Below are 53977 nucleotides of genomic sequence, written 5' to 3' on the forward strand. Positions count from 1 at the left end.
ATTTCCAAGGAGGAAAAGCATGCGCCTGTTCTTCGAGTTCACCCTCTGTGCCGCCCTCGGCCTGCTGGTCAGCGGCGTGATCCTGATCTTTCTGCTGTTCTTCGGCAAGTTCGGCCTGATCGAGTACTGGATCGCCAGCGGCAAGCCCCTGGCCCACGCCATGCTGGTACTGATGCCGGACGGATTCTGGGAAGGCCTCAGCGGCATCGAGGGCGCCGCCGGCAATCCGCACGTGCGCTCCTTCCTGGAGCTTTGCATGGGGCTCGGACAGAGCGCGCTGTTGCTGGGCCTGCTGCTGTTCCGCCTGGTGTGCTGGAAATGAATGGCTATGTCGGCCTGCGCGACGACCGTCGCGACGGCGAGCGCCTGGCGGCGCGGATCGGCCTGCTGTTCCCCGGCCCCTCGGCGGCCTGGCTGCAACGCGCCGAGCGCCTGCGGCGGCAGCAGGCGTCGGCGGGCCTCGGGGTCAGACGCGGGTGGCCTGCATCGACGGGCGCTGGCTGACTTCGGCGAACCAGGCGGCGAGTCGCGGGTAGCGGCCGCGCCAGTCCCACTCCGGCTGGCGCAGGTCGAGATAGCCCAGGGCGCAGGCGACGCCGATGGCGGCGATGTCGAAGCGCGCCTGCAGTTCGGCGATGCAGTCGCCCTCCAGCCACGCCAGGGACCGCCCGATCTTTTCCCGCTGTGCTTCGAGCCAGGTGTCCCAGCGCTTCTCCTCGGGGCGGACGAAGGTTTCGTAGCGGGACAGCACCGCGGCGTCGAGGACGGCGTCCGCCAGCGAGGCGATGGTCAGGCGTCGCCAGCGGGCGCTGCCTTCGCGGGGGATCAGCGGTTCGCCGACGTGCTGCTGGTCGAAGTAGTCGCAGATCACCCGGCTGTCGTGCAGCACCTGGCCGTCCGGCAGGCGCAGGGCGGGAATCTTGCCGGCCGGGTTGCTGGCGTTGAGCTGCCGGATGGGCGCGACCGGCGTCGGCGTGACTTCCTCGAGCGCCACGCGCTCGCGTTGGCCGGTTTCGTGGAGCAGGACCAGGACCTTGCGCACGAAGGGCGAGGCGGCGGCGTAGAACAGCGTATGGGTAGCGCTCATGCGGGCTCCTTGGAAGGATCAGTCGCGGACGACGCGCAGACGATCGGCGGCAGGCTCGGCGCTCCAGGTTTCTCCGGGGCGACCGCCGAGCAGGGCGTTGCCGGGCGCCGGCCGGTCGCTGGGCAGGACGCGGAATGTCGCCTGCTCACTGTCGAAACGCAAGAGCGCCCCGCTGGCGGCGTCGTGCAGCCAGACACGGTCCATGGCGTCGACCCGCAGGCTGTCCGGGCGGGCCTGGCTGTCCGGCAGCGGCCAGCTCTGCCACGAGGCATCGCTGGGATCGTAGCGGTACAGCCGGGCGCCACCGCTGTCGCTGGCCCAGAGCCTGCCGATGGAGTCGGCGCCGATCCCGCGCAAGGCCTTCGTGCCTTCAGGCGCGGGCAACCGCTCGGCGCTGCCGTCGAGCGGATCGACATGCACCAGCGCGTCGTCCTGCGCGTACCAGACCTCGCCGTCCGGGGTGACGCAGATGCCGTTCGCCGCCTTGCCCTGGGGCGAGGGCCAGACCTCCACCAGGCGCCTGGCTGGGTCGAGGCGACCGTGGAAGCCGCGGCTGCCGGTGAACCAGAGGCGCCCGTCGTCGTCGAATACCGCGGACTCGAGCCCGGCCGGCGCGGCCTTGGCCGGTAGCGGGAAACGTTCGCTGCCCAGGCGCTCGCCGCCGATGCGAAGGATGGCGTTGAGGCCGCTGTCGAGCACCCAGGCGTTGCCGCTCTCGTCACTGACGATGGCTCGCGGCCGCGCGCCTTCGCCGAGCGGCACCTGCACGCTCTCGCCACTGGTCGGGTCGAGGCGCCCCAGCGAATGCCCGCCGTCCGCGCCGTACCAGACCGCACCCTGTGCACTGGGCGCGATCGCGTAGGGCGCGGAGCCCTTGTCCAGCGGGTAGTACTGTTCGCCGGCCAGGGCGGCGCCGGTCGACGACAGGGCCAGGAACAGGCCCAGCAGCGGGTAGGGCAGGTGACGCATACGGTTCTCCCGGAACGACGAGCGGAACGTGGAAAGGCTCTGTCTTGCTATTCTGGCAGCGCATTGAGCATAGGAGGAACTGCGAATGGCCACAGTGGAAATACTCGGGGCGGAATGCCGCGCGGGGGGCGCGGTGAACGACGATGCGCTGGGCTGCACGGCGCAGGCCGCCTGGGTGATCGACGGTGCCACCAGCATCGGTCGCAGCGTGCTGGGCGTGGAAAGCGACGCGCGCTGGCTGGCCCAGGCGGTGGACCGGCACCTGCGGTTGCTGCTGGAAGTCGAGCCCGAGCAATCCAGCGAGACCCTGCTGCGGCGCCTGCTCAACGATATCCAGGGCGACTTCCGCGCCCAGAGCGGCCGCGACTGGCACGACCTCGAAGACATGCCGGCGGCCTGCCTGAGCCTGCTGCGGATTCGCGGCGGAGAAATCGAACTGCTCAACATCGGCGACAGCCGGATCCTCGTCGAAGGCGCCGACGGCCAGGTACGCAGCTTCGGCGATTCGGCCCTACACGAACTGGATCGGCAATCCCTGGCGCATTTCTGCCGGATGCGCGAGGAACATCCGCAGTGGGATCACGCCGAACTGTTCAAGGCCAGCCGCCCGCGCGTGCGGCAGAACCGCCTGCTGATGAACAAGCCCGAGGGCTACTGGGCGCTGGACATCAGCGACCGCTGGCTCGGCCAGGTGCAGCGCGAGACCTTGCCGCTCGCCGCGTTGCGTTCCTTCGTGCTGATGACCGACGGCTTCGACCGGCTGGTCGAGCCTTTCCGCCGCTATACCGACGAACAGTTGCTGCGGCGCCTCGAGGACGTCGGAGTGAGCGCCATGCTCGACGAGTTGCGCGAGATCGAACAGGGCGACGACCAGGCCCTGGCTTTCCCGCGTTTCAAGATCCACGACGACGCCAGCGCGCTGTGGGGTCGGATCGCGGGGTGAACGATGATCTCCGGCGCCCGGAATGCAGGTCCTCCCCGATGCGCCGGCTACCGATATCCCGGCCCTCTCCCACAGGCGGGAGGAGGGCATCCGGTGCCCGGAAGGTACGTTCTGCGGTAGGGCGGATAACCGCGAAGCGGTTATCCGCCGTTGCGCACCTGTGACGCGTCGCTCACCACTTGTAGCTGACGCTGCCCACCACGCTGCGCTGGTCGCCGTAGTAGCAGTAGTAGCCGTCGCAGGACGCCAGGTAGTCCTTGTTGAACAGATTGTTGGCATTGACCGCCACGCTGACGCCTTTCAGGCTGCCGTTCAATTGGCCCAGGTCGTAGCGCACGGCGGCGTCGTACAGGGTGTACGAGCCGGCGTAGCCGTCGTAGGTGTTGGCCTGGTCGCCGTAGGTCGAGCCTACGTAGCGGGCGCCGGCACCCACGCTGAAACCGTTCAGCGTACCCTCGTGCCAGGTGTAGTCGGCCCATAGCGAGGCCTGGTTGCGCGGCGCCTGTTGCAGGCGGTTGCCTGCGTACTGGCCTTTTTTCACTTCGGTGTCGGCGTAGCTATAGGCGCCGATCATCTTCAGGTTGTCGGTGACGTTGCTGGTGGCTTCCAGTTCTATCCCGGAGACCTTCACTTCGCCCGTCTGCGAAGTGACCGGCGTGCCGCCTATGTTCTGCGACACGCTGACGTTCTCCTGGCGCAGGTCATAGACCGCGGCGGTGAACAGCGAGTCGGAGCCTACCGGCTGGTACTTCACGCCGATTTCCCATTGCTTGCCTTCGGTCGGCTTCAGCGAACTGGTGCTGTTCATATCGGCGCCAGTGGTGGGCTGGAACGACTCCGCATAGGAGATATAGGGCGCCACGCCATTGTCGAAGATGTAGCTGAGCGCCGCGTTGCCGCTGAACTTCTTGTCGCGGCTGGTATTGGTGGCGTCGCCCTTGTTGTAGAAGGTGGCGCCTGTGTGCACCCAGTCCTCGCGACCGCCGAGGGTCAGGCGCCAGTTGTCGAGGGCGATCTGGTCCTGGACGTAGAGGCCGGTCTGGTAGGTCTTCTGCTTGTAGTCGTAGAAGGCCGTCGAACGATCCGGTTTGACGATCGGCTGGCCGTAGATCGGGTTGATGACGTTGCTCGGCGGCGCGCTGCCAAAGATCGATGTGTATTGGTTGTCGGTGCGGTTGTGATCCAGGCCTAGCAGCAGGGTGTGGCGCAGGGCGCCTGTTTCGAAGTCGGCCTGGAAGTTGTTATCTACTACGAACTGACTGACGTCTTCATCCACCGAGGTGGTGCTGCGTTCCAGTGTGCCGTCGGCATGAGCTGTGCCCGCTGTAATCCCCTGGAACGACAGGTCGTTGCGCAGGTAGCGCAGGTTCTGGCGGAACTGCCAGACATCGTTGATCCGCCGCTCGAAGGCGTAGCCCAGCCAGTAGTAGGTGCGGTCGTAGTATTCCCAGTCCGGATCGCCGAGGTTCTTGTGATGGGAAACCTTGCCGAACGGCGCGTCGTACTTGGTTCCGCGTAGCGGCAGGAACTGGCTGGTGATGCCGGTATCGTCGCGGTTGAACTGGCCGAGGAAGGTCAGCCTGGTGTCGTCGTCGATGTTCCAGGTCAGGCTCGGGGCGATGTTGTAGCGCTTGTCGTCGATATGGTCGACCTGGGTGTTGCTGTCGCGCACCACGCCGGAGACGCGATAGAGAAAGCGTCCCTCGTCGTCGAGCGGGCCGGTGCTGTCGAAGCTGACCTGCTTGTGGTTGTAGTTGCCGACCTCGGCCTTCACCTCGTGACTGGCGACGTTCTGCGGACGCAGGCTGACCATGTCGAGCATGCCGCCCGGCGGGGTCTGGCCGTAGACCGAGGAGGCCGGGCCGCGGAGCAGGGCGACACGCTCCAGGTTCCAGGTTTCCAGTTTCGGGTTGTTGTAGACGCCGACCGCCATCGGCAGGCCGTCGAGGAACTGGGTCGGCTTGAAGCCGCGCACCTTCAACCAGTCGGAACGGGAGTCGCTGCCGAAACTGCTGGCGACGACGCCGGGCATGTAGCGCACCGCGTCGTCGAGGTTGTGCACGGCGCGGTCGGTCATCTGCTGGCGGGTCGCCACCGAGATCGAGCGCGGGGTCTCGAGGATCGGCGTATCGGTCTTGGTGCCGGTCATGCTGCGCTTGGCCACGTAGCCGCTGGTCGGCCCCAGTGGGTCTTCCTCGGCGCCGCTGACCGTCATCGCCTGCAGCGACAGGGTGTCTTCCGGCACCTTGCGCAGGCTGTAGGTGCCGCCGGCATTTTCCACCAGTTCCAGGCCGCTGCCCTTGAGCGCTTCGCGCAATGCGCCGGGCGCGTCGAAGCGACCTTGCACGGCGTGGGCGCTGCGTCCTTCGGCGAGCGCCGGATCCAGGGTGAGGACCAGGCCGGCCTGGGCCGCGATGCGGTTCAGGGTGCCTGCCAGCGGCCCGGCGGCGATGCGGTAGTCGCGCACGCTGGCCTGTTCGGCCGGGGCGGCGTGGAGGAACGGTGCGGGAACGGCGAGGGCGATGGCTAGGGCGAGCAGGCCGGGACGGAACGTCGGGCGGGGCATGTGCGGGGCTCCTGGATGGAAACGAGTCTCAATGCCTCCTTGCCGGACGAGTCGGAAAAAGTGATAGGGCCGGCGGGAAAAATTTTTCGCCGGCCCGTTCGGTTCAGCGTGGCACCACTTCGAACCACCAGGCGTTGTGCCTCACGCTGCGCACCGGCAGGCTCGGCTCCAAAGCCTGAAGGGCGAGGCGGGTGTCCTTCAGCGGGAAACTGCCGGTGACGCGCAGGTCGGCGATGCTCGGGTCGACCCGCAGCAGCGCCGGCGAATAGCGCCCCAGTTCCGCCACCAGGTCGGCCAGCCGGGCGTTCTCTACCACCAGCATGCCTTGTGCCCAGGCGCCGGCCAGGGCCGGGGCCGCTTCGCTGGCCTGCAGGCCTTGCGGCAGGATCAGCACCTGCTGGCCTTCCTTGATCACACGCTCTTCGCTGAGCGTTTCCGCGCGCGCGGCCACCGCCGACTGCAACACGGTGAGGCGCGTGCCGGGTTCCTCGCGGCGCACCAGGAAGCGCGTGCCGAGGGCGCGCATGTCACCATCGGCGCTGCTGACCACGAAGGGGCGCGGGTCGCCATGGGCGGTTTCCACCAGGATCTCGCCGGCCAGTAGTACGACCTGGCGGCGTTCGCCGTCGAAGCGGACGTCGATGGCGCTGCGGCTGTTCAGGCGCACATGAGTGGCATCCGGGAGGGTCAGCTCGCGCTGCTCGCCGGTGGCGCTGTAGGCATCGGCCAGCAGGTAGCGGACCGGGACGTAGCGGTTGGCCACGCCGAGCCCGACGCCTAGCGCCAGCACTAGCCCCAGGGCGCTGCCGCCGAGCCGGCGCAGGCGGCGCTTGAAGCGTGCGTTGCCGGACAGCAGGGCGTTGCGCGCCGGCCCGTTGGCGGCTCTCGCCAGGTGCCGGTCGAGGCCGCCGAGCTGTTCCCAGGCGCGTTCGTGTTCGGGATGCGCCGCGTACCAGCGGTGGAAGGCGCGGTGATCGTCGGGATGGGCTTCGCCGGAGTCGAGCAGCAATTGCCAGGCGATGGCTTCGTCGAGCACCCGCGCGCGTACCGGCGAATGACGATCGTCGGCGCTCACCGGGGCTCTCCGTAGAGGGCGATGTAGCACTGGCGCAGACCCTGGGCCAGGTATTGGCGCACGCGCGGCACCGAGACTCCGAGACGCTCGGCGATCTCCGCGTGGGGCATGCCGTCCAGGCGGCTATAGAGAAACGCGCTACGCGCCTTCAGCGACAGCGTGCCAAGCAGGCGATCGATCTCGCGGAGGTCCTCGAGAATCAGGTACTGCTCTTCGGCCGAAGGCTGCTCCGCTTCCGGAACCAGCGCCAGTTCGGCGAGATAGGCCTGCTCAAGGGCGGCGCGGCGGAAGTGGTCGATCATCAGACCGCGCGCCACCTTCGCCAGGAACGCGCGCGGTTCGCGCAGGCCGGGCAGCTCCGGGCGGCCGAGGAGGCGAACGAAGGTGTCCTGGCTGAGGTCTTCGGCGCGCTGGCGGCAGCCGAGGTTGCGGTTCAGCCAGGCAAGCAGCCAGCCGCGGTGGTCCCGGTACAGGCTACCCACGAATTCGCTGTTGCTGACGTCACCCGCCGACACGACCGCTCCCCATCCCGAAACGGGATTGAATGGAAAAACGAGAATTATTCGCAAATGATCGCAAAGTGCGACTATCCCTGCAATTGGCGTCCGTCGGGAAGCCACTTGAGTCGTCCCGCTGGTTTGCCGGAGGATCGGTGTTCCCATAACAAGAACAGGAGTCTCGCCGTGGCCGAACCTTTGCTGATCATCGGTTCCTATCTGTCCCCCTATGTGCGCAAGGTGCTGGTGCTGCTGGAACTGAAAGGCATCGCCTACCGCATCGACCCCATCGTGCCGTTCTTCGGCGACGAGGCCTTCGAGCGCCTCAGTCCGTTGCGCCAGATTCCGGTGCTGGTGGACGGTGACTTCGTCCTCAACGATTCCAGCGTGATCTGCCAGTACCTGGAGGAGCGCTACCCGCAGCCGAGCCTGTATCCCGTCGACATCGGCCAGCGCGCCCAGGCCCGCTGGCTGGAGGAGTACGCCGATTCGCGGCTGGGCCAGGTGATCATCTGGCAGTTGTTCCACCAGTTGGTGATCAACCGTGGCATCTGGCAGCGCGAACCCGACCAGGCGATCCTGCAACGCACCTACGACGAAGACCTGCCGTCGATCTGCAACTACCTGGAAGGGCGGGTCCCGCCAAGCGGCTGGCTGTGCGGCGAGCTGTCCATCGCCGATGTCGCCGTCGCCTGCCTGTTCCGCAATGCCCAGTTGGCGCGCTACCAGGTCGACGGCGAGCGCTGGCCGCGCCTGGCGCGCCTGTTGGCTGACGCTTTCGCCCTGCCGGCCTTCCAGCATCTGGCGCGTTTCGAGAAGGCCACCGCGCAGACCCCGGTCGCCGAACAGCGCCAGGCGCTGCGCGAGGCCGGCGCGCCGCTCAGCGCGACCAGCCACGCCCGCGAGCGGCCGGTGCGCGGTCCGATGAGCCGCTGAGAGGGAGTGCGGGCGGCGCCCAGGGCGCCGTCCTGATGAAGCGCCATTCAGCGCCTCGATAAGACCTTCGCGGCGCTGGTGGATCCAGCGTCCGGGCATATTTTATATAGACCAGTCTATATAAAGCGGAGGCCGCACCGTGATGAACGTCCCCGAAGGGTTCCAGCCGCTGTTCCGCAGCAGTCCGTTGCTCGACCTGCTCGGTCCTTTCTTCTGCCGGCAGGACGCCCAGCGCCAGTTGGTGGTGGCGCTGCGCATTGACGAAAAGCACTGCAACCACGGTGGCACCGCCCACGGCGGCCTGCTCTCGACCCTGGCCGACGTTGGCCTCGGCTACGCCATGGCGTTCTCCCGCGAACCGCCGCAGCCGATGGTCACCGTCGGCCTGCGCCTGGACTTCTGCGGGGTCGCGCGGGTCGGCGACTGGCTGGAGGTGCATACCCGGGTCGACAAGCTCGGCCAGCGCATGGCCTTCGCCTCGGCCCGGCTGCACAGCGGCGAGCGCCTGGTGGCCAGCGCCAGCGGCGTGTTTCATCTGCCCTGAGGCTCGGGCATGCTTGCCCGGTCGTCTGCCGTGAGTTGGGGAGTCAGGTTTGCCGAAGAAGTCCAATGCCGCCGAACGGATCGTCCATGCCACCGCCTCGCTGCTGGCCAGCCGCGGGTATTTCGGCACCGGGCTGAGCGACATCATCGCTCGCGCCGAGGCGCCGAAAGGCTCGCTCTATCACTATTTCCCCGAGGGCAAGCCGCAGATCGCCAGCGCCGCGATCGGCTTCGTCGCCGACGAGGTGGCGTCCTTCCTCGACCGCGCCGGGACCCAGGCCCCCCATGCGCGCAACGTCCTCCGCCAGTTCACCGCGACCCTGCGTGGCTGGCTGGAGCATTCGCGTTTCGAAGAGGCCTGCCCGGTGCTTTCCACCAGCCTGAGCATCGACGCCGAGCTGGCCCCGGTGCACGCTGAATGCCGCCGGGCGCTCCGCGCCTGGCACGCCAGCATCGAGCGTGCGTTGCGCGCCGACGGACTGGCGGAAAAGCTCGCCGCCTCGCGCGCCTGGCTGATCCTCGCGGCGCTGGAGGGGGCGGTCGCGGTGGCCCGCGTCGAGCGGTCGTTCCAGGCGCTGGATGCGATCGAGGAAGAATTGCAGGCGCTACTGCCGGCCTAGGCGGGTGTCGCGCCCAGGCCGGCCAGGTATCCGTCAGTGCTGCACGCTGTCCACCGCGATCGCTTCGCCGGAAACTTCGCGGTAGGCCGTGCGGCGCTTGGCCAGGGCGTAGTGGATCAGGCCGGCCAGGCCGGCGCCGAAGAACCAGGAGAACGGCGATAGCTCGGCGAATGCCGGCAACAATGCCAGCAGGGTGGAGATGATCGCCGCCGGGACGAACGCGGCGATGGCCCGCGGGTTCACCCCTCGCGCGTAGTGATAGGCGCCGGCGCGGCTTTCGGTGTACAGCTCCGGCAGGTTCACCCGGCCTTTCCGCACCAGGTAGTAGTCGACCATGATGATCCCGTACAGCGGGCCGAGCAGCGCGCCGAGGCCGCCGAGGAAGTAGAGGATCACCCCGGGGCTGTTGTACAGGTGCCAGGGCAGGATCAGCACTGCGATGGTCGCGCTGATCAGCCCGGCGCGGCGGAAGTTCAGCAGGTTCGGCGCCAGGTTGGTGAGTACGTAGGCCGGGGCGACGAAGTTGGCCATGATGTTCACCGCCACGGTGACGATCAGCAGCGCCAGGCTGGCCAGCACCAGGAATAGGGTGTCGGGGATCGCGGCGACGATGTCGGTGGGGCTCTGGATGAGCTGGCCGTCGATCCTGAACTGGGCGCCGGCGAGGACCACCGCGAACAGGCCGAACAGCAGGATGTTCACCGGCAGCCCCCAGAAGTTGCCGACGCTGATGGTGCGGCGGTCCGGGCAGCCGCGGGCGAAGTCGCAGAAGTTCAGGATCATGGTGCCGTACAGGGTCACCCAGAACGCCGCGCCGCCGAAGATCTTCAACCACATCTGCGAACCGCTCATGGGTTCGCCGCTGGACCAGGCGATGGAGGCGCCGGCGCGCAGGTACATCCAGGCGGCGAGGGCGGCGACGGTGAGCAGGATCACCGGTCCGGCGAAGGATTCGTAGCGACGCACCATCTCCATGCCGTAGGCGAAGATCAGCAGTTGCACGCACCAGATGGCGACGAAGGTCGCCCAGCCCAGGCTCGACAGGCCGAGGATGGCGTCCTGGTCGTAGGCTGCGAGCCCCGGCCAGATCGCCGTCAGCAGCACGCGCAGGACGATGGAGGCGAGATAGGTCTGGATGCCGAACCAGGCGATGGCGATCACCGCGCGGATCAGCGCGGGGAGTTGCGCGCCGTGGATGCCGAAGGCGATGCGGCACATCACCGGGTAGGGCAGCCCGGTCTTCTGGCCCATGTAGCCGGACAGGTTCATCAGTCCGTAGACCATTAGCGCGCCCAGGGCCAGCGCGGCGAGGATCTGCGCACCGCTCATGCCGAGGGCGAAGAGGCCGATGGCGAAGGAGTAGTTGGCGATGTTGTGCACGTCGTTGGTCCACAGCGCGAACAGGCTGTAGCGTCCCCAGCGGCGCCCTTCGGCCTTGGTCGGGGCGAGATCGGCGCTGTACAGGCGCGGGCTCAGCGGCGGCAGTTCGGGGCCGGCGTGATGGCTGGCGCGGGGCAGGCAATCGAGACTGGCGGGAGTGCCCAGGTCCAGGCGCGCCGCCGAGAACTCCGCTGCGCGCAGCCCGGCGCGTGGCAGGCAGTCGAGACTGGCCGGAGTGCCCAGGTCGAGCAGTGAGGCGGAGAACTCCGCGCTCCGCTGACCGGCGCGCGGCAGGCTGTCGAGGCTTTCCAGGGTGCCGAGGTCGAGCAGCGAGGGAGAAAACTCGCGGGGCGAGGCGGGCGGCTTCGGGGTGCTGGACATGGCGGTCTCCTCCGGCAGTCGGAAGAACTCGGCGCGAGGTCGGGTTCGTCTGTTGTTTTTGTATACAAGAATTTCGAAGATTTAAGCCAGTTATGTGCCAACCGATCCTCGACCGAATTTTCCGCGCTCTGCGCAAACCGGCCTTTCGGCGGCAAGCCCCTGAAACCGCTTGGGAAAAAGCTGTCGCTTCGATCAGGTAAGAATTTCGAACCGATTCATAGGCTTATGCGGACGGACGAGGGAGAGGGGAAAAAGCGGGACGCCAGGAGGCCGCATTGGGAAAATTGTGCACAATAATTGTGCCCAGTGTTACCGCCGCGCCCGTCGACGGTGCGCGGCGCGAAGCTCAGCCCGTCCGGGAAATATCCAGGCCCTTCAACTGCCCGATCATCCACGCATGGGCGTCACGCCCGACATGCTGGACGTGGCTGTAGAGCCGCAGCACGTAGGGCGGAATGTCGAACGGCGCGGGATACAGGGCGAGGCCGGCGGCTTCCGCCAGGGCCCGTGCGGCATGTCGCGGAGCGGTGAGCAGGAAATCGGTGGAGCCTGCCAGGAACAGCGCCGCCAGCACCGTCGGCAGTTGCACCGCCACTTCGCGACGCAAGCCGGAGCGGGCCAGCAGCCGGTCGATCACCCCGCTGTCCTCGTTCCACGGCGTCACCACCGCATGCCGTTCGGCCAGGTAGCCCTCCAGCGTCGGCGCCCCGGCGAGGCGTGGGTGGTCGCGCCGCGCTACCACCACGTAGCGGTCGGCGAACCAGTCATGGGCCTGGATGCCTTCGGGCAGGCGCTCGTGTTCCTCGTCGTAGCCGAGGGCGAAATCGATCCGCCCGCTGGCCAGGGCCTCCACCGACAGCTTGCGTTCCGCATTGACCAGGCGCAGGCGCACTCCGGGCGCGCTGTGCTGCAGGCGGTTCATCAGCGGCGGAAGCAGGGCGAAGGCGGTGTAGTCGGTGGCGGCGAAGACGAAGGTGCGCTGGCTCTGTCCCGGTACGAACGGCCGCCACTCTTCCAGCCCCTCGCCGAGGGCGCGCAGAGCGGCGGCCACCGCAGCGGCCAGGTGCTCGGCACGCTGGGTCGGCTGCATGCGGTTGCCCTGGCGCAGGAACAGCTCGTCGTCCAGCCCCTGGCGCAGGCGCCCCAGCGCATGGCTGAAGGCCGAGGCGCTGATCGCCAGTTCGCTGGCTGCGGTGCCGACGTTGCGGTGGCGATACAGGGCGTCGAAGACAAGCAGGAGGTTGAGATCGAGGCGGCGCAGCAGGGGATGCATGTTATTCAGTTGCCGATGAGAAGAATGCACTTCATGCATCTTAGCAGTCGCACTAGGATGGCCGGATCCCCCACCGGAAGGTTGCCCATGACTCTCGAAATCCGTCCCGCCGTACCGGCCGACGCCGAACAGATCCTTGCCTTCATCATCGAACTGGCCGACTACGAGCGCGCCCGCCATGAGGTGGTCACCGATGTCGAAGGCATCCGCCGCAGCCTGTTCGCCGAAGGCTCGCCGACCCGCGCGCTGATGTGCCTGAGCGAAGGCCGGCCGATCGGCTATGCGGTGTATTTCTACAGCTACTCGACCTGGCTGGGGCGCAACGGCATCTACCTCGAAGACCTCTACGTCACCCCTGAGTACCGTGGCGTCGGCGCCGGTCGCCGGCTGCTCCGCGAGCTGGCCCGCGAGGCCGTGGCCAACGACTGCGGACGCCTGGAGTGGAGCGTGCTGGACTGGAACCAGCCGGCCATCGACTTCTACCGCTCCATCGGCGCGCTGCCGCAGGACGAGTGGGTGCGCTACCGGCTGGATGGCGAGGCGTTGCGCAAGATGGCGGAGTAGCTGGCGGCAAGCCGGCGTTGATGCCGGGGGAGTGCGTGGGGGTAGGGCGAATAGCGCCTGGCGATATCCGCCAGTTTCTCACCGAGGACGCCTGGCGCCTGCCGAGTCATCGCCACCGGTATCCATGCCGCTCTCCCGTAGCGCTGTAGCGTTGTCCCGCAGGAACGCCCACAGGCGTTCCGCTACCGGGCCCTGCGCGCGATCGCGCCGGCGCGCCGCCACCACCTCTTCGCTGCGTCCTGGCAGATGCGGCCCGGCCAGAGCGAGCAGGCGGCCGTCGGCCAGTTCCTCGTCGACCAGGAAGTCCGGCAGGTGCCCCCAGCCGAGGCCCTGGAGGATCACCTCTTTCTTCGTTCGCTGGTCCGGCACGCTGCACTGTCGCGCGCCGGCGAGCATGAAATAGTCCGTCGGCGGAGAATGGCGGGCGCTGTCGCGCATCACGCACTGGGCGAAGGGGCGCAGTTGTTCCGGGCGCACCGGTCGCGGCGGAGGATCGCCGAGCAGGCCCGGCGCGATGACCGGGACCAGCCCGACCCTGCACAGGTCGAGCCATTCCAGGCGTGGGTCGGACTTGTCCACGCGATGCAGGATCAGGTCGGCCTCGCCGTCCAGCAGGCGCTCCAGCGGGCCGCTGACGGTTTCGAACAGCAATTGCAGGCGGGTCTGCGGCTGGCTGCCGAAGAACCCTGCGAGCAGCGCCAGGGCCGGGCGCGGCGGGCAGAGGTCGCCCAGTACCACGCGCAGCTCGCTTTCCTCGCCCTGGGCCAGGTGCGCGGCGTGGCCACGCAGCCCTTCCAGTTCGTAGAGCAGGGCCTGGGCACGCTGGTGGAAGGAGCGACCGGCGGCGGTCAGGCCGACCCGGTAGCCGCCCCGTTCCAGCAGCACCAGGCCGAGCTGGCGCTCCAGCCGGGCAACGGCGGCGAACACCGCCGGATGGGAGCGGTGCAGGCGCTGTGCGGCGGCCTGGAAGCCGCCGGCGTCGACCACCGCGTCGAAGCATTGGAGGTCGTGGAGGGTGAAGTCGTGCATGTCAGCTTCCCTGACAGAGTCGTTCCATTCTTTGTAGTTTTTCCCAGGGACCGTCGCAACTAGCCTGGCGTGCATGGCAATCACCCTGACCCCGGAGGCTCCCATGGGCAACCTGTCTTTTCTCGCTACCAGCGACGGCGCCAGCCTCGCCTATCGCCTGGATGGTGCGGCAGAGAAACCGCTGCTGGCGCTCTCCAACTCCATCGGCACCACCCTGCACATGTGGGATGCGCAACTCCCGGCACTGACCCGGCACTTCCGCGTCCTGCGCTACGACGCCCGCGGCCATGGCGCCTCCAGCGTGCCGCCGGGGCCCTACACCCTGGCCCGGCTGGGCGAGGACGTACTGGAGCTGCTCGACGCGCTGGAGGTACGGCGCGCGCATTTCCTCGGCCTGTCCCTGGGCGGGATCGTCGGTCAGTGGCTGGCGCTGCATGCGCCGCAGCGGATCGAGCGGCTGGTGCTGGCCAACACCTCGGCCTGGCTCGGCCCGGCGGCGCAGTGGGACGAGCGCATCGCCGCGGTGCTGCAGGCCGAGGACATGAGCGAGACCGCCGCGGGTTTCCTCGGCAACTGGTTTCCGCCGGCGCTGCTGGAGCGCGCCGAGCCCGTCGTCGAGCGCTTCCGGGCGATGCTCATGGCCACCAACCGGCACGGCCTGGCCGGCTCCTTCGCGGCGGTGCGCGATACCGACCTGCGCGCGCAACTGGCGCGGATCGAGCGGCCGACCCTGGTGATCGCAGGGGCGTACGACACGGTCACCGCCGCCAGCCACGGCGAGCTGATCGCCGCGTCGATTGCCGGGGCCAGGCTGGTTACGCTGCCGGCGGTGCACCTGTCGAACGTCGAGTTCCCGCAGGCGTTCGAAGGCGCGGTGCTGAGCTTTCTCGGCGCAGACTGATTACGCTATCGTCGCGCCTTTTCCCTCGGCGCAGGAGCCGACATGAACGAGCCGGGCAGTTTCATCTGGACGTGGTACGGGCAGGATGAGCATCGATGGGTCCTGCTCAGCGCAGAGGCGTTCCTGGCGCTCGATTTCCTGGCCCTTGACGGTGCCATGCAGAGAGAGACCATCGGCAGTTGCCCGGGCTGCTCTACCTGGTCGGAGAAGGTCGTGCCGTTGCACGAGTGGCTCGAAGGCTGTCCGGGTCACCAGGCCGGGAGTTTTCGCGATGCCTTGAGGCGTGTCTGGGCGCTGTGCAACGAGCTGCCCGAGGAAGCGCTGGGCTGCTTCGACTTCGACATCTATGCCCACCCCGGATGGCAGGCGGTACGTCGAGAGGCCCGGGAGGCGCTGCGGCAGAACGGTTGGGACAGCATCCGTAGCCACGCCGAGGAGCTGCGCGACGACTGTTGGGAGCGTGTGCATGGCTACCCGAAGAAATGAAAAAGCCGCCCCTCGGGGCGGCTTTTCGTTGCGCTGCGGCGAACGGCCTACAGCCCGTTCTTCGCCTTGAACTCACGGCGGCGGCGATGCAGGACCGGCTCGGTATAGCCGTTCGGCTGCCGGGTGCCTTCCACCACCAGCTCCAGGGCGGCCTGGAACGCGACGTTGTCGTCGAAGTTCGGCGCCATCGGCCGGTAGGACGGGTCGCTGGCGTTCTGCCGGTCGACCACCACGGCCATGCGCTTGAGGCTCTCGACCACCTGCTCCTGGCTGATCACGCCGTGACGCAGCCAGTTGGCCAGCAGTTGGCTGGAGATGCGCAGGGTGGCGCGGTCTTCCATCAGACCGACGTCGTTGATGTCCGGCACCTTGGAGCAGCCGACGCCCTGGTCGATCCAGCGGACGACATAGCCGAGGATGCCCTGGGCGTTGTTGTCCACCTCGTTCTTGATCTCTTCCGCGGTCCAGTTGGTGTTCGGCGCCAGCGGAATGGTCAGGATGTCGTCCACCGAGGCCGGGGTGCGCTTGGCCAGCTCGGCCTGGCGGGCGAACACGTCGACCTTGTGGTAATGCAGGGCGTGCAGGGTCGCGGCGGTCGGCGACGGGACCCAGGCGGTGTTGGCGCCGGCCAGCGGATGGCCGATCTTCTGCTCGAGCATGGCGGCCATCAGGTCGGGCATGGCCCACATGCCCTTGCCGATCTGCGCCTTGCCTTGCAGGCCGGTGGCCAGGCCGACGTCGACGTTGTTGTTCTCGTAGGCGCCGATCCACTTCTCCGACTTCATGGCGCCCTTGCGCACCACGGCGCCGGCTTCCATGGAGGTGTGGATCTCGTCGCCGGTGCGGTCGAGGAAGCCGGTGTTGATGAACACCACGCGATCCTTGGCCGCCTTGATGCAGGCCTTCAGGTTCACGGTGGTGCGGCGCTCCTCGTCCATGATGCCGACCTTCAGGGTGTTGCGCGGCAGGCCGAGGACGTCCTCGACGCGGCCGAACAGCTCGTTGGTGAAGGCGGCTTCTTCCGGACCGTGCATCTTCGGCTTGACGATATACACGCTGCCGGTGCGGCTGTTCTTGCGGCTGGTGTTGCCGTTCAGGTCATGAATGGCGATCAGGCTGGTGAACAGACCGTCCTGGATGCCTTCCGGCACTTCGTTGCCGTCCTTGTCGAGGATCGCATCGTTGGTCATCAGGTGGCCGACGTTGCGCACGAACAGCAGCGAGCGGCCGTGCAGGGTCAGTTCGGAACCGTCGGCCCTGGTGTAGACGCGGTCCGGGTTCATGGTGCGGGTGAAGGTGCTGCCGCCCTTGCTGACTTCCTCGGCCAGGTCGCCTTTCATCAGGCCCAGCCAGTTGCGGTAGATCACTACCTTGTCGTCGGCGTCGACCGCGGCGACCGAGTCCTCGCAGTCCATGATGGTGGTGAGGGCGGCTTCCATCAGCACGTCCTTCACGCCTGCGGCATCGGTCTGGCCGACCGGGCTGCTCGGGTCGATCTGGATTTCGAAGTGCAGGCCGTTGTGCTTGAGCAGTACCGCTTGCGGCTTGGCGGCGTCGCCCTGGAAGGCGAGGAACTGGCCAGCATTCTTCAGGCCGGTTTCGCTGCCGTTCTTCAGCGCGACGACCAGCGCGCCGTTCTTCACGCTGTAGGAAGTGGCGTCGACATGGGAGCCGGACTCCAGCGGCGCGGCCTCGTCGAGGAAGGCGCGAGCGAAGGCGATGACCTTGTCGCCGCGAACCTTGTTGTAGCCCTTGCCTTTCTCGGCGCCGCCTTCTTCGCTGATCACGTCGGTGCCGTAGAGTGCGTCGTACAGCGAGCCCCAGCGGGCGTTGGAGGCGTTGAGGGCGAAGCGCGCATTCATCACCGGCACCACCAGCTGCGGGCCGGCCATGCGGGCGATCTCGTCGTCGACGTTCTGGGTGCCGGCCTGGAAGTCTTCCGCCTCGGGCAGCAGGTAGCCGATTTCCTCGAGGAAGGCCTTGTAGGCAGCTGCGTCGTGGGCCTGGCCGGCGCGAGCCTGGTGCCAGCCGTCGATCTTGGCCTGGAGTTCGTCGCGCTTGGCGAGCAGGGCTTTATTCTTCGGCGCCAGGTCGTTGATCACGGCCTCCGCACCGGTCCAGAACGTGTCGGCAGAGACGCCGGTTCCGGGGATGGCTTCGTTGTTCACGAAGTCGAACAGGACTTTGGCGACCTGCAGGCCACCGACTTGAACGCGTTCAGTCATTGTTTGCCTCACTCTGCTCTAGACCAGCTCTGGACCCGGGCCGCACGGCCTTGTAGTCCGAGCCGCGGCATACTACATGATGCCGCGGGAAAAATCAGTGGTTACGCGTCGCGTTACGACTGGATGACGCTTCACGGTCACGTTGGCCAGGCTCAATGTTCGCAAAAAAACTGTACTTTGTTCCAGATAAATCTAAAAACAGTACACGATTTATCGCGAGCCCAACTGCGGCGCGGCGTCGCAGGATGTTTCACTGCGCTGCGAGCGCCTTGCCTATACTCCCGGAATCGCCCCAGGAGCCTCGCCATGCCCGTCCATGCCGCATCCCTCGCCGATCTCGCCGACCTGGTTCCGCTGTTTTCCGCCTACCTCGACTTCTACGAAGTGCCGGCGCCGGAAGAGCAGGTTCGCGCATTCCTCGCCGAGCGCCTGCGCCAGGGCGATTCGACCCTGTTCCTGGCCAGGGATGCCGAGGCGCGGGCGCTGGGCTTCGTCCAACTCTATCCGCTGTTCGCCTCCCTGGCGCTACGACCTTCGTGGCTGCTCAGCGATCTCTACGTCCGCCCGGAGGCGCGTCGCCGGGGTGTCGGCGAGGCCCTGATGAACCAGGCCCGGGGTTTCGCCGAAAGCATGGGCGCCTGCGGCCTGCAACTGGAGACGGCGAAGACCAACCACGCCGGGCAGTCGCTCTACGAGCGCCTCGGCTATGTCCGTGACGAACAGTTCTACACTTACTGGCTGCAGCTCTGAACTCCCATTCGTCCCAGCAGGAGGCAAGCTCATGGATCACCTGGTCCTGACCGTGATCGCCACCGACCATCCCGGCCTGGTCGAGCGCATCGCCCAATGCATCGCCTCCCACGGCGGCAACTGGCTGGAAAGCCGCATGTCGCGGATGGCCGGGCAGTTCGCCGGGATACTGCGGGTGGCCGTGCCGGCGGAAGGCTACGACGAACTGGTGGAAGGGCTACAGGGCCTGTCCAGCCACGGTATCCGCGTGCTCCTGGCGGAAAGCGGGATCGAGCCGGTATGCAACTGGAAGCCTATCCACCTCGACCTGGTGGGCAACGACCGCCCCGGTATCGTGCGTGACATCACCCGGCTGCTGGCCGAGCACGGGGTGAACCTGGAGAGCCTGTCCACCGAAGTGCGCCCGGCGCCGATGAGCAGCGAACCGCTGTTCCATGCCGATGCGCTGCTGGCGGTGCCGCTGCCCCTGTCGCTGGACACCCTGCGCGAGCGACTGGAAGACCTGGCCGACGACCTGATGGTGGAGTTGGTGCTGGACGCGTCCTGAAGTTGTTCAGGAAAGCCGGGGACGGGCCTGTGGAAAAGCCTTGGGTGAAACCCTGAAGCCCAGGCGCCGCGAGGCTTGGAGGTCGTAGCGCGTTTTTTGACCAGCTGCGTTGCGGTTATTCCCAAACCAGGTGGACCAGCCTGTGGGTATTCTGTGTGGATAACCTTGCAGGCCTTTATCCATGGGCGATACAAGGGTTTGATCGTTTTCTGAGCAGCCTCTCTTGCGCTTTTGCTTGTGGATTAACCTTCGCCGCTATCGTTGCCCCTGTGCACAAATAACGTGGAGCAGTCTGTGGGTAAGCCGGGGAAAAATCCATGCAGGCCTTTATTCATCGGTATTACAGGTATCCGTACGTTTTTTGATCGATGGCTTTCCGGTTCATCCACAGTTGCTCACAAAAGCCTTGGGCAGATTTGTGGATAAGCCTTGTGTATATCGTTGTAACCCTTGGTAAGCCTTGCATGCAGCGGTATGCTCAAAGACTGATCAGGCGCTTTGCAGGGCCTCTTCCGAAGAGTTATCCACGTGCCTGCGGAGAGGAGAAGGCAGGTATATGCACAAAGTGCGTGCATGATCCTGTGGAAAAGCCTGGGGTGGGTCGCTGAGCGTCAGTATTGGCGGGGGATAGGAAGGAGTGCGTGTTTTTTCGCCAGGCTTGCGGAGTTCCGCAAGCCTGGGGATAACGTCAGCCCGGCTGGGGAAGGCGGCGCAGGCTGCGCCAGGCGTCGAAGCTGTAGACGGCCAGGGCGAGCCAGATGAAAGCGAAGGCGGTCAGGCGGCTGGAGTCCAGATGCTCGCCGAACAGCAGGATCGCCTGTAGCAGGACCAGCGTCGGCGCCAGGTATTGCAGGAAGCCCAGGGTGGCGTAGGGCAGGTGCCTTGCCGCAGCGTTGAAGCAGACCAGCGGAACCAGCGTCACCGGGCCCGCGGCGACCACCCACAGGGCTTCCGGGGTGCTCCAGAAAGCCGTTTCGCTGGTCGGCCCGTCGGCGAAAAACAGCAACCAGACCAGCGCCAGCGGCAGCAGCAGCCAGGTTTCCACCACCAGTCCGGGCAGCGCGGCGACCGGCGCCTTTTTGCGGATCAGGCCGTAGAAGCCGAAGGTCAGGGCCAGCACCAGCGACACCCAGGGCAGGCTGCCGAGTTGCCAGACCTGCTGCGCCACGCCCAGCGAAGCCAGGGCCACCGCCAGCCATTGCAGGGGACGCAGGCGTTCCTTGAGCAGCAACATGCCGAGCATCACGTTGATCAGCGGATTGATGTAGTAGCCCAGGCTGGCTTCCAGCATGTGGCCGTTGTTCACCGCCCAGACATAGGTCATCCAGTTGCTGGCGATCAGCAGTCCGCTGGCGGCCAGCACGACGAAGCGCTGCGGATTCTGGCGCAGCTCGCGCCACCAGCCCGGGTGCTTCCAGAACAGCAGCAGGACGGCGCCGAACAGGGCCGACCAGACCGCGCGCTGGACGATGATTTCCACCGCGGGAATGCGTTCGAGCAGTTTGAAGTAGAGCGGGAACAGTCCCCAGATCACATAAGCCGTCAGGCCGAGGACATAGCCCCGACGGAGGTTGGCGGTCGCCATGGAGAATCCTTGAAACGTCAGGCAGGTAAGAATGGCCGTGCACGGTATGCACGCGCGGATGACCTGTGAATTCTAGTAGGGGGGTGGCGAGCTTGTCTGCGCACAGTTCCCGCGGAAAAGCACCGGCACACTTGCCGTTCCCTCGCCTGCCCCGCGGCGGGACGGATAGCGCCGCGCGCCATTCGCCCCGTCCGCAGGAGGCTCAGAACAGCCGCAGCGGTTCCTCGTCCAGCGCCGCCAGTTGTTCGCGCAGCACCAGCACCTGCTCGCCCCAGTAACGTTCGCTGCCGAACCAGGGGAAGCTCGGCGGGAACGCCGGGTCGTCCCAGCGCCGCGCGAGCCAGGCGCTGTAGTGCATCAGGCGGAGGCTGCGCAGGCCTTCGAGCAGCGGTAGCTGGCGCGGGTCGAAGTCGTGGAACTCGTTGTAGCCGTCGACCAGTTCGGCAATCTGCGCCAGGCGTTCGTGGCGCTCGCCGGCGAGCATCATCCACAGGTCCTGGAGGGCCGGGCCCATGCGGCAGTCGTCGAGATCGACCATGTGGTAGACCTCGTCGCGGCACAGCAGGTTGCCCGGATGGCAGTCGCCGTGCAGGCGGATCGGCTGGTAGGGCACCTCGGCGAACAGGGCGTCGAGGCGTTTCAGCAGGTCGCGGGCGACCGACTCGTAGGCCGGCAGCAGGCTCCTGGGGATGAAATTGCCTTCCAGCAGGGTGGCCAGCGAGGCGTGGCCGAAGTTATCCACAGCGAGCGCCTCGCGGTGCTCGAACGGCCGCGTGGCGCCGACCGCGTGCAGGCGGCCGAGCAACTGGCCGAGGCGGTAGAGCTGGTCGAGATTGCCCGGCTCGGGCGCGCGCCCGCCGCGCCGCGGGAACAGGGCGAAGCGGAAGCCGGAGAATGCGAACAGGCTTTCGCCGTCGCGCGACAGCGGCGCCACCACCGGCACCTCGCATTCCGCCAGTTCGGCGGAGAAGGCGTGCTCCTCGCGGATCGCCGCGTCGCTCCAGCGGTCCGGTCGGTAGAACTTGGCGATCAGCGGCTCGCCGTCCTCGATGCCGACCTGGTACACGCGGTTTTCGTAGCTGTTGAGCGCCAGCACCCGTGCGTCGCTGAGATAGCCGAGGCTTTCCACGGCATCCAGGACGAGGTCGGGGGTCAGTTGGTCGAAGGGATGGGACATGACGGGGCATCCAAGGCTCGAAAGACCCCTAGTGTACGCAAGCCGGCGCGGGCCGGCAGGTTCACAGCGGCGTGCCGAGCAGGACCTGGGCTGGATCGAAGGAGGCGATCACCTTCTGGCCCTTCTTCAGCCCCAGGCTGGCCAGGCGTTCGCCGGACAGCAGCGCGCAGAGGGTAAGACCGCTGCCCAGGGCGATGCGCACCTCGCTGGGACCGGCCTTGGCCGCGAGGATTTCCTCCAGGGTGCCGTGCAACTGGTTCGGCTGGTCCTCGCGCGGTTCCAGCCCGACGTCCAGCCAGCCGGCCTTGATCAGTGCCAGTACCGGGCGGCCGCGACCGAGTTCGAGTTGCTCGGTGCTGGCGCGGGTGATCAGCGCCTCGATGCGTTGCTGGCCTGGCAGCTCGATGGCGATGCGGTCGTGGAAGCCTTCGCCATGGATCGACAGGACCCGCCCGTGCAATTGGTTGCGTGCGCTGGTGCGGAGCATCAGGCGGCCGATCAGGTTGAGGTCCTCGGCGTCTTCCGCGGCCTGCAACACCTGCGCTTGCAAGGCTTCCAGGCGCCGGTAGAGAGCCAGCAGGCGTTCGCCCTCGGCGGTCAGCCGGGCGCCGCCGCCGCCCTTGCCGCCGACGCTACGCTCGACCAGCGGACGCTCGGCCAGGTTGTTCAGTTCGTCGATAGCGTCCCAGGCGCCCTTGTAGCTGATGCCCACGGCCTTCGCCGCACGGGTGATGGAGCCCAGTTCGGCGATCTGCGCGAGCAGGGCGATGCGTTGCGGGCGACGGGTGACGTGCTGGGCGAGAGTGGAGAGTGCGGACATGGAGGCTTCGCTATGAGCGGACGTATACGGCGAAGGCTCCAACAGCCATGGGCAAAACGCAAGGGCGTCACTCGGCGGCCTGGTAGAGACCGTAGCCGGCGGCGGCGCCGGCCAGGTCCCAGGCGAGGTCCTTCCAGCTCCAGCCGCTGCCGGCGGAACGGCTGTCGTAGAACTCCTTGCCGACGCCGAAGGCGAGCGAGACGCTCAGGCCGAAGCGTGCCTGGCGAGCGCCGCGCAGGCCGCGGTCGTGGGCCATCTGCATGCCCGCCGCGGCAAGGGCCGCGGAACTGGCGAAATGCAGGGCCTTGTCTTCGCCCAGCCAGTCGTCTTCGGCGAAATGGCTGCAACCGCCGAGCAACAGGCAGGCCGCGACCAGCAGTGCGCGCATGGATCCTCTCCCGTATCGGTTGCGCGGCAGTTTAGCCCAGCTCAGCCGGGCTTCGGCGTGCGCGCCAGGCAGTAGACGTCGACCCGCGCGGCGCCCGCCCGGCGCAACAGGCGGGAAAGGCGCTCGGCGGTGGCCCCGGTGGTGAGCACGTCGTCCACCAGTGCCAGGTGCAGCCCGCGAACATCGCTGGCGGGCGCCAGGGCGAAGGCGTGGCGCAGGTTGCGCCGCCGCACCGTCGCGTCCAGCCCCTGCTGGGCCGGAGTATCCAGCACTCGCCGCAGGCTGTGCGGATCGCAGCGCAGGTCCAGCTCGCCAGCCAGTTGCTCGGCGAGCTGTTGCGCCTGGTTGAAGCCGCGACGACGTTCGCGCCGAGGCGCCAGCGGGACCGGCAGCAGGCGTGCCGGGCGCGGCAGGCCTTCGGCGTAGCGTTGCCGCAGGTGTTCCGCCAGCAACTCGCCGAGCAGCCGCCCCAGCGGCCAGGCCGCCTGGTGCTTGAAGCGGTTGATCAGGCTGTCGAGCGGAAAGGCGTAGCGCCAGGGCGCGATCGCCTGTTCATAGGCCGGCGGGCGGCGCAGGCACTCGCCGCACACCTGGCCGTCCAGCGGCAGGGGCAGGGCGCAGCGCCGGCACTGCTGGCGCGACCAGGGCAGGTCGGCGGCACAGGCGCGGCACAGTGGGCGGGGCGGCTGGTCGCTGCGGGCGGCGCAGAGCAGGCAGGCCGGCGGCGGCAAAAGCCAGCGAGTGAGAGGACGAAGCGGGAACGACATGGCGGGACTTCCTGGCGGATGTCGCACCATGCAACCGCAGGCGCGCGCCGCCGACCAGCCGTTGCCAGCGGGTTCGGAACTCGCCTGTGGATAACCGAAACCTTCCTTCGCTCCTTGCGGAAACGGCCGACGCGTGGATCAGTGGATGAGCCAGCTCATGACGATCAGGCCGAGCACCGTCCAGATCACCCCGCCGACTATCGAGCGGCGCATGAAGGCGCGTATACCGCTGTAGAGCAGCAACAGGCCGAGCACCAGGAAGACGAAGCTGAACAGCGATGCGTCCATGCCGATGGCCCTGGCCAGGCCGTGGAGGAAGTCGTCCATGGCGTCCCAGATGCCGCCCAGCAGGCCGGAGAGCAGGTCCACCACGAAGCGGATCGCCCTGCCCAGCATCTCGCCCAGTCCGTCGAAAAAGCCTTCTGTACCCATGAGTGTCCTGTCCTGAGTGTTCCCAGCGTTGGATCAGAGATTAGCCGCCGGGTTCAGCGCCGGCTGCTGCTTTGCTGCGGAGCGAGGAACGACTGGCGGAAGTATTCGCGGAACGCGCGCATCCCGGCGCTCGCTTCGGTGTCGCGGCGCCAGGCCAGGCCGACGCTCATCGACGGCACCGGGTCGACCAGCGATAGCGTCTCGATGCGTTTGCCTTCCAGCGACCAGGGCCGGTACACCAGGTCGGAGAGGATGGCCACGCCGGAGCCGTTGGCGACCATGCTGCGCACCGCTTCCACCGAACTGGTATGGAGGATCACCTGTGGCCGGTGTCCGCTCTGTTGCCAGTAGCGCAGCGCGCTCTGCCCGGCCTCGTCGACGGTGAGCATGATGTAGGGCTCGCCGGCCACGTCGGCAAGGCCCAGGTCGGCCTTCTCGCCCAGCGGATGGCGGCTGGGCAGCCACAACCGGCGCTCGGAGTTGAACAGGGTTTCGGCGGCGATCCCGGGCTCGGTGAGATTGCCGGTGAGCAGCACGGCGATGTCGTAGCGACCGTCGAGGAGGCCGCGCTCGATGCTGGCGCGCTCGTCCTCGAACAGTTGCAGCTCCAGTTCCGGGTACCACTGCGCCAGGCGTTGCAGGTGGTGGGGGAGGAAATAGCCCATCACGGTATAGCTGGCGGCGACCTTCAGGGTGCCTTCGACCCGGGTGTCCGGTTGCGGGCTGTTGAGCGCGTCGTCGACGCTGCGCTGGATCGAATAGGCGTGGTTGAGGAAGTGCCGGCCGCTGTCGGTCAGGTTCATGCCCTGGGCCGTGCGGGTGAACAGGGCGACGCCGAGCATGCTTTCCAGTTCCTGGATCGCGCTGGTCACCGCCGACTGCGAGATGTTCAGGTGGATGGCGGCCTGGGATATCTGGCCGAACTCGGCGGTGGCGATGAAGTAGCGAACCTGGCGGAGGGTCAGGGCCATGGGGAGCATCCGGAGGAGGTATCTGTTTTTCAGAAACCAGTCTATCGAATAATAAATCTACCCAATACCTTTCCCGGCTTTTACCGTGGCTCCATCCAACAACAAGACAGATGAGGCCTGCGGGCAATGACTGAAGTCGACCTCAATTCCGACATGGGCGAAGGCTTCGGCCCATGGACCATCGGCGATGGCGTGGACGCGGCGATCATGCCGCTGATCAGCAGCGCCAACATCGCCACCGGTTTCCATGCCGGCGACCCGAGCAGCATGCGCCGCACCGTGGAGATGGCCGCCGAGCATGGCGTGGCCATCGGCGCCCATCCGGGCTTCCGCGACCTGGTCGGCTTCGGGCGTCGGCACATCGCCGCGCCGGCCATCGAGCTGGTCAACGACATGCTCTACCAGCTTGGCGCACTGCGCGAATTCGCCCGGCTGCAGGGCCTGTCGCTGCAACACGTCAAGCCCCACGGCGCGCTCTACATGCACCTGGCGCGGGACGAGGTCGCCGCGCGCCTGTTCGTCGAGACCCTGCAACGCCTGGAACCGGAACTGCTGCTCTATTGCATGCCCGGTTCGGCCACCTGGCGCATCGGCCGGGAACTGGGCCAGCCGCTGGTGCGCGAGTTCTACGCCGACCGCGACTACGACCGCAGCGGCTCCATCGTCTTCACCCGGCGGGTCGCTGCCCTCGATCCGCAGCAGGTCGCCGACAAGGTCCTGCGCGCCTGCCGCGAGGGCAAGGTGCGCACCGTCGAGGGCGAGGACCTCGACATCGCCTTCGACTCGGTGTGCATCCACAGCGATACCCCCGGTGCCCTGGAGCTGGTCGCCAGCACCCGTGCGCGCCTGGAGGGCGCCGGCATCCGCATCAAGGCGCCGCGTTGAGCGCCGCTCGCCTCGGCGAGCCTCGCGACAAGCTTTTCTGCCATTTCCTACAACGTTCGAATAATGAGGATTCGTCATGGCCGAACATAACGTGCAGTCCCCCTTGCCCGGCACCTTCTATCGCAAGGCCAGCCCCGACGCGCCGCCCTACGCGGAGGTCGGGCAGGCGGTCGAGGCCGGCAGCGTGATCGGGCTGATCGAGGTGATGAAGCAGTTTTCCGAAGTGCAGGCCGGGCAGGCCGGCATACTCCAGGCGTTCCACGTGGAAGATGGCGAGGCCATCGAGCCGGGCCAGGTGCTGGCGGTGATCGCCAGCGCTACCTGAGGAAGATGCCATGCACAAGCGACTGAACAAGCTGCTGGTGGCCAATCGCGGCGAGATCGCCGTGCGCATCATCCGCGCCGCGCAGGCACTGGGCATTCCCACGGTAGCGGTGTGCAGCGAGGCGGATCGCGATTCGCTGGCCGCGCGGCTGGCCGATGAGGTACGCCTGATCGGCCCTGCGCGGGCCGACCGGAGCTACCTGGATATCGAGGCGATTCTCATGGCGGCGCGGGAAACCGGTGCCGACTCGATCCATCCCGGCTACGGTTTCCTCTCCGAGAACCCCGCCTTCGCCGAAGCGGTGCAGGCGGCCGGCCTGGTCTTCGTCGGTCCGGAGGCGCAGACCATCCGCCGCATGGGCGACAAGGCCGAGGCGCGGCGTACCGCGATGGCCGCCGGGGTGCCGGTGGTGCCGGGCTCGCCCGGCGAACTGGGCGACCTCGACGCGGCGCTGGCTTGCGCCGAAGAGGTCGGCTATCCGCTGCTGGTCAAGGCCTCCGCCGGCGGCGGCGGGCGTGGCATCCGTATCGCCCACGACGCCGACGAGCTGCGTCGGGAATTCCCCATCGCCCAGCGCGAGGCGCAGGCCGCCTTCGGTTCGCCGGCGGTGTACCTGGAGCGCTTCATCCGCCAGGCGCGGCACATCGAAGTGCAGATCCTCGGCGATGGCGAGCGCGCGGTGCATCTGTTCGAACGCGAATGCTCGCTGCAGCGGCGGCGCCAGAAGGTCTTCGAGGAGGCACCTTCGGCGGCGCTGGACGGCGCGCAGCGCCAGGCCCTCTGCGAGAGCGCGGTGCGCCTGGCGCAGAGTCTCGGCTATCGTGGCGCGGGCACCCTGGAATACCTGTTCGACGCGCACAGCGGCGAGTTCTTCTTCATCGAGATGAACACCCGTATCCAGGTCGAGCATCCGGTCAGCGAGATGGTCACCGGCATCGACCTGGTCCAGGCCATGCTGCGCATCGCCGCCGGCGAGGCGCTGCCCTGGCGCCAGGAGGACATTCGCCTGAACGGCGCGGCGCTGGAGATGCGGATCAACGCCGAAGACCCGGCGCGCAATTTCTTCCCCAGCCCCGGCACCGTGGAGCGCCTGGAATGGCCGCAGGGCGAGGGCGTGCGAGTGGACAGCCACCTGTATCCCGGCTACCGGGTGCCGCCGTATTACGATTCGTTGCTGGCCAAGCTGATCGTCCATGGTCGCGACCGCGACGAAGCGTTCGCCCGCGCGCGCCAGGCGCTGGAGCGCACCGTGCTGGCCGGCATGGCCACTACCCTGCCGCTACATCGCTGGCTGCTCGCCGATGCGCGGGTACAGGCCGCGCAGTTCGATACCGCTACCCTGGAAACCTGGCTCGCCGAGCGGACCGCCGCCGCGCAGGAGGTTTGAGATGCATGCCAACATCCGCTACAGCTTCGGCGGCGACGAGCACCTGTTCGCCGAGGTCGCCGAGTCCATGTCGCTGGAAGCCTTCTTCCGCGGCATGGCGATTACCCGCGCCATCGAGACCCTGCAATTGCCCGGGGTGCTCGACGTGTGCCTGGCCAACGCCTCGTTCCAGGTTCGCTTCGACCCCGACCGGCTGGCCCCGCAGGCGCTGCTGGAGACCGTGCGCGGCCTGGAAGCCGAGGCGGTCGCCGCGCGCAGCATCGAGACGCGTATCGTCGAAGTGCCGGTGTTGTACAACGATCCCTGGACCCACGAGACCCTGATGCGCTTCCGCGACCGTCACCAGGACCCGGACTCCACCGACCTCGAGTACGCCGCGCGGATCAACGGCTACGCCGACGTGCAGGCGTTCATCCAGGCGCACAGCGGCACGCCGTGGTTCGTCTCGATGGTCGGTTTCGTCGCCGGCCTGCCGTTCATGTACCAGATGGTCGAGCGCGAACGGCAGTTGCAGGTGCCCAAGTACCTGCGTCCGCGCATCGACACGCCGAAGCTGACCCTCGGCCACGGCGGTTGCTTCGGCTGCATCTATTCGGTGCGCGGTGCCGGCGGCTACCAGATGTTCGGCGTGACTCCGGCGCCGATCTTCGATCCCCGCCAGGGCTTGCCCTATCTCGAGGAATCGATGGTGTTCTTCCGCGCTGGCGACATCGTCCAGTTCCGCCCCATCGAGCGGACCGAGTACGAGCGCATGGCGGCCGAAGTCGAAGCGGGCACATTCGACCTGCGCATCCGTCCGGTGAGTTTCGATCTCGACGCGTTCCTTGCCGATCCGCGAGGCTGCACGCAACATCTGCAGGAGGTGCTGTATGTCGATTAAGGTGCTCAAGCCCGGCCTCGCCACCTCGGTGCAGGACGCCGGCCGCGAAGGCCACTATCACCTGGGCATCCCGCCGTCCGGCGCGCTCGACCAGTATGCCCTGCGCGCTGCCAACTTGCTGGTGGGCAACGCACCGACCGCCGCCGTGTTGGAGTGCGCGCTGCTGGGGCCGCAGCTGGAGTTCCAGCGCGACGCCTTGGTGGCCGTGTGCGGGGCGCGCATGACGCCTCGCCTGGAGGGCGCGGAGATGCCGCTGGATACTTCCTTCCGGGTTCGCGCCGGCCAGGTCCTGGGGTTCGATTTCATCCGTGCCGGCGCCCGTGGCTATCTCGCCATCGACGGCGGCATCGCGGTACCCGAGGTGCTGGGCAGTCGTTCGACCTACGGTCTGGGGGCGATCGGTGGCTTGCAGGGACGACGGCTGGCGGAGGGCGACCTGCTGCCTCTGGGGCCTGCCTCGCCCTCTGCCGTGGAGGGCTTGGCGCTGCCGCGTTCGCTGCAGGTGGAGGTCGGCGGCGAGGTGAGCTTGCGGGTGGTTCCCGGACTCTACGTCCATCGCCTGACCCCCGACGCGGTCGAGCGTTTCTTCGCCGAGACCTGGACCGTCGGTTCGGAGGCGGACCGCACCGGCTACCGCTTCAAGGGCGGCACGGCGCTCCGGTTCGAGCCGCGCGAACAGCCATTCGGCGCAGGCTCGGACCCGTCCAACATCGTCGACGCCTGCTATCCCATCGGCTCGATCCAGGTACCGGGCGGGCTCGAACCCATCGTCCTGCATCGTGATGCGGTGTCCGGTGGGGGATATGCCACGCTGGGCACGGTGATCAGCCCCGACCTGAACCGGCTGGCGCAGATGCAACCGAACCAGAAGGCGCGTTTCGTCGCCGTCAGCCTGGAGGAAGGTCTCGAGGCGCGTCGCCGTTACAACTGGCAAGTGCAACGACTCCAGCACTTCTTCCTGCGCTGAGTCGTCGATACCGGGCCGCTTCGGTCTGCGAAGCGGCCCCGGGCGGTCACTTGTAGTAGACCTCTATCGCGGCGGTGGCGTTGAAGGGGCCTGGCGTTGGAGTGCCCGTCATCCACCTCACCTGGGCGAGGAAGTTTCTTATGACCACCAATTGGTTCTGGCTATTGGGCACCAGTACGAACTCCTTGCCGATATCGATGATGCTGCGGTCTTCCTGCTTGAGAAGTCGGATTCCCACGGACTTGTTGTTGTTATCCAAAAGAGTGTCCGAACCCCACAGGGAGGTGTTGCCGGAGGGGAGGAACATCGCGTTCAGGCCATAGGCGCTGCTGCAGTTCTTATTGGCGGTGACGCTGAACGGAAGTTCCTTGAGTATCTGGTCCCGGCTGGCGAAATAGGCCTGCAGGCTTTGGAAGTCGACGGTTTTCGGAGAAAGGCTGATTGTGGACGCGCAGGCGACGTAGCGAAGGTTATTCAAGCCGTGGAGGGTCATGCGGAAGTTGTACCCCCCTATGTTATTGATAGCGCTCTCGCCATCGAACTGGAAAATCGGGTAGGCGTTTACCCCTGTGATAGGACCTTCCTTACCGGTACTGGGACCTGCCCGCTTGGAGAGAAAGAAGTTGAAGTTGACGGTCATCTTCTTCGACCTGCCTTCGCAACCTCGTCCCGTCCAGCAACCATCGAAGTGCATGCCGATCTCCTTTCGGCACTTGTCGAGTGTCGAGCAGCGCAGGTCTTCGCCGTTCAGGTTGATGCCCACCTCCAGGTCCGAACCCAGCGCGCCCTGACCGGTTGGACTCAGGTAGAAATAGACCTGCTCTGGCCCCCAGTCGCGATCCTGGAAGCAAGTGATCGATATGGAGTAGTTCGGAGACCGCCAGAGTACGGTGTCCTTGGGGAGGACCGATGGAACAGCGATGCTCGTATCGATGTAGACATAATCTTCGGTTTGCTTGTTGTCCGATTTCCAGCACATCAAGGCGAAGCTTTTCTGCGACAGGACGAGCAGCATTGCGACAAGCATGTAACGGATGAAGGCATTCATGGGGTTCTTCTGCAGGTTGTTAATCGATTCTTGTTTTTGCAGAGCATGCCGCGCCTGTTGCAGGTGCGGCCTAGCGGTCACTTGTAATAGACCTCTATCGCGGCGGTGGCGTTGAACGGGCCTAGAATGGGTCTGCTCGTCATCCACCTCAGTTGGGCGAGAAAGTTCTTCGTCACCGTCGTCTGGGTTGGGGCGTAGGGAATGAACTCGAACTCCTTACCGATACTGATGACGCTGCGATCCTCATTGAGGAGCCTGATGCCCACTGTTGGATTGTCCTTGGCCAGCAACGTATCCGTGCTCGACAGGGTGGTATTGCTGGCGGGAATGAACATAGCGTTCAGGCCATAGGCGCTGTTGCAGCTCTTATTGGCGGTGATGCTGAAGGGAAGTTCTTTGATGACCAGATTCTGTGCGGCAAATTGCGATTGCAGTATCTGGAAGTTGAGGGTCTTTGGAGAAATGCTTAGCGTGGAGGTGCAGGCGACGTAGCGGAGGTTGTTCATGCCAAGGGCATACATACGTAGGTTCCGGCCCCCCAGGTTGTTGATGCCTCCCACTCCATCGAACTGGAACAGTGCGTAGGAGTTTACGCCCGTGATGGGACCTTCCTTGCCGGGAGTGGGGGCGGCGAGTTTGGAGAGGAAGATCTGGAAACGGACCTGCTTGGTCTGAGCCATGCCTTCGCATCCCCCCCGTCCTCCTGTCCAGCAACCATCGAAATGCATGCCTATCTTCTGCCGGCAGCCGGGGAGCGAGGAACAACGGAGGTCCTCGCCGTTCAGGTTGATGCCCACCTCCAAGTCCGAGCCCAATGCGCCCTGGCCGTCCGGACTGAGATAGAAATAGACGTCCTCAGGTCCGGTGTTTTCGCGCTCCTGGTAACACCTGACGGAGAAATCGTAGGTTGGAGAGCGCCAGAGCACGGTGTCCTTGGGCAGAGCCGAAGGCACGGCGATGCTCGTGTCGATGTTGACATAGTCGATCGTTGCCTTGTTGTCCGCTCTTTCGCAGGTCAGCGCATAACCTTTCTGCGCCAACGCAACCAGCATTCCCACAAGTAGTGTTCGGGTAATTGCATTCATGGTGTATTCCGGGCCTCATGGGTGTTTGGCGTTGGTCTCTACGCCTGATTTCAATGCGCCGTGATAAGGGTGGAGGTTCCCTCCGTCGCTGACGATCGCGTAACGCACTTTGTCGGGATGGCAGGCGGCGATGTCGAACTGGTGATTGGAGAAGGGCGCCAGCATCAGGTGTTCGATGGCTTCGCCGCAGCTCCGCTCCGATGCGTCGAGGAACTCCAACTGGCTGAAGGTGATGTGGTAGGGCGAAGGATTGTGTGCCTTCGGATTGCCGCTGGTGCCGAGCGTCCACGTCACGCCCTCGTTCGCCTGCTCGATGGTGGCTTCCAGGGGCGGCCGATAGAACAGCTTGAAGCGATGGCGTAGGGCGATCTGCAGGGTCTCGGGAGTACTGGGCGCGTGCGGCACGTCCAGCACGCTCAACAGCAGGTAGGTCTCGCGGTCGGTGGGCAGGCCCTGGCCCTGGTAGAGCACCTCCACCTTGGCCCGCTGGCCGGCGCCCAGGCGGAGCAGCGGCCTGGACACGGCGAAGGGCAGCGCCTGCCCCTTGCCGTCGGTACCCCAATCCAGGGAGATTTCCGCCAGGGCCGGCTCCTTGCCCTCGTTGACCAGCGTGATCGGCAGGCGCTTGCCTTTCATCACGAAACGGTTCTGGCCGTCGAACGAGAGATCGGCATGGGCGGACATGCACAGCCAGGCGAATATCGATGCAAGAACCATCCGAAGCCAACTTCGGACCTGGAAGAGGCGCTTTCCATTCATATTCCTGAATGTGCCCGAATGAAACCCGTATCGTGTTTTGGAAAGTGGTTGGTCGGAAGGGTCGAATATATTTTTCGTTATACTTCCGCTGCGCTTTGAATGGCTATATTTAGGGTGGTTGGTTGCGTTCATGGTTCAAGTCTGGATAACTTGTTTTCGTTGCGCACCGCTAGGGTGGCAAGAGATTCAATGTTTCTCCATGTTAGAAACCTGCCAGGGAATATATAAATAAGATATTTCCTATTTCTTGTAGGGAATATCCTAAGCATTACTTGTAGTTTTCCGAGGTAGTTGCGCCGTTTCTTCTAGGGAGCCGAGTGCCACATAGAGGACGAGGCCGATTGGAGCAGTCGATGACTGCTGGCTTCTATATGGGTGATCAAATATTGATCAGATGTAGCCCTGTGTCCTGGGTTGGGTTGACAGCGTCATACAGCCACTTATGATGCCCTTGAGCCTGACCCCCGGCGTGCCGGGGCTCCCCGACAAAAGGCGCCATACAAGCGTCGAAGGAATCTTCCCCATGAGTGCAACCGCTTCCGTCGCCACCCGTCACGACTGGTCCCTCGCCGAAGTCCGTGCCCTGTTCGAGCAACCGTTCAACGACCTGCTGTTCCAGGCGCAGACGGTGCATCGCGCGCACTTCGACCCGAACCGCGTGCAGGTCTCGACGCTGCTGTCGATCAAGACCGGCGCCTGTCCCGAGGACTGCAAGTACTGCCCGCAGTCCGGCCACTACAACACCGGCCTGGACAAGGAGAAGCTGATGGAGGTGCAGAAGGTCCTCGAGGCGGCGGCCGAGGCCAAGGCCATCGGTTCGACCCGCTTCTGCATGGGCGCTGCCTGGAAGCACCCGTCGGCCAAGGACATGCCCTACGTCCTGGAGATGGTCAAGGGCGTGAAGAAGCTCGGCCTGGAGACCTGCATGACCCTCGGTCGCCTGACCCAGGAACAGACCCAGGCGCTGGCGGACGCCGGCCTCGACTACTACAACCACAACCTGGATACCTCGCCGGAGTTCTACGGCAACATCATCACCACCCGCACCTACAGCGAGCGCCTGCAGACCCTGGCCTACGTGCGCGAGGCGGGGATGAAGATCTGCTCCGGCGGCATCCTCGGCATGGGCGAGTCGGTGGACGACCGCGCCGGCCTGCTGATCCAACTGGCGAACCTGCCGGAGCACCCGGAGTCGGTGCCGATCAACATGCTGGTGAAGGTCAAGGGCACGCCCCTGGCGGAAGAGAAGGACGTCGATCCCTTCGACTTCATCCGCACCCTGGCGGTGGCCCGGATCATGATGCCGAAGTCCCACGTGCGCCTGTCCGCCGGCCGCGAGCAGATGAACGAGCAGATGCAGGCGCTGGCCTTCATGGCCGGGGCCAACTCGATCTTCTACGGCGAAAAGCTGCTGACCACGAAGAACCCGCAGGCCGAAAAGGACATGCAGTTGTTCGCCCGTCTCGGCATCAAGCCGGAAGAGCGCGAAGAGCACGCCGACGAAGTGCACCAGGCCGCCATCGAGCAGGCGTTGGTGGAACAACGCGAATCGAAGCTGTTCTATAACGCCGCTTCCGCCTGACCATACTGGAAGGGAGGGTGCCGCCGTCCCTTCGTTGCAGCCGCTGATGTCGGCCCTGCGTGGACGGGTGCGCCTGCGTCCGTCCAGCAACACGAGCGACCTGCCATGTCCTTCGATCTCGCTTCCCGCCTCGCCAGCCGGCGCGCGGAAGACCTCTACCGCCAGCGGCCGCTGCTGGAGTCGGCCCAGGGCCCGGACGTCGTGGTCGACGGCCAGCCGCTTCTGGCCTTCTGTTCCAACGACTACCTCGGCCTGGCCAACCATCCCGAGGTGATCGCCGCGCTGCGCGCCGGCGCCGAGCGCTGGGGCGTGGGCGGTGGCGCCTCGCACCTGGTGGTCGGCCACAGCGGCCCGCACCACGAACTGGAGCTGGCCCTCGCCGAATTCACCGGGCGGCCCCGTGCGCTGCTGTTCTCCACCGGCTACATGGCCAATCTCGGCGCGGTGACCGCGCTGGTCGGCAAGGGCGACACGGTGCTGGAGGACCGCCTCAACCACGCTTCGCTGCTGGATGCCGGATTGCTCTCCGGCGCGCGTTTCTCGCGCTACCTGCACAACGACCCGGCAAGCCTCGCCGCGCGCCTGGACAAGGCCGAGGGCAATACCCTGGTGGTCACCGACGGGGTCTTCAGCATGGACGGCAATCTCGCCGACCTGCCGGCCCTGGCCGCCGTCGCGCAGGCCCGCGGCGCCTGGCTGATGGTCGACGACGCGCATGGCTTCGGCCCGCTGGGCGCCAGCGGCGGCGGGATCGTCGAACATTTCGGCCTCGGCCAGGAGCAGGTGCCGCTGCTGATCGGCACCCTCGGCAAGGGTTTCGGTACCGCCGGCGCCTTCGTAGCGGGCAGCGAGGAACTGATCGAGACCCTGATTCAGTACGCCCGGCCCTACATCTACACCACCAGCCAGCCGCCAGCGGTGGCCTGCGCCACCCTGAAGAGCCTGGAGCTGCTGCGCCGCGAAAGCTGGCGGCGGCAACACCTGGCGGCGCTGATCGCCCGTTTCCGCCATGGCGCCGAGGCGCTTGGCCTGACCCTGATGGACAGCTTCACGCCGATCCAGCCGATCCTGGTCGGCGGCAGCCGCCAGGCCGTGGCCCTGGCCGGCATGCTTCGAGCCCGTGGCATCATGGTCGGCGCGATCCGCCCGCCAACCGTGCCGGCCAACAGCGCGCGGCTGCGCGTCACGCTGTCCGCCGCGCACAGCGAAGCGCAGGTCGACCGCTTGCTCGAAGCCCTCGGCGAAAGCTGGCGACAGCTGTCGTCTAGCCTTCTGGCAGAGATCGAAGCCGAGGAGGGAGACGATGCGTGACCACCTGATCCTGTTGCCGGGCTGGGGCCTGGGCAGCGCACCGCTGGAACCGCTGCGCGACGCGCTGCACGAGCGCGAGCCGCACCTGAACGTGTTGATCGAGCCGCTGCCGTCGCTGGACGACGCCGCCGACTGGCTCGACGAACTCGACGATAACCTGCCGCGCGATAGCTGGCTGGCCGGCTGGTCGCTGGGAGGCATGCTCGCCGGCGAACTGGCGGCGCGCCGCGGCGACGATTGCCGGGGACTGCTGACCCTGGCCAGCAATCCGTGCTTCCGCGTGCGCGAGGACTGGCCGAACGCGATGCCGGCGGAAACCTTCGAGGACTTCTTCGAGGCTTTCCTGCTCGAACCGCACCTGACCCGCAAGCGTTTCACCCTGCTGGTCAGCCAGGGTGCGCGCGACCCTCGGACCCTGGCGCGGCAACTGCAGGTGGCGCTGCCGCAACTGGAGCGCGAGGCGCTGGTCGCCGGCCTGCAGTTGCTCGGCCAACTGGATACCCGGGCCGCCCTGGAAAACTTCCGCGGGCCGCAATTGCACCTGTTCGCCGAAGCCGATGCGCTGGTGCCGCTGGCCGCCGCCGAGGCCCTGCTCGAGTGGCTGCCGGACGTCGAGGTCTCGACCCTGGCGGCCAGTCACGGCCTGCCGCTGGAATGCCCGGACGAGGTGGCCGGCGCAATCCTGAGATTCCTTCGCGAGGGTGACGATGCCTGACGATTCCTCGCCGCTGCTGGCGCCCCATGGCGTTGCCGCGCTGCCCGACAAGCGCCAGGTCGCCGCGTCGTTTTCCCGCGCGGCGGCCAGCTACGACGCGGTGGCCGAACTCCAGCGCGGCGTCGGTGAGAGCCTGCTGTCGGCATTGCCGGAAGGCTTCTCGCCGCGCCGCTGGGTCGATCTCGGCTGCGGCACCGGTTATTTCAGCCGGGCCCTGGAACGACGCTTCGGTGCGGCCGAGGGCCTGGCCGTGGATATCGCCGAAGGCATGCTGCGGCATGCCCGCGCGCGCGGCGGCGCCAGCCATTTCATCGGCGGCGACGCCGAGAGGCTGCCGTTGCGCGACGGCAGTTGCGACCTGCTGTTCTCCAGCCTGGCCATCCAGTGGTGCGCCGACCTCCCGGCGGTCCTGGCCGAGGCGCGGCGGGTCCTGCGGCCGGGCGGCGTGCTGGCGTTCAGCAGCCTGTGCGTCGGTACCCTGGGCGAGTTGCGCGACAGTTGGCGGGTGGTGGACGGCTTCGTCCACGTCAATCGCTTCCGCGCCTTCGCCGACTACCTGCAACACGCGGCCGGCAGCGACCTGCTGCCGCTGACCCTGCGCCACGAGGACCGGCTCCTGCATTTCCCCGATCTGCGCAGCCTGACCCACGAACTCAAGGCGCTGGGCGCGCACAACCTCAACCCCGGGCGGCCCGACGGCCTGACCGGGCGCCAGCGCATCCGCGCGCTGGTCGCCGCCTACGAGCGTTTCCGCCAGCCCGAGGGGCTGCCCGCTACCTACCGCGTCGTCTTCGGCGTGCTGCGCAAGGATTCCTGAACCATGCCGGCGTTCTTCGTCACCGGTACCGACACCGAGATCGGCAAGACCACCATCGCCGCCGGCCTGCTCCACGCGGCCCGGAGTGCCGGCCTGAGCACCGCCGCGGCGAAGCCGGTGGCCTCCGGCTGCGAGCCCACGGCGCAAGGCCTGCGCAATAGCGACGCGTTGGTGTTGCTCGGCCAGTGCTCGCTGGCGCTGGCCTACGAGCAGGTCAACCCGCTGGCCTTCGCACCGGCCATCGCCCCGCACCTGGCGGCGCGCGAGGCTGGCGTCGAACTGAGCGCCGCACGCTTGCACGAGGCGGTGCGCGAGGTGCTGGCGCTACAGGCCGACTTCACCCTGGTGGAGGGCGCCGGCGGATGGCGCGTGCCGTTGCTGGGCCGCGAGAACCTGTCCGACCTGGCGCGCCTGCTGGCGCTGCCGGTGGTGCTGGTGGTCGGCGTGCGCCTGGGCTGTATCAACCATGCGCTGCTCAGCGCCGAGGCGATCCTGGGCGACGGCCTGGCGCTGGCCGGCTGGGTGGCCAACGTCGTCGACCCGGCTACCTCGCGCCTGGAAGAGAACCTGGCGACCCTCGCCGAACGCCTGCCGGCGCCCTGTCTGGGTCGGGTACCGCGCCTGGAGGAAGCCACTCCCGCGGCCGTGGCCGCACACCTCGACCTGCGGCCCCTGGGTATCGGGCTATAAACAGCGGGCCGTCCATAACCAACGGGCGGTACCCAGCGCCGGCCAAGTCTGCTTGAATAGAAGCCACTTGCTATCGCAGTGGCGCATGCGCGTCCCCAGGAGTAGAGGGTGGAAATTTCCGGCAACGCTTTCGTCAGTGGCCTCAACGCGGTGCAGTCGGGCAGCGCCCGCGTCGCCCAGGCCGGCAGCGAGATCGCCCGCAATACCGTGGAGGCCCGTTCGGCCCAGGCCGAGCAGATGGTCGAACTGACCCGCGGCAAGCTCGAGGCGCAGAGCGGCGCCCGGGTCATCGAGGTAGCCGACGAGACCCTCGGTACCCTGATCGATACCCACGCCTGACTTCCTGGCGGCCGGCAGCGGCCGCCCCGACCCTTCCTTTTCCGACTGTCACCCGGCGGCCCCTGAAGCCTGCCGGGCGCTTCGCCATGGGCTTTACTGAGAGAGACGAAAGTGCTTTGGAAGGACGTGGCTGCCAGTGATTTCGGGCATGACCGAGCGGTCGGTTCGGATGCTTGACAAGGGATTGGCGTAAACGTATGTTTCAAACGCCTGTTTGAGAGTCGGGACGCATGAGTGCGTCCGGCAAGGCGACCGGGAGCGATCCCGCACTGCGACCGCAGACTCTGGACATCCGTCCGGTCGCCGATTAACCAGAACCCTTCGTAGAGGTTGACTGCTATGCCTGATTACAAGGCCCCCTTGCGTGATATCCGTTTCGTTCGCGACGAGCTGCTGGGCTACGAAGCGCACTACCAGAGCCTGCCGGGCGCCGAAGACGCGACTCCCGACATGGTCAACGCCATCCTCGAGGAAGGTGCGAAGTTCTGCGAACAGGTGATCGCTCCGCTGAACCGTGTCGGCGACCTGGAAGGCTGCACCTGGAGCGCCGACGGCGTGAAGACCCCGACCGGCTTCAAGGAGGCCTACCAGCAGTTCGTCGAAGGCGGTTGGCCGAGCCTGGCCCATGACGTCGAGCACGGCGGCCAGGGTCTGCCGGAATCCCTCGGCCTGGCCATCAGCGAGATGGTCGGCCAGGCCAACTGGTCCTGGGGCATGTACCCGGGCCTGTCCCACGGCGCCATGAACACCCTGCATGCCCACGGCACCGCCGAGCAGCAGGCAACCTACCTGACCAAGCTGGTCTCCGGCGAGTGGACCGGCACCATGTGCCTGACCGAGCCGCACTGCGGCACCGACCTGGGCATGCTGCGCACCAAGGCCGAGCCGCAGGCCGACGGTAGCTACAAGGTCACCGGCACCAAGATCTTCATCTCCGCCGGCGAGCACGACATGGCCGACAACATCGTCCATATCGTCCTGGCCCGCCTGCCCGACGCCCCGCAGGGCACCAAGGGCATCTCGCTGTTCATCGTGCCGAAGTTCCTGCCCAACGCCGAAGGCAACGCCGGCGAGCGCAACGCGGTTTCCTGCGGTTCCATCGAGCACAAGATGGGCATCCACGGCAACGCCACCTGCGTGATGAACTTCGACGCCGCCACCGGCTTCCTGATCGGCCCGCCGAACAAGGGCCTGAACTGCATGTTCACCTTCATGAACACCGCTCGCCTGGGTACCGCGCTGCAAGGCCTGGCCCATGCCGAAGTCGGTTTCCAGGGCGGCATCGCCTATGCTCGCGAGCGTCTGCAGATGCGCTCGCTGACCGGTCCGAAGGCGCCCGAGAAGCCCGCCGACCCGATCATCGTGCATCCTGACGTGCGCCGCATGCTGCTGACCATGAAGGCCTTCGCCGAAGGCAACCGCGCGATGCTGTACTTCGCCGCCAAGCAGGTCGACATCGTCCAGCGCAGCCAGGACGAAGAGCAGAAGAAAGCCGCCGACTCGATGCTGGCCTTCCTCACGCCGATCGCCAAGGCGTTCATGACCGAAGTCGGCTTCGAGTCCGCCAACCACGGCGTGCAGATCTTCGGCGGCCACGGTTTCATCGCCGAGCACGGCATGGAGCAGAACGTCCGCGACAGCCGCATCTCGATGCTGTACGAAGGCACTACCGGCGTTCAGGCCCTCGACCTGCTGGGTCGCAAGGTGCTGATGACCCAGGGCGAGGCGCTGAAGGGCTTCACCAAGATCGTGCACAAGTTCTGCCAGGCCAACGAAGCCAACGAAGCCGTCAAGGAATTCGTCGCTCCGCTGGCACAGCTGAACAAGGAGTGGGGCGACCTGACCATGAAGGTCGGCATGGCCGCCATGAAGGATCGCGAGGAAGTCGGCGCCGCTTCGGTGGACTACCTGATGTACTCCGGCTACGCCTGCCTGGCCTACTTCTGGGCCGACATGGCGCGCCTGGCCGCCGAGAAGCTGGCCGCCGGCACCGGCGAGGAAGCCTTCTACAAGGCCAAGCTGCAGACCGCGCGCTTCTACTTCCAGCGCATCCTGCCGCGTACCCGCGCCCACGTCGCCGCCATGCTGTCCGGCGCCAACAACCTGATGGAGATGGCCGAGGAAGATTTCGCCCTCGGTTACTGATGGCACGGGCCGCTGGCGGCCCGTTCCCCAGGTGAGAAAGAGCCCGCCCTTCGGCGGGCTTTTTCATGCCTGCGATCCGCTGCATCCTGGCCTTCCGACCTCGGGGTTATGGCGTTGCATTCAGCGTCCGCAGCGTGATTGTAGGCGCCCGCCCGGCGCAGTAGCTTCGAGGGATTCGCGCCTGTGGGGCGCCCCTGCCGAGGAGAACAGAGATGCCGGAATACAAGGCTCCGCTGCGCGACATGCGCTTCCTGATCGATGAGGTATTCGACTTCCATGGGCGCTACCAGGCGCTCGGCGCCAGCGACGCGACCCCGGACATGGTGGCGGCGATCCTCGATGAAGGGTCGAAATTCTGCGAACAGGTTCTGGCGCCGCTGAACCGCTCCGGCGACGAAGAGGGCTGCCACTTCGACAACGGCGTGGTGACCACGCCCAAGGGTTTCAAGGAAGCCTATGCACAGTACGTCGAGGGTGGCTGGAACGGTGTCGCCAGCGATCCCGCGTACGGCGGCCAGGGCCTGCCGCACTCGCTGGGTCTGCTGCTCAGCGAGATGATCGGCGCCAGCAATGTCTCCTGGGGCATGTACCCGGGCCTGACCCGCGGCGCCATGTCGGCGATCCACGCTCACGGCAGCCAGGCGCAGAAGGACCTCTACCTGGCGCGGATGACCGCCGGCACCTGGACCGGCACCATGTGCCTGACCGAGCCGCACTGCGGCACCGACCTGGGCATCATCAAGACCCGCGCGGTGCCGAACGCCGACGGCAGCCATGCGATCAGCGGGACGAAGATCTTCATCTCCGCCGGCGAGCACGACCTGAGCGAGAACATCGTCCACCTGGTGCTGGCCAAGCTTCCCGATGCGCCGGCCGGGACCAAGGGTATCTCGCTGTTCATCGTGCCGAAGTTCCTACCCGACGCCGAAGGTAACGTGGGCGCGCGCAATGCGGTCTCCTGTGGCTCCATCGAGCACAAGATGGGGATCAAGGCCTCGGCCACCTGTGTGATGAACTTCGACGGCGCCACCGGCTACCTGATCGGCGAGCCGAACAAGGGCCTGCACTGCATGTTCACCATGATGAACCACGCCCGCCTGGGCACCGGCATGCAGGGCCTGTGCCTTGGCGAGACCAGTTACCAGGGCGCCGTGCGCTACGCCCGGGAGCGCTTGCAGATGCGCTCGCTGACCGGGCCGAAGGCGCCGGACAAGCCGGCCGACCCGATCATCGTGCACCCCGACGTGCGGCGCATGCTGCTGACCATGAAGGCGTTCAACGAAGGCAACCGCGCGCTGGCCTACTTCACCGCCCAGTTGCTCGACACCGAGCACCTGTCGCAGGACGCCGCCGAGCGCGAGCGGGCCGCCGACCTGCTGGCCTTCCTGACACCGATCTGCAAGGCCTTCATGACCGAGACCGGGCAGGAGGTGACCAACCTCGGCATGCAGGTCTACGGCGGCCACGGCTACATCCGCGAGTGGGGCATGGAGCAGTTGGTCCGCGATTGCCGCATCGCACAGATCTACGAAGGCACCAACGGCATCCAGGCCCTCGACCTGCTCGGCCGCAAGGTACTGGGCAGCCAGGGCAAGCTGTTGCGCGGTTTCACCAAACTGGTCCACCAGTTGTGCCAGGCCCAGGCCGAGCATCCGCAACTGAAGGGACAGGTCGCGCAACTGGCGGCGCTGAACGCGCAGTGGGGCGAACTGACCCAGCAGGTGGGCCTGGCGGCGATGAAGAATGCCGACGAAGTGGGCGCCGCCTCGGTGGACTACCTGATGTTCTCCGGCTACGTGACCCTGGCCTATTTCTGGTTGCGCATCGCCCTGGTGGCGCGCGAGAAGCTGGATGCCGGCAGCGGCGAGGCCGCGTTCTATGAAGCCAAGCTGGCCACCGCCGACTTCTACTTCAGTCGCCTGCTGCCGCGCACCGCGGCGCACGCCGCGGCGATCCAGGCCGGCGCGGCGGGCCTGATGAGCCTGTCGGCGGAGCAGTTTTCGCTCTAGCGGCTGCCGGGGCAGGGGCGCGGCGCTTCTTCCCCCGGTTTCTCCCGCACCCGCCGGGCCCGTCGGACTCCCGCGAACTCGCTCGAGCCCGCGAAAAGCGGGCTTTCTCATGCCTGTCGCATAGAAGACCGATATAGACTTTCCGGTCACGACGTGACGCTACAAGTCCGAAATGTTGGTGGTGTAGACTCGGCCGCGGCACGCCTTTCGTGCCTCCATTTTGTTGCCGCTGGCCCCCGGCCGGCGATCGGTACGATCGAGGATTCCCCACATGGCTGATTACAAAGCTCCGCTGCGCGACATGCGCTTCGTCCTCAATGAGGTGTTCGAGGTCTCCCGGCTCTGGGCGCAACTGCCGGCGCTGGCCGAAGTGGTCGACGCCGAGACCGCCGCGGCGATCCTCGAAGAGGCCGGCAAGGTCACCGCCGGTACCATCGCCCCGCTGAACCGTCCGGGCGACGAGGAAGGCTGCCAGTGGAACGCTGGCGCGGTGAGCACCCCGGCCGGCTTCCCCGAGGCCTACCGGACCTACGCCGAAGGCGGCTGGGTCGGCGTCGGCGGTGATCCGACCTACGGCGGCATGGGTATGCCCAAGGTGATCTCGGCGCAGGTCGAGGAACTGGTCAACTCGGCCAACCTGTCGTTCGGCCTGTATCCGATGCTGACCGCCGGCGCCTGCCTGGCGCTCAATGCCCATGCCAGCGACGAACTGAAGGACAAGTACCTGCCGAACATGTACGCCGGTATCTGGGCCGGTTCCATGTGCCTGACCGAGCCGCATGCCGGCACCGACCTGGGCATCATCCGCACCAGGGCCGAGCCGCAGGCCGACGGCTCCTACAAGATCAGCGGGACCAAGATCTTCATCACCGGCGGCGAGCATGACCTGACCGAGAACATCATCCACCTGGTGCTGGCCAAGCTGCCCGACGCCCCGGCCGGGCCGAAGGGCATCTCGCTGTTCCTGGTACCGAAGGTGCTGGTCAACGCCGATGGCTCGCTGGGCGAGAAGAACAGCCTGGGTTGCGGCTCCATCGAGCACAAGATGGGGATCAAGGCCTCGGCCACCTGCGTGATGAACTTCGACGGCGCTACCGGTTGGCTGGTGGGCGAGGTCAACAAGGGCCTGGCGGCGATGTTCACCATGATGAACTACGAGCGCCTTGGCGTCGGCATCCAGGGCCTGGCCACTGGCGAGCGCTCCTACCAGAGCGCCATCGAATATGCCCGCGAGCGTATCCAGAGCCGCGCGCCGACCGGCCCGGTGGCCAAGGACAAGGCCGCCGACCCGATCATCGTGCACCCCGACGTGCGTCGCATGCTGCTCACCATGAAGGCGCTGAACGAAGGCGGCCGCGCCTTCTCCAGCTACGTCGCGATGCAGCTGGACACCGCCAAGTACAGCGAAGACGCGGTCACCCGCAAGCGCGCGGAAGAGCTGGTGGCGCTGCTGACCCCGGTGGCCAAGGCATTCCTCACCGACATGGGGCTGGAAACCACCATCCATGGCCAGCAGATCTTCGGCGGCCACGGCTTCATCCGCGAATGGGGCCAGGAGCAACTGGTGCGCGACTGTCGCATCACGCAGATCTACGAAGGCACCAATGGCATCCAGGCGCTCGACCTGGTGGGGCGCAAGGTGATCGGCAGCGGCGGCGCCTTCTCCCGTCACTTCACCGACGAGATCAAGGCCTTCGTCGCTTCCGCCGACGAGGCCCTGGGCGAGTTCAGCAAGCCGCTGGCGGCCGCCGTGGAGAGCCTGGAAGAGCTGACCGCCTGGCTGCTCGACCGCGCCAAGGGCAATCCCAACGAGATCGGCGCGGCGTCGGTCGAATACCTGCATGTGTTCGGCTACACCGCCTATGCCTACATGTGGGCATTGATGGCGCGCACCGCGCTGGCCAAGCAGGGCGAGGACGACTTCTACGCCAGCAAGCTGGGTACCGCGCGCTTCTACTTCGCCCGCCTGCTGCCGCGCATCCATTCCCTGAGCGCCTCCGTGCGCGCCGGCAGCGAGTCGCTGTACCTGCTGGACGCCGAGCAGTTCTGAGGCCTGGCGCCTGAGACGGAAAGCCCCGCGATGCGGGGCTTTTTTCTGGGCGCCGGGGGCTCGGCGCGCGGGACGGGTGGGGGGGATATCCGCTTGCGGCTATCCGCCATTCCCAGGGTTTTCTCGGGGCCGTGATGGGACAGGGTGATCGACGGATAACGCCGTTGGCGTTATGCGCCCTACGGCTCCTCGCGCAGGGTGGGCGGTAGGGCGAATAACCGCTTGCGGTTATCCGCCATTCCCGTGATTTTTCTCGTGCCGTGAGGGGACAGGGTTGTCGCGGTCCGTCGCGGAGGATACGGGGATATCCGTTGATGGCGTCTCGCCCGAGCCTCAGTGCGAGGTTCCCTCCGCATAGCCGATCTTGTTGCCGACGTTGTACTTGCCCGACGGCTTGTTCATCGGCAGTCGCTTCACTTCCTCCAGGCTGTGCGCGTCGTAGACCACCAGCGCGCCGTCGCGGTCCCAGACGCTGAGCAGGGCGTAGCGGCCGTCGCGGGTGAACTCGACGTGGCCGGCCACCTTGCCCGGGCTGGGGCGCAGGCGATGGGCGATTTCCAGGGTCTGCTTGTCGATCAGCAGGATCTCGTCGTGTTTCTTGCCAAGGAAGGTATCGGTCCAGGCGTAGGGCGAGTCGGCATGGCTACGCATGAAGAAGCCGGGGCCGTCGGTGGCGATTTCCTTCAACGGCTTCCAGTTTTGCAGGTCGATCACCGAGATCACCCCGCGGCTGATGTTCGGCGTGGCGAACACCCAGCGCCCGTCGCGCTTCCAGTAGATGCCCGAGCCGAGGTGCGGCATGCCCGACAGCGGGATCGAGGCGACCCGCGCGCCGCTGTCCAGCTCGATCACCTCGCCGCCCCTGGCCTGCCGCGAGCTGCCCAGCAGGTAGCGGTAGTCGGGGCTGAAGGAGAAGTCGTCGAGGTAGTCGGCCACCGCTAACCGTTTCGGCGCGACCGGCTTGCCGTTGGCATAGGGCAGCTCCCACAGCTCGTGGACGTCCTTCAGGGCGACCACGAAGCTGTGTCGCGGCGGTGCCGTGTATACCGCGCTGACCCGCGAGGCCTGGCCCTGGGCGTCGGCCGCCGGGATGACCTGCACCAGGGACAGGTCGCGGGCGTCCAGCAGCACCAGGTTGCCGGGCAGGTAGTTGCCCACCAGGACCCAGCGCCCGTCGTCGCTGACCGCCAGGTTGCGCGTGTTGAGGCCGGCGCGGACCTCGGCGACCACCTTCAGGTTGTACAGGTCGTAGAGGGTTACCCAGCCGTCGCGCGAGGCGAAGTACACCAGGCGCCCGTCCGGGGAGAACTTCGGACCTCCGTGCAGGGCGTAGCGCGAGGGGAAGCGGGCGATGGGCTCGAAGCGATCGCCGTCGAGGATGGTCACGTGGTGGTCGCCGGACTCCACCACCACGAACAGGTTCAGCGGGTCGGCCTCGAAGCGGGGCCTGGACGGCAGGGTGGCGAGGGGATGCGGCTGAACCTGGCTGGCCCGGATGTCCTCGGCGCTCCACTGCGGTTCGCGCGGCGGCGCCTGGTAGAGATAGGCGACCAGGGCGTCCGCCGCGGCGTCGTCCAATTGACCGGCAAAGCCGGCCATCTGGGTTGCCGGGCGACCGTGCAGGATCACCTCGCGGGCCTGCGCCGGCTTCAGCCGCGAAAGGCTTTCCGGGAGCAGGGTCGGGCCGCTGCCGCCGAGCCGCCCGGCGCCGTGGCAGGCCTGGCAGTGCTGGCGGTAGAGCGCTTCCCCCGGCGCTTCGCCGGCCTGTGCGAGGGCGCCGAGGAGCAGGCCGAGGGCGAGGCCGATCAGGCGCATGCGACGGCCTCGCGGCTGACCGGCGAGCCGGCGCCCAGGTATGACGGATGCGCCATCGCGCGCTCGGCGAAGAGCGCGACCACCTGGCCGACGACGATCAGCGTCGGCGGCTTCAACTGGTAGCGTCGCGCCAGCGCCGGCAGCTCGGCAAGGGCGCCGCGGGTCACCTGCTGGCCCGCCTGGGTGCCCTGGCTGACCAGCGCCGCCGGGGTGTCGCTGGCGAGGCCGTGCTCGACCAGGCGCGCGGCGATCTCGGCGAGGTTGCCCAGGCCCATGTAGAACACCAGGGTCTGCTTGCCACGCGCCAGGCCGGCCCAGTCGAGGTCGAGGCGGCCGTCGTTCTGCAGGTGGCCGGTGACGAAGGTGCAGGACTGGGCGAGGTCGCGGTGGGTCAGCGGGATGCCGGCGTAGGTACTGCAACCGGAGGCGGCGGTGACGCCGGGGACCACCTGGCAGTCGACGCCGGCTTCGAGCAGGCGCTCCAGCTCCTCGGCGCCGCGACCGAAGATGAACGGGTCGCCGCCTTTCAGGCGGACCACCCGGCGTTGCTGCCGGGCCAGGCGCACCAGCAGCTCGTTGATTTCTTCCTGCGGCAGGCTGTGGTGGCCGCAGCGCTTGCCGACGTAGATGCGCTGGCAGCTTTCCGGCAGAAGGGCGATCAGCTCGCGGGCGACCAGGCGGTCGTAGACCACCACCTCGGCCTGTTGCAGCAGGGCCCAGGCGCGCAGGGTGAGCAGGCCCGGATCGCCGGGGCCGGCGCCGACCAGGGCGACGCTGCCGGCAGGGAAATCGACATCGAGGAGGGACGGCGGAATCACGGTAGTGTTCATGAGGCTTTCCTTAGACGGCGTGCAGCGCGATGCGCTCGAGGCCGATTTCCTGATCGCTGAGGTAGCAGCCGGGGTCTTCGCCCCAGAGTTCTCCGCCGGCCCAGGCGCGGGTGCGGGTGTTGCCGTTGCAGATGTCCAGCCAGCGGCATTGGCTGCAGCGCCCGACCACCGGTCGCGGGCGCTGGCGCAGTTGCAGGAGCAGCGGGTCGGGGCGCTCGAACCAGAAGTCGGCGAAGCGCTGATGGCGGATGTTGCCGACGCTGTGGTGCCACCAGTAGCTGTCCGGATGCACCTCGCCGGTGTTGTCGATGTTGGCGATGCCCTCGCCCGAGGCGTTGCCGCCCCAGTCCAGCAGCAGCTCGCAGAGACGCGCCAGTTGCTGCGGGCGGCGGCGCTTGAGCCAGTCGAGGAGAAGGATCGCGTCGGCGTCGTTGTTGCCGGTGACGAAGTCGCTGTCGCGCCCCTGCCGGATGTCCTCGTCGGCCCGTTCGAAGAGCAGCGCGAGGGCCTCGCGGGTGCGCCGGTGGTGGGCGTCGAGGGCGCGGCTGCGGCGGCCGCGGCCACTGTAGTTGAGGTGCGAGAGGTAGAACTTCTGCACGTCGAGTTCGCGCATCAGGTCGAGCAGTGCCGGTAGTTGCGCGGCGTTCTCCTCGGTCAGGGTGGTGCGCATGCCGACGCGGATATCCGCCTCGCGGCACAGGCGCATGGCCGCCAGCGCGGCGTCGAAGCTGCCCTGCTTCTGGCGGAAGCGGTCGTGGGTCTCGCGCAGGCCGTCGAGGCTGATGCCGACGTAGTCGAAGCGGGCCTCGGCGACGCGCTGGATGTTGCCTTCGTCGATCAGCGTACCGTTGCTCGACAGCGCCACGAACATCCCGGCCTGGCGCGCATGGGCGGCGATCTCGAAGAGGTCCGGGTGCATCAGCGGCTCGCCGCCGGAGAGGATCAGCACGCGCACTCCGGCGGCGCGCAGGTCGTCGATGCCGCGAAGGATTTCCGCGGTCTCCAGCTCGCCACGGAAGTCGCTGTCGGCGGAGGTGGAGTAACAGTGCTTGCAGGTCAGGTTGCAGCGCCGCAGCAGGTTCCAGATCACCACCGGGGCGCGCCTGCCGCCGGCGCGGCGCGGCGTCGGCGCGTCCTCGGCGAGGCTGCGCAGGTAATGGCTGATCCTCAGCATGGACGTTCCTCCTTCTGCGCCAGGCGCAGGCCGGTCTTCTTCAGGATGCGGCTGCTCACCAGCATCTCGTCGGCGCGACAGTCCTCGCCGAGCAGCAGGCGGATCTGCTGGCGATAGCCTTCGATCTCCGCTTCGCTGCGGCCGTGAACCATGGCGAACAGGTTGTAGCGCCACTGCGGCAGATGGCGCGGGCGCCGGTAGCAATGGCTGACGAAGGACAGCCCGCCGACCAGCCGGCCGAGGCGTTCGATGCGTTCGTCGGCGACGTCCCAGACGGTCATGCCGTTGTGCCGGTAGCCAAGGCGATAGTGGTTGGGCACCGCGGCGATGCGCCGGATCACCCCGGCGTCGCGCAGGCGCTTCAGCAGCGCCAGGGTCTCCGCCTCGCTCAGCCGCAGTTGCGCGGCGATCCACGCCCAAGGGTCGGCGACCAGCGGCAGGCCGGCCTGGGTCAGTTCGATCAGGCGGCGGGCGAGCAGGGCGTCAGAGGGGGAAATGCAGGCCGACATGGTAGGTCGCCTCCTTGGGCAGGTCGAGTACCGCCAGCCCGCTCTCGCGCTCCAGCCGTGCGAGGGTCTCGGCGACCTCCGCCGGGCTGTCGCAGGCGACCACCAGCCACATGTTCAGGGCGTGCTCGCGACGGTAGTTGTGGGCGACCTGCGGCCAGCCGGCGAGCAGCGCGGCGATCTCTTCGAAACGCGCCTCCGGCACGCTCATGGTGGCCAGGGTGAAGGCACCGCCGAGGGGCTCGATATTGAACAGCGGACCGAAGCGGGTCAGGGTGCCGTCGTCGAGCAGGTCGTCCAGGCGGCGCAGGATGTCTTCCTCGCGGCAATCCAGCTCGGCGGCGAGCAGCGCGTAGGGATGCGGCTCCAGCGGCAGGCCGTGTTGCAGGCGGTTCAGCAGGCGCCGGTCGAACTCATCCATGGCGGCGCTCCAGGTCGGCCGGCGGCGCGGTGTAGCGGCCGCCGCACTGCTTGTAGGCGCGCAGGCTGAACAGCCAGCGGTGCGGTGTCTGGCGCAGGGCGTGGCGCTCCAGCAGCGCCTCGATCTGGCGTTCCACTTCGCCGCGCTCGCGGCCGTGGATCATGCAAAACAGGTTGTATGGCCACATCGGCAGGCGACGCGGGCGGCGGTAACAGAGCGAGACGATCGTTTCGTGGGCGAGGGCGCGGCCGACGGCGTCGACCTCCGCGTCGGCGACGTCCAGCACCAGCATGGCGTTGGCGGTATAGCCCAGGGCGCGGTGGTGGAGGATCACTCCGAAGCGGCGGAACAGGCCGTCTTCGTCCCAGCGGCGGACCTGTTCCAGCACTTCGTCTTCGCCGGCGCCGATGCGTTCGGCGAGCACCCGGTAGGGCCGGCTGGCCAGCGGCAGGCCCTGTTCCAGCAGGTAGCGCAGGTGTTGCCGCTGCGGCGCGGCGAGGGGTTCGACGGGGTTCATCGGCTGGCCTCCAGGGGAAACGCGAGGTCGATGCAGTAGGCTTCCTGCATCGGCAGGTCGAGGGGTTGCAGGCCGGTGTCGGCGGCGATCTCCGCCAGTACCCGGTCGAGTTGCGCGCGGTCGCCGGCGGTGAGCACGAACCACAGGTTGTAGCGGTGTTCGCGCTGGTAGTTGTGGTTGACCTCGGCGTACTGGCTGATGCGCTCGGCGACCCGTTGCAGACGCTCCTCGGGCACCGCCAGGGCAGCCAGGGTGCTGGCCCCGGCGCGTTGGTGGCGGAGCACCGGGCCGACCCGCGACAACGCGCCGTCGGCTTCCAGGCGACGCAGCCGTTCGAGCACCTCGGCTTCGCTGCAACCCAGGGTCTCGGCCATCCGCCGATAGGGTTCCGCGCAGATCGGCAGGCCTTTCTGGTAGCGGGCGAGGAGGCGGCGGGAGAGGTCGTCCATGGTGCCTCCTAGAGTCCGATGTGCTGGGCGCGGTGGCTGAAGAAGATGCCGCTCGGGCTGCGGGCCGGAAGGCTGCCGATGCGCTTCAGGCGGTACGGGTCCCAGACCTGCAACTGGTCGGCGTCGCGCACCGAGATCCAGACCTGGTCGCCGCGCCCGCTGAATTCCATGTGCAGTACGCCGGGGCCAGGGCGTAGGGTTTCGATCACTTCGTGGGTCTCGCTGTCGATGACCTGCACCTTGTCGTTGTCCGGGTAGGCGAAGTTGACCCAGATCTGCCGGTCGTCCGGTCGAGTCATGACGAACACCGGCTGGCCGGCGACGTCGATGGCGTCGGTCTGCTTCCAGTCGCGCGCGTCGAGCACCAGCACCTGGTGATGGCCGACCGCCGGGACGAAGGCCTGGTCGCTGGCGATGGTCCAGCCCTCCAGGTGCGGCATCTTGTACACCGGCAGCTTGCGTTGGCCGCGGCCGTAGTCGCCGAGTACGCGCCTGACGCCGCGCTCCGGGTGCCAGAGGTCGAGCTGGGCCATGCCGTCCTCGCCGAACAGCCCGGCCATGTAGTAGCGCCCGTCGGGGCTGATGAGGGCGTCGTAGGGTTGCTTGCCGATATCGCGGAAGCGGGTCAGGTGCGGCGTGTCGCCCTGGCTGAAGTCGGCGATCCAGATCTCGCCGCTGTCGAACAGGCTGAACACGAAGCGCTGCCCGGGCGCGTCGACCAGGCCGACCACCCGGGAGTTCCTGTCCTGGCCGGGGAGGCGGGTGGCGGGAATCTCGGCGACCAGCTCCAGGGTGCGACTGTCGAACACCTTGACCCCGCCCGGCTCGTAGTTGGATACCGCGACCAGCCGACCGTCCTGGCTGATCGCTCCGCCGATGCTGTTGCCGCCCTGGATCAGGCGCTTGTCGATGCGCTGGGCCAGCAGGTCGAGCTTGGTCAGGCCGCCGTCGCGACCGAATACGTAGGCGTAGCGCTGGTCGCGGGAGAACACCAGGGAGGCGTGGGACAGGTCGCCGAGGCCTTCGACCCGCGCCAGCGAGGTCTTCGCCGTGCCGTCGAGGATCTGCACGCTGCCGTCGGCGCGTTCGATCAGCACGCCGAGGTCGCCGCTGCCGCGCAAGGGCGGCTGCTGGCTACAGCCGGCGAGCAGGGCGAGGAAAAGCGGCGCGAGGGGACGCAGGTTCATGGGGCGATCTCTCCTTCGATCAGGCGGTCCACCAGCCAGCCGGCGTCGTCTTCGCTGAGCAGGCCGGCCCAGGGGGGCATCGGGGTTTGCGGACGGCCCATGAGCACGGTGGCGACCAGCGATTCGCGCGGCTTGCCGCGCAGGGCCTCGGGGGTCAGCGCCGGGCCGAGGCCGCCGGTCAGGCGCAGGCCGTGGCAGGAGCCGCAGTCCTGCAACAGCAGGTGACGCAACTGGGCCTGGCGACGGGCATCGGGATGCTCGTCGGCCAGGCCCGGAAGAGGACAGGCGAACGTCAGCGCGAGGGCCAGCCACAAGGCGTGGCTGGCGGCGCGCCGGAAGTCCGGAGGGGCGTTCATTTCTGCGACAGGACCCACTTCGCCAGGGTCTGCGCCTCGTCGTCGCTGACCGCGTTCGGCGGCATCGGGATCGGGCCCCAGACGCCCTGGCTGCCGTTCTTGATCCGCTGCGCGAGTTCCGCTTCGGCGCCGGCCTGGCCGGCGAACTTGGCGGCGACGTCCTTGTAGGCCGGGCCGACCATCTTGGTGTCGATGGCATGGCAGGCCACGCAGCCCTTGTTCTTGAACAGCACTTCGGGGTCTTCGGCCCAGGCGCCCTGGGCGAGCAGGGTGCCGGTGGCGAGCAGCGAAAGCAGTGCGTACGGTTTCATCACGGTTCCTCGTAGGGGGGAGCGTGCGGGGCGTGCCCCGCACGCGGGTCTCAGTACACGTCGTGCTGGGTGTTGTAGACGTTGAACTTTCCGGTCGGGGTGATCAGCCGCGGGTCCTTGACCACGGCCTTGAGCTTCAGGGTCTTGTCGTCCACCACCACCAGCGCGGAGCTGTCGTTCTTGCCGTTCCACACCGAGAACCAGACTTCATCGCCGCGCTTGTTGTACTCGGGCTGCACCACCCGCTTGGCGCCTTCGCCGAGATCGGCCCATTCGGCGATCGGCAGCACCTGGTACTTGGCGTCGAGGTTCTTCAGGTCGAACACCGCGACGCTCTGGCTGATCCTGGCGTCGGGGTTGAAGGTGGTGTCGACGTAGAGGTGCGAGGACTTCGGATGGGTCTTGATGAACAGCGAGCCGCCGCCCTGGCCCTGTAGTTCGGCGACTTTCTTCCAGGCGTACTGCGGATGGTTCTTCGGATCGGTGCCGATCAGCGAGATGCTGCCGTCGCCCAGGTGGCTGGTGCTCCACACCGGGCCGTACTTGGGATGCACGAAGTTGGCGCCACGCCCCGGGTGCGGGGTCTTGCCGACGTCGACCAGGGCCGACAGGCGACGGTCCTTGGAGTCGATCACGGCAACCTTGTTGGAGTTGTTGGCGGCGGTCATGAAGTAGCGGTGGCTGCTGTCCCAGCCGCCGTCGTGGAGGAACGGCGCCGCACCGATGCTGGTGACGGTGAGGTTGTCGATATCCTTGTAGTTGACCAGCAGGACCTTGCCGGTCTCCTTCACGTTGACGATGAACTCGGGGTGCTCGTGGGAGGCGATGATCGCCGCCACGCGCGGTTCCGGGTGGTAGGTCTGGGTGTCTACGGTCATGCCGCGGGTGGAGACGATCTGCTTCGGTTCCAGGGTCTCGCCGTCCATGATCGCGAACTGCGGCGGCCAGTAGGCGCCGGCGATGGTGTAGCGGTCCTCGTAGCCCTTGAACTTGGAGCTTTCCACCGAGCGCGCCTCGATGCCGATCTTGATCTCGGCGACCTTGGTCGGCTCCTTGGCCCACAGGTCGATCATGTCGATCCGCGCGTCGCGGCCGATCACCAGCAGGTAGCGGCCGGAAGCGGACATCCGCGAGATATGCACGGCATAGCCGGTATCGATGACCTTGACGATCTTCTTGCTGTCGCCGTCGACCAGGGCGATCTGCCCGGCGTCGCGCAGGGTCACCGAGAACAGGTTGGGCAGGTCGAGGTCGTTGAGCTGTTTCTTCGGCCGGTCCTCCGGCTTCACCAGCACCTTCCACGATTCGCGCATCTCCGGCATGCCCCACTCCGGCGGTTGCGGCGGGGTGTGCTGGATGTACTTGGCCATCAGGGTGATCTGTTCCTTGCTCAGCTCGCCGGAGCTGCCCCAGTTCGGCATGCCCAGCGGGGTGCCGTAGGTGATCAGCGCTTCCAGGTATTGCTGGCCGCGTTGCTGGGTGATGTCCGGGGTCAGCGGCTTGCCGGTGGCGCCCTTGCGCAGGACGCCGTGGCAACCGGCGCAGCGTTGGAAGTAGATCTGCTTGGCCTCGTTGAACTCGCTTTCACTCATGTCGGGGGCACCGTTGGTGCGCACCACGTGAGCGGGATCGACGGCGGAAGCGGCACCCTGGTATTGCTCGGCGGCTTTCATGTCGTCCTTGGCGTGAGCGGTGGCCAGGCCCAGCAGCGTCAGCGAGGCGAGCAAGGTGCCCGCCAGTGGCTTGCCAAATGGCATGGTCTATCTCCTCAGGAGCCCTGCGAGGCGCTCCCTTAGCAGTGTTTTGGGGGTGGCTGCGTCGGGAACTCCCGGGAATTCATGGCGCGAAAGGATCATAGAAAGCAGGGTCTTTACCCTTGCTTGACCGGAATCAAGATTGCGTTGCTTTGCGCTTGTGGCACCTTCCAACTGTGAATAGCGTGCGGTCCTAATCCCTAGCGCAGGAGTAGGACATGCGGGACGCGACACCCTTCTACGAGGCCACCGGCCATGAGATCGAAGTCTTCGAGCGCGCCTGGCGGCACGGCCTGCCGGTATTGCTCAAGGGCCCCACCGGTTGCGGCAAGACCCGCTTCGTCCAGTACATGGCGCGGCGCCTGGAACTGCCGCTGTACAGCGTCGCCTGCCATGACGACCTGGGCGCCGCCGACCTGCTCGGCCGCCATCTGATCGGCGCCGACGGCACCTGGTGGCAGGACGGCCCGCTGACCCGCGCGGTGCGCGAAGGCGGTATCTGCTACCTGGACGAAGTGGTGGAGGCGCGCCAGGACACCACGGTCGCCATCCACCCGCTGGCCGACGACCGCCGCGAGCTGTACCTGGAGCGCACCGGCGAGACGTTGCAGGCGCCGCCTTCGTTCATGCTGGTGGTGTCCTACAACCCCGGCTACCAGAACCTGCTCAAGGGCCTGAAGCCCAGCACCCGGCAGCGTTTCGTCGCGTTGCGCTTCGACTACCCGGCGGCGCAGCAGGAGGCACGCATCCT

General features: G+C 67.0%; 56 protein-coding genes (1 of these 56 cut by a window edge). 26 read left to right on the forward strand and 30 right to left on the reverse strand.

Translation table 11 applies throughout. The annotated features are described in order from the left end of the window. Positions 1-19: 19 nt before the first annotated feature. Together ACM0M4_RS02550 and ACM0M4_RS02555 are read left to right on the forward strand one after the other, a co-directional pair. A complete protein-coding gene (locus ACM0M4_RS02550) occupies positions 20-322 on the forward strand; it encodes a hypothetical protein (RefSeq protein ID WP_003084737.1) in 303 nt (100 codons plus the stop codon). Beyond that, the gene (locus ACM0M4_RS02555) at positions 319-504 is read left to right on the forward strand and encodes a hypothetical protein (protein ID WP_003084739.1); all 186 of its coding nucleotides are present in this window, start codon (positions 319-321) and stop codon (positions 502-504) included. Before ACM0M4_RS02550 ends, ACM0M4_RS02555 begins: the two co-directional genes overlap by 4 nt. Here the strand turns inward: ACM0M4_RS02555 and ACM0M4_RS02560 are convergent. Then, a complete protein-coding gene (locus ACM0M4_RS02560; protein ID WP_003099945.1) occupies positions 467-1087 on the reverse strand; it encodes a glutathione S-transferase in 621 nt (206 codons plus the stop codon). The genes ACM0M4_RS02555 and ACM0M4_RS02560 overlap by 38 nt on opposite strands. Before the next feature lie 18 nt (positions 1088-1105). Next, positions 1106-2056, reverse strand: a complete 951-nt coding sequence (locus ACM0M4_RS02565) for a Vgb family protein (protein ID WP_221345479.1) — start codon at positions 2054-2056, stop codon at positions 1106-1108. A gap of 85 nt (positions 2057-2141) precedes the next feature. On the opposite strand from ACM0M4_RS02565, the gene ACM0M4_RS02570 reads away from it, so the two are divergent. Next, positions 2142-2999, forward strand: coding sequence for a PP2C family serine/threonine-protein phosphatase (locus tag ACM0M4_RS02570; RefSeq protein WP_003099950.1), 858 nt, complete (start codon positions 2142-2144; stop codon positions 2997-2999). A gap of 172 nt (positions 3000-3171) precedes the next feature. Here the strand turns inward: ACM0M4_RS02570 and fiuA are convergent, their stop codons facing one another. The 3 genes from fiuA to ACM0M4_RS02585 all read right to left on the reverse strand — a co-directional run bounded on the left by fiuA (position 3172) and on the right by ACM0M4_RS02585 (position 7155). After that, positions 3172-5565, reverse strand: coding sequence for a TonB-dependent ferrichrome receptor FiuA (gene fiuA, locus ACM0M4_RS02575; protein WP_003105239.1), 2394 nt, complete (start codon positions 5563-5565; stop codon positions 3172-3174). A gap of 103 nt (positions 5566-5668) precedes the next feature. Then, positions 5669-6640 (reverse strand): FecR domain-containing protein, encoded by a 972-nt coding sequence (locus ACM0M4_RS02580; protein ID WP_003105235.1) that lies wholly within the window; start codon positions 6638-6640, stop codon positions 5669-5671. Then, positions 6637-7155 carry an RNA polymerase sigma factor gene (locus tag ACM0M4_RS02585; protein ID WP_003084762.1) on the reverse strand — a complete coding sequence of 173 codons (519 nt, stop codon included), beginning with the start codon at positions 7153-7155 and terminating at the stop codon, positions 6637-6639. Before ACM0M4_RS02585 ends, ACM0M4_RS02580 begins: the two co-directional genes overlap by 4 nt. 168 nt (positions 7156-7323) lie before the next feature. On the opposite strand from ACM0M4_RS02585, the gene ACM0M4_RS02590 reads away from it, so the two are divergent. The 3 genes from ACM0M4_RS02590 to ACM0M4_RS02600 all read left to right on the forward strand — a co-directional run bounded on the left by ACM0M4_RS02590 (position 7324) and on the right by ACM0M4_RS02600 (position 9236). Then, positions 7324-8073, forward strand: coding sequence for a glutathione S-transferase family protein (locus tag ACM0M4_RS02590; protein ID WP_003105233.1), 750 nt, complete (start codon positions 7324-7326; stop codon positions 8071-8073). Between the two features lie 139 nt (positions 8074-8212). Then, positions 8213-8617 carry a PaaI family thioesterase gene (locus ACM0M4_RS02595; RefSeq protein ID WP_003118845.1) on the forward strand — a complete coding sequence of 135 codons (405 nt, stop codon included), beginning with the start codon at positions 8213-8215 and terminating at the stop codon, positions 8615-8617. 49 nt (positions 8618-8666) lie between these two features. Beyond that, the gene (locus tag ACM0M4_RS02600) at positions 8667-9236 is read left to right on the forward strand and encodes a TetR/AcrR family transcriptional regulator (protein ID WP_003084771.1); all 570 of its coding nucleotides are present in this window, start codon (positions 8667-8669) and stop codon (positions 9234-9236) included. A gap of 33 nt (positions 9237-9269) precedes the next feature. Here ACM0M4_RS02600 and ACM0M4_RS02605 read toward each other — a convergent pair whose 3' ends face one another. Further along, positions 9270-10997, reverse strand: coding sequence for an NCS1 family nucleobase:cation symporter-1 (locus tag ACM0M4_RS02605; protein ID WP_003084774.1), 1728 nt, complete (start codon positions 10995-10997; stop codon positions 9270-9272). Between the two features lie 346 nt (positions 10998-11343). Continuing rightward, positions 11344-12270 (reverse strand): LysR substrate-binding domain-containing protein, encoded by a 927-nt coding sequence (locus ACM0M4_RS02610; protein ID WP_003105226.1) that lies wholly within the window; start codon positions 12268-12270, stop codon positions 11344-11346. Between the two features lie 87 nt (positions 12271-12357). On the opposite strand from ACM0M4_RS02610, the gene ACM0M4_RS02615 reads away from it, so the two are divergent. Next, the gene (locus ACM0M4_RS02615; RefSeq protein ID WP_003084777.1) at positions 12358-12834 is read left to right on the forward strand and encodes a GNAT family N-acetyltransferase; all 477 of its coding nucleotides are present in this window, start codon (positions 12358-12360) and stop codon (positions 12832-12834) included. A gap of 78 nt (positions 12835-12912) precedes the next feature. On the opposite strand, the gene ACM0M4_RS02620 is transcribed toward ACM0M4_RS02615, so the two are convergent. Beyond that, complete coding sequence (locus ACM0M4_RS02620; RefSeq protein ID WP_003160882.1) at positions 12913-13863, reverse strand: LysR family transcriptional regulator; 951 nt, start codon at positions 13861-13863, stop codon at positions 12913-12915. Between the two features lie 103 nt (positions 13864-13966). Here ACM0M4_RS02620 and pcaD point away from each other — a divergent pair, with 103 nt between their 5' ends. Then, positions 13967-14764 carry a 3-oxoadipate enol-lactonase gene (pcaD, locus tag ACM0M4_RS02625; RefSeq protein ID WP_003105224.1) on the forward strand — a complete coding sequence of 266 codons (798 nt, stop codon included), beginning with the start codon at positions 13967-13969 and terminating at the stop codon, positions 14762-14764. Positions 14765-14806: 42 nt separating this feature from the next. Then, positions 14807-15250, forward strand: coding sequence for a hypothetical protein (locus ACM0M4_RS02630; protein WP_003105223.1), 444 nt, complete (start codon positions 14807-14809; stop codon positions 15248-15250). Between the two features lie 47 nt (positions 15251-15297). Here ACM0M4_RS02630 and ACM0M4_RS02635 read toward each other — a convergent pair whose 3' ends face one another. Next, positions 15298-17475: a malate synthase G gene (locus ACM0M4_RS02635; RefSeq protein WP_003105217.1), complete on the reverse strand. Its 2178-nt coding sequence runs from the start codon at positions 17473-17475 to the stop codon at positions 15298-15300. Positions 17476-17781: 306 nt separating this feature from the next. Here ACM0M4_RS02635 and ACM0M4_RS02640 point away from each other — a divergent pair, with 306 nt between their 5' ends. Next, on the forward strand, positions 17782-18225 hold the full coding sequence (locus ACM0M4_RS02640) for a GNAT family N-acetyltransferase (RefSeq protein WP_003105215.1): 444 nt from the start codon (positions 17782-17784) through the stop codon (positions 18223-18225). 31 nt (positions 18226-18256) lie between these two features. Beyond that, positions 18257-18772: a glycine cleavage system protein R gene (locus ACM0M4_RS02645; RefSeq protein WP_115288947.1), complete on the forward strand. Its 516-nt coding sequence runs from the start codon at positions 18257-18259 to the stop codon at positions 18770-18772. A gap of 688 nt (positions 18773-19460) precedes the next feature. Here the strand turns inward: ACM0M4_RS02645 and rarD are convergent. The 7 genes from rarD to ACM0M4_RS02680 form a co-directional block, all read right to left on the reverse strand. After that, positions 19461-20357, reverse strand: coding sequence for an EamA family transporter RarD (rarD, locus tag ACM0M4_RS02650; RefSeq protein WP_003103301.1), 897 nt, complete (start codon positions 20355-20357; stop codon positions 19461-19463). Positions 20358-20559: 202 nt separating this feature from the next. Next, positions 20560-21534, reverse strand: coding sequence for a serine/threonine protein kinase (locus ACM0M4_RS02655; RefSeq protein WP_003084794.1), 975 nt, complete (start codon positions 21532-21534; stop codon positions 20560-20562). Between the two features lie 61 nt (positions 21535-21595). Further along, positions 21596-22354, reverse strand: coding sequence for a TOBE domain-containing protein (locus ACM0M4_RS02660; protein WP_003084796.1), 759 nt, complete (start codon positions 22352-22354; stop codon positions 21596-21598). 67 nt (positions 22355-22421) lie between these two features. Then, a complete protein-coding gene (locus ACM0M4_RS02665; RefSeq protein WP_003117926.1) occupies positions 22422-22742 on the reverse strand; it encodes a YfiM family lipoprotein in 321 nt (106 codons plus the stop codon). Positions 22743-22783: 41 nt separating this feature from the next. After that, on the reverse strand, positions 22784-23509 hold the full coding sequence (locus ACM0M4_RS02670) for a ComF family protein (RefSeq protein ID WP_031629267.1): 726 nt from the start codon (positions 23507-23509) through the stop codon (positions 22784-22786). Positions 23510-23647: 138 nt separating this feature from the next. Further along, complete coding sequence (locus tag ACM0M4_RS02675; protein ID WP_003113255.1) at positions 23648-23941, reverse strand: hypothetical protein; 294 nt, start codon at positions 23939-23941, stop codon at positions 23648-23650. Between the two features lie 53 nt (positions 23942-23994). After that, positions 23995-24921 (reverse strand): LysR family transcriptional regulator, encoded by a 927-nt coding sequence (locus ACM0M4_RS02680; RefSeq protein WP_003121790.1) that lies wholly within the window; start codon positions 24919-24921, stop codon positions 23995-23997. 117 nt (positions 24922-25038) lie between these two features. Here ACM0M4_RS02680 and ACM0M4_RS02685 point away from each other — a divergent pair, with 117 nt between their 5' ends. From ACM0M4_RS02685 to ACM0M4_RS02705, 5 genes are all read left to right on the forward strand, one after another. After that, a complete protein-coding gene (locus tag ACM0M4_RS02685) occupies positions 25039-25797 on the forward strand; it encodes a 5-oxoprolinase subunit PxpA (protein WP_003103315.1) in 759 nt (252 codons plus the stop codon). 76 nt (positions 25798-25873) lie between these two features. Further along, positions 25874-26122, forward strand: a complete 249-nt coding sequence (locus ACM0M4_RS02690; protein ID WP_003084813.1) for an acetyl-CoA carboxylase — start codon at positions 25874-25876, stop codon at positions 26120-26122. Between the two features lie 10 nt (positions 26123-26132). After that, a complete protein-coding gene (locus ACM0M4_RS02695) occupies positions 26133-27509 on the forward strand; it encodes an acetyl-CoA carboxylase biotin carboxylase subunit (protein WP_003113254.1) in 1377 nt (458 codons plus the stop codon). Between the two features lies 1 nt (position 27510). Beyond that, entirely contained in the window at positions 27511-28389 is an 879-nt protein-coding gene (locus tag ACM0M4_RS02700) for a 5-oxoprolinase subunit B family protein (RefSeq protein ID WP_023081616.1), read from the forward strand. Continuing rightward, complete coding sequence (locus ACM0M4_RS02705) at positions 28379-29356, forward strand: biotin-dependent carboxyltransferase family protein (RefSeq protein WP_003084819.1); 978 nt, start codon at positions 28379-28381, stop codon at positions 29354-29356. The genes ACM0M4_RS02700 and ACM0M4_RS02705 overlap by 11 nt, the downstream gene beginning before the upstream one ends. A 46-nt stretch (positions 29357-29402) precedes the next feature. On the opposite strand, the gene ACM0M4_RS02710 is transcribed toward ACM0M4_RS02705, so the two are convergent. From ACM0M4_RS02710 to ACM0M4_RS02720, 3 genes are all read right to left on the reverse strand, one after another. Next, positions 29403-30404 carry a fimbrial protein gene (locus ACM0M4_RS02710; RefSeq protein WP_115288948.1) on the reverse strand — a complete coding sequence of 334 codons (1002 nt, stop codon included), beginning with the start codon at positions 30402-30404 and terminating at the stop codon, positions 29403-29405. Between the two features lie 77 nt (positions 30405-30481). Then, positions 30482-31489 (reverse strand): fimbrial protein, encoded by a 1008-nt coding sequence (locus ACM0M4_RS02715; RefSeq protein WP_003118851.1) that lies wholly within the window; start codon positions 31487-31489, stop codon positions 30482-30484. 15 nt (positions 31490-31504) lie between these two features. After that, positions 31505-32206 carry a fimbrial biogenesis chaperone gene (locus tag ACM0M4_RS02720; RefSeq protein WP_031653096.1) on the reverse strand — a complete coding sequence of 234 codons (702 nt, stop codon included), beginning with the start codon at positions 32204-32206 and terminating at the stop codon, positions 31505-31507. Between the two features lie 565 nt (positions 32207-32771). On the opposite strand from ACM0M4_RS02720, the gene bioB reads away from it, so the two are divergent. The 9 genes from bioB to ACM0M4_RS02765 all read left to right on the forward strand — a co-directional run bounded on the left by bioB (position 32772) and on the right by ACM0M4_RS02765 (position 43906). Continuing rightward, positions 32772-33830, forward strand: coding sequence for a biotin synthase BioB (bioB, locus tag ACM0M4_RS02725; protein WP_003103330.1), 1059 nt, complete (start codon positions 32772-32774; stop codon positions 33828-33830). A gap of 105 nt (positions 33831-33935) precedes the next feature. Next, positions 33936-35141 (forward strand): 8-amino-7-oxononanoate synthase, encoded by a 1206-nt coding sequence (bioF, locus tag ACM0M4_RS02730; protein ID WP_054375858.1) that lies wholly within the window; start codon positions 33936-33938, stop codon positions 35139-35141. Further along, positions 35134-35856 carry an alpha/beta fold hydrolase gene (locus ACM0M4_RS02735; RefSeq protein ID WP_003103332.1) on the forward strand — a complete coding sequence of 241 codons (723 nt, stop codon included), beginning with the start codon at positions 35134-35136 and terminating at the stop codon, positions 35854-35856. The genes bioF and ACM0M4_RS02735 overlap by 8 nt, the downstream gene beginning before the upstream one ends. After that, a complete protein-coding gene (bioC, locus tag ACM0M4_RS02740) occupies positions 35849-36673 on the forward strand; it encodes a malonyl-ACP O-methyltransferase BioC (protein WP_014602415.1) in 825 nt (274 codons plus the stop codon). The genes ACM0M4_RS02735 and bioC overlap by 8 nt, the downstream gene beginning before the upstream one ends. Before the next feature lie 3 nt (positions 36674-36676). After that, positions 36677-37363, forward strand: a complete 687-nt coding sequence (gene bioD / locus ACM0M4_RS02745) for a dethiobiotin synthase (RefSeq protein WP_054375857.1) — start codon at positions 36677-36679, stop codon at positions 37361-37363. Positions 37364-37471: 108 nt separating this feature from the next. Next, entirely contained in the window at positions 37472-37702 is a 231-nt protein-coding gene (locus ACM0M4_RS02750; RefSeq protein ID WP_003113246.1) for a hypothetical protein, read from the forward strand. 339 nt (positions 37703-38041) lie between these two features. Beyond that, positions 38042-39847: a phenylacyl-CoA dehydrogenase gene (locus ACM0M4_RS02755; RefSeq protein ID WP_003084842.1), complete on the forward strand. Its 1806-nt coding sequence runs from the start codon at positions 38042-38044 to the stop codon at positions 39845-39847. Between the two features lie 212 nt (positions 39848-40059). After that, entirely contained in the window at positions 40060-41856 is a 1797-nt protein-coding gene (locus ACM0M4_RS02760; protein WP_003103343.1) for an acyl-CoA dehydrogenase C-terminal domain-containing protein, read from the forward strand. 271 nt (positions 41857-42127) lie between these two features. Continuing rightward, the gene (locus tag ACM0M4_RS02765) at positions 42128-43906 is read left to right on the forward strand and encodes an acyl-CoA dehydrogenase C-terminal domain-containing protein (RefSeq protein ID WP_057386521.1); all 1779 of its coding nucleotides are present in this window, start codon (positions 42128-42130) and stop codon (positions 43904-43906) included. Positions 43907-44239: 333 nt separating this feature from the next. Here ACM0M4_RS02765 and nirN read toward each other — a convergent pair whose 3' ends face one another. From nirN to nirS, 11 genes are read right to left on the reverse strand one after another with little or no spacing between them, the layout of a single operon-like run. Continuing rightward, positions 44240-45721, reverse strand: a complete 1482-nt coding sequence (gene nirN / locus ACM0M4_RS02770; protein WP_023464260.1) for a dihydro-heme d1 dehydrogenase — start codon at positions 45719-45721, stop codon at positions 44240-44242. Next, a complete protein-coding gene (gene cobA, locus ACM0M4_RS02775; protein WP_003113243.1) occupies positions 45712-46551 on the reverse strand; it encodes a uroporphyrinogen-III C-methyltransferase in 840 nt (279 codons plus the stop codon). The genes nirN and cobA overlap by 10 nt, the downstream gene beginning before the upstream one ends. 10 nt (positions 46552-46561) lie before the next feature. After that, positions 46562-47725, reverse strand: a complete 1164-nt coding sequence (gene nirJ, locus ACM0M4_RS02780) for a heme d1 biosynthesis radical SAM protein NirJ (RefSeq protein WP_003106109.1) — start codon at positions 47723-47725, stop codon at positions 46562-46564. Next, positions 47719-48234: a siroheme decarboxylase subunit beta gene (ahbB, locus tag ACM0M4_RS02785; protein WP_003084858.1), complete on the reverse strand. Its 516-nt coding sequence runs from the start codon at positions 48232-48234 to the stop codon at positions 47719-47721. Before ahbB (ACM0M4_RS02785) ends, nirJ begins: the two co-directional genes overlap by 7 nt. Further along, complete coding sequence (locus tag ACM0M4_RS02790) at positions 48209-48652, reverse strand: Lrp/AsnC family transcriptional regulator (RefSeq protein WP_054375856.1); 444 nt, start codon at positions 48650-48652, stop codon at positions 48209-48211. Before ACM0M4_RS02790 ends, ahbB (ACM0M4_RS02785) begins: the two co-directional genes overlap by 26 nt. Beyond that, on the reverse strand, positions 48645-49169 hold the full coding sequence (ahbB, locus tag ACM0M4_RS02795; protein WP_003111534.1) for a siroheme decarboxylase subunit beta: 525 nt from the start codon (positions 49167-49169) through the stop codon (positions 48645-48647). The genes ACM0M4_RS02790 and ahbB (ACM0M4_RS02795) overlap by 8 nt, the downstream gene beginning before the upstream one ends. Next, positions 49166-49618, reverse strand: a complete 453-nt coding sequence (locus ACM0M4_RS02800; RefSeq protein ID WP_003084864.1) for an AsnC family transcriptional regulator — start codon at positions 49616-49618, stop codon at positions 49166-49168. The genes ahbB (ACM0M4_RS02795) and ACM0M4_RS02800 overlap by 4 nt, the downstream gene beginning before the upstream one ends. An 8-nt stretch (positions 49619-49626) precedes the next feature. Then, positions 49627-50805, reverse strand: a complete 1179-nt coding sequence (gene nirF / locus ACM0M4_RS02805) for a heme d1 biosynthesis protein NirF (protein WP_003084866.1) — start codon at positions 50803-50805, stop codon at positions 49627-49629. After that, on the reverse strand, positions 50802-51161 hold the full coding sequence (gene nirC, locus ACM0M4_RS02810) for a cytochrome c55X (protein WP_003084870.1): 360 nt from the start codon (positions 51159-51161) through the stop codon (positions 50802-50804). Before nirC ends, nirF begins: the two co-directional genes overlap by 4 nt. Continuing rightward, the gene (nirM, locus tag ACM0M4_RS02815) at positions 51158-51472 is read right to left on the reverse strand and encodes a cytochrome C-551 (protein ID WP_003084872.1); all 315 of its coding nucleotides are present in this window, start codon (positions 51470-51472) and stop codon (positions 51158-51160) included. The genes nirC and nirM overlap by 4 nt, the downstream gene beginning before the upstream one ends. A gap of 50 nt (positions 51473-51522) precedes the next feature. Continuing rightward, a complete protein-coding gene (gene nirS, locus ACM0M4_RS02820) occupies positions 51523-53229 on the reverse strand; it encodes a nitrite reductase (RefSeq protein ID WP_003106104.1) in 1707 nt (568 codons plus the stop codon). A 215-nt stretch (positions 53230-53444) separates the two neighbouring features. Here nirS and nirQ point away from each other — a divergent pair, with 215 nt between their 5' ends. Next, positions 53445-53977, forward strand: the 5' portion of a protein-coding gene (nirQ, locus tag ACM0M4_RS02825; RefSeq protein ID WP_003113240.1) for a transcriptional regulator NirQ. 250 nt of this gene lie beyond the right edge of the window; 533 of the gene's 783 nt are visible here — the first part of the coding sequence; it begins with the start codon at positions 53445-53447; the stop codon falls past the right edge of the window.

The sequence above is a fragment of the Pseudomonas sp. 18-147 genome (assembly GCF_051048045.1).
Taxonomy (GTDB): Bacteria; Pseudomonadota; Gammaproteobacteria; order Pseudomonadales; family Pseudomonadaceae; genus Pseudomonas; species Pseudomonas aeruginosa.

Bases quoted from the DNA above. Each gene is read 5' to 3' on its own strand.
- nirC (WP_003084870.1), bottom strand. From the start codon at position 51,161: ATGAACGCCCCTCCGGACTTCCGGCGCGCCGCCAGCCACGCCTTGTGG.
- ACM0M4_RS02555 (WP_003084739.1), top strand. From the start codon at position 319: ATGAATGGCTATGTCGGCCTGCGCGACGACCGTCGCGACGGCGAGCGC.
- ACM0M4_RS02635 (WP_003105217.1), bottom strand. From the start codon at position 17,475: ATGACTGAACGCGTTCAAGTCGGTGGCCTGCAGGTCGCCAAAGTCCTG.
- ACM0M4_RS02755 (WP_003084842.1), top strand. From the start codon at position 38,042: ATGCCTGATTACAAGGCCCCCTTGCGTGATATCCGTTTCGTTCGCGAC.
- nirF (WP_003084866.1), bottom strand. From the start codon at position 50,805: ATGAACCTGCGTCCCCTCGCGCCGCTTTTCCTCGCCCTGCTCGCCGGC.
- fiuA (WP_003105239.1), bottom strand. From the start codon at position 5,565: ATGCCCCGCCCGACGTTCCGTCCCGGCCTGCTCGCCCTAGCCATCGCC.
- nirJ (WP_003106109.1), bottom strand. From the start codon at position 47,725: ATGCTGAGGATCAGCCATTACCTGCGCAGCCTCGCCGAGGACGCGCCG.
- ACM0M4_RS02720 (WP_031653096.1), bottom strand. From the start codon at position 32,206: ATGGTTCTTGCATCGATATTCGCCTGGCTGTGCATGTCCGCCCATGCC.
- ACM0M4_RS02620 (WP_003160882.1), bottom strand. From the start codon at position 13,863: ATGCACGACTTCACCCTCCACGACCTCCAATGCTTCGACGCGGTGGTC.
- ACM0M4_RS02715 (WP_003118851.1), bottom strand. From the start codon at position 31,489: ATGAATGCAATTACCCGAACACTACTTGTGGGAATGCTGGTTGCGTTG.
- ACM0M4_RS02565 (WP_221345479.1), bottom strand. From the start codon at position 2,056: ATGCGTCACCTGCCCTACCCGCTGCTGGGCCTGTTCCTGGCCCTGTCG.
- ACM0M4_RS02665 (WP_003117926.1), bottom strand. From the start codon at position 22,742: ATGCGCGCACTGCTGGTCGCGGCCTGCCTGTTGCTCGGCGGTTGCAGC.
- ACM0M4_RS02660 (WP_003084796.1), bottom strand. From the start codon at position 22,354: ATGTCCGCACTCTCCACTCTCGCCCAGCACGTCACCCGTCGCCCGCAA.
- ACM0M4_RS02685 (WP_003103315.1), top strand. From the start codon at position 25,039: ATGACTGAAGTCGACCTCAATTCCGACATGGGCGAAGGCTTCGGCCCA.
- bioC (WP_014602415.1), top strand. From the start codon at position 35,849: ATGCCTGACGATTCCTCGCCGCTGCTGGCGCCCCATGGCGTTGCCGCG.
- ACM0M4_RS02630 (WP_003105223.1), top strand. From the start codon at position 14,807: ATGAACGAGCCGGGCAGTTTCATCTGGACGTGGTACGGGCAGGATGAG.
- ACM0M4_RS02680 (WP_003121790.1), bottom strand. From the start codon at position 24,921: ATGCTCCCCATGGCCCTGACCCTCCGCCAGGTTCGCTACTTCATCGCC.
- cobA (WP_003113243.1), bottom strand. From the start codon at position 46,551: ATGAACACTACCGTGATTCCGCCGTCCCTCCTCGATGTCGATTTCCCT.
- nirM (WP_003084872.1), bottom strand. From the start codon at position 51,472: ATGAAACCGTACGCACTGCTTTCGCTGCTCGCCACCGGCACCCTGCTC.
- ACM0M4_RS02700 (WP_023081616.1), top strand. From the start codon at position 27,511: ATGCATGCCAACATCCGCTACAGCTTCGGCGGCGACGAGCACCTGTTC.
- bioF (WP_054375858.1), top strand. From the start codon at position 33,936: ATGTCCTTCGATCTCGCTTCCCGCCTCGCCAGCCGGCGCGCGGAAGAC.
- ACM0M4_RS02605 (WP_003084774.1), bottom strand. From the start codon at position 10,997: ATGTCCAGCACCCCGAAGCCGCCCGCCTCGCCCCGCGAGTTTTCTCCC.
- ACM0M4_RS02640 (WP_003105215.1), top strand. From the start codon at position 17,782: ATGCCCGTCCATGCCGCATCCCTCGCCGATCTCGCCGACCTGGTTCCG.
- rarD (WP_003103301.1), bottom strand. From the start codon at position 20,357: ATGGCGACCGCCAACCTCCGTCGGGGCTATGTCCTCGGCCTGACGGCT.
- ACM0M4_RS02765 (WP_057386521.1), top strand. From the start codon at position 42,128: ATGGCTGATTACAAAGCTCCGCTGCGCGACATGCGCTTCGTCCTCAAT.
- ACM0M4_RS02710 (WP_115288948.1), bottom strand. From the start codon at position 30,404: ATGAATGCCTTCATCCGTTACATGCTTGTCGCAATGCTGCTCGTCCTG.
- ACM0M4_RS02670 (WP_031629267.1), bottom strand. From the start codon at position 23,509: ATGTCGTTCCCGCTTCGTCCTCTCACTCGCTGGCTTTTGCCGCCGCCG.
- ACM0M4_RS02735 (WP_003103332.1), top strand. From the start codon at position 35,134: ATGCGTGACCACCTGATCCTGTTGCCGGGCTGGGGCCTGGGCAGCGCA.
- bioD (WP_054375857.1), top strand. From the start codon at position 36,677: ATGCCGGCGTTCTTCGTCACCGGTACCGACACCGAGATCGGCAAGACC.
- bioB (WP_003103330.1), top strand. From the start codon at position 32,772: ATGAGTGCAACCGCTTCCGTCGCCACCCGTCACGACTGGTCCCTCGCC.
- ahbB (WP_003111534.1), bottom strand. From the start codon at position 49,169: ATGAACCCCGTCGAACCCCTCGCCGCGCCGCAGCGGCAACACCTGCGC.
- ACM0M4_RS02690 (WP_003084813.1), top strand. From the start codon at position 25,874: ATGGCCGAACATAACGTGCAGTCCCCCTTGCCCGGCACCTTCTATCGC.
- ACM0M4_RS02695 (WP_003113254.1), top strand. From the start codon at position 26,133: ATGCACAAGCGACTGAACAAGCTGCTGGTGGCCAATCGCGGCGAGATC.
- ACM0M4_RS02705 (WP_003084819.1), top strand. From the start codon at position 28,379: ATGTCGATTAAGGTGCTCAAGCCCGGCCTCGCCACCTCGGTGCAGGAC.
- ACM0M4_RS02760 (WP_003103343.1), top strand. From the start codon at position 40,060: ATGCCGGAATACAAGGCTCCGCTGCGCGACATGCGCTTCCTGATCGAT.
- ACM0M4_RS02645 (WP_115288947.1), top strand. From the start codon at position 18,257: ATGGATCACCTGGTCCTGACCGTGATCGCCACCGACCATCCCGGCCTG.
- nirS (WP_003106104.1), bottom strand. From the start codon at position 53,229: ATGCCATTTGGCAAGCCACTGGCGGGCACCTTGCTCGCCTCGCTGACG.
- pcaD (WP_003105224.1), top strand. From the start codon at position 13,967: ATGGGCAACCTGTCTTTTCTCGCTACCAGCGACGGCGCCAGCCTCGCC.
- ahbB (WP_003084858.1), bottom strand. From the start codon at position 48,234: ATGTCGGCCTGCATTTCCCCCTCTGACGCCCTGCTCGCCCGCCGCCTG.
- ACM0M4_RS02560 (WP_003099945.1), bottom strand. From the start codon at position 1,087: ATGAGCGCTACCCATACGCTGTTCTACGCCGCCGCCTCGCCCTTCGTG.
- ACM0M4_RS02610 (WP_003105226.1), bottom strand. From the start codon at position 12,270: ATGCATCCCCTGCTGCGCCGCCTCGATCTCAACCTCCTGCTTGTCTTC.
- ACM0M4_RS02550 (WP_003084737.1), top strand. From the start codon at position 20: ATGCGCCTGTTCTTCGAGTTCACCCTCTGTGCCGCCCTCGGCCTGCTG.
- ACM0M4_RS02655 (WP_003084794.1), bottom strand. From the start codon at position 21,534: ATGTCCCATCCCTTCGACCAACTGACCCCCGACCTCGTCCTGGATGCC.
- nirN (WP_023464260.1), bottom strand. From the start codon at position 45,721: ATGCGCCTGATCGGCCTCGCCCTCGGCCTGCTCCTCGGCGCCCTCGCA.
- ACM0M4_RS02800 (WP_003084864.1), bottom strand. From the start codon at position 49,618: ATGGACGACCTCTCCCGCCGCCTCCTCGCCCGCTACCAGAAAGGCCTG.
- ACM0M4_RS02675 (WP_003113255.1), bottom strand. From the start codon at position 23,941: ATGGGTACAGAAGGCTTTTTCGACGGACTGGGCGAGATGCTGGGCAGG.
- ACM0M4_RS02615 (WP_003084777.1), top strand. From the start codon at position 12,358: ATGACTCTCGAAATCCGTCCCGCCGTACCGGCCGACGCCGAACAGATC.
- ACM0M4_RS02570 (WP_003099950.1), top strand. From the start codon at position 2,142: ATGGCCACAGTGGAAATACTCGGGGCGGAATGCCGCGCGGGGGGCGCG.
- ACM0M4_RS02790 (WP_054375856.1), bottom strand. From the start codon at position 48,652: ATGGATGAGTTCGACCGGCGCCTGCTGAACCGCCTGCAACACGGCCTG.